Origin of the sequence: Aeromonas sp. QDB31 (genome assembly GCF_027707605.1) — a bacterium.
Taxonomy (GTDB): domain Bacteria; phylum Pseudomonadota; class Gammaproteobacteria; order Enterobacterales; family Aeromonadaceae; genus Aeromonas; species Aeromonas media.
Genome location: NZ_JAPCIX010000006.1, coordinates 171,383 through 229,053, shown reverse-complemented (window position 1 = coordinate 229,053; position 57,671 = coordinate 171,383). Strand labels below are relative to the sequence as shown.

At 53.8% G+C, this 57,671-nt stretch carries 42 protein-coding genes (1 of these 42 cut by a window edge); 37 read left to right on the top strand and 5 right to left on the bottom strand.

Annotation, left to right across the window (positions count from 1 at the left end):
• The first annotated feature begins 367 nt into the window (after positions 1-367).
• The 4 genes from PG898_RS09090 (at position 368) to PG898_RS09075 (ending at position 7,669) form a co-directional block, all read left to right on the top strand.
• A complete protein-coding gene (locus PG898_RS09090; protein ID WP_025327582.1) occupies positions 368-1,021 on the top strand; it encodes a TetR/AcrR family transcriptional regulator in 654 nt (217 codons plus the stop codon).
• 47 nt (positions 1,022-1,068) lie between these two features.
• Positions 1,069-3,393: an acyl-CoA dehydrogenase gene (locus PG898_RS09085; RefSeq protein ID WP_270823719.1), complete on the top strand. Its 2,325-nt coding sequence runs from the start codon at positions 1,069-1,071 to the stop codon at positions 3,391-3,393.
• 163 nt (positions 3,394-3,556) lie between these two features.
• The gene (locus tag PG898_RS09080; RefSeq protein WP_270823720.1) at positions 3,557-6,619 is read left to right on the top strand and encodes an efflux RND transporter permease subunit; all 3,063 of its coding nucleotides are present in this window, start codon (positions 3,557-3,559) and stop codon (positions 6,617-6,619) included.
• Between the two features lie 15 nt (positions 6,620-6,634).
• On the top strand, positions 6,635-7,669 hold the full coding sequence (locus PG898_RS09075) for an efflux RND transporter periplasmic adaptor subunit (RefSeq protein WP_270823722.1): 1,035 nt from the start codon (positions 6,635-6,637) through the stop codon (positions 7,667-7,669).
• A gap of 66 nt (positions 7,670-7,735) precedes the next feature.
• Here PG898_RS09075 and pyk read toward each other — a convergent pair whose 3' ends face one another.
• The gene (pyk, locus tag PG898_RS09070; RefSeq protein WP_042649695.1) at positions 7,736-9,175 is read right to left on the bottom strand and encodes a pyruvate kinase; all 1,440 of its coding nucleotides are present in this window, start codon (positions 9,173-9,175) and stop codon (positions 7,736-7,738) included.
• A gap of 161 nt (positions 9,176-9,336) precedes the next feature.
• On the bottom strand, positions 9,337-10,191 hold the full coding sequence (locus tag PG898_RS09065; RefSeq protein WP_171276452.1) for a MurR/RpiR family transcriptional regulator: 855 nt from the start codon (positions 10,189-10,191) through the stop codon (positions 9,337-9,339).
• A gap of 348 nt (positions 10,192-10,539) precedes the next feature.
• Here PG898_RS09065 and glk point away from each other — a divergent pair, with 348 nt between their 5' ends.
• On the top strand, positions 10,540-11,508 hold the full coding sequence (glk, locus tag PG898_RS09060; protein ID WP_270823724.1) for a glucokinase: 969 nt from the start codon (positions 10,540-10,542) through the stop codon (positions 11,506-11,508).
• 387 nt (positions 11,509-11,895) lie between these two features.
• Here glk and PG898_RS09055 read toward each other — a convergent pair whose 3' ends face one another.
• On the bottom strand, positions 11,896-13,278 hold the full coding sequence (locus PG898_RS09055) for an ATP-binding protein (RefSeq protein ID WP_270823726.1): 1,383 nt from the start codon (positions 13,276-13,278) through the stop codon (positions 11,896-11,898).
• Positions 13,278-13,952, bottom strand: coding sequence for a response regulator (locus PG898_RS09050; RefSeq protein ID WP_042649691.1), 675 nt, complete (start codon positions 13,950-13,952; stop codon positions 13,278-13,280). The genes PG898_RS09055 and PG898_RS09050 overlap by 1 nt, the downstream gene beginning before the upstream one ends.
• A gap of 959 nt (positions 13,953-14,911) precedes the next feature.
• On the opposite strand from PG898_RS09050, the gene rfbB reads away from it, so the two are divergent.
• The 29 genes from rfbB (at position 14,912) to PG898_RS08905 (ending at position 53,296) form a co-directional block, all read left to right on the top strand.
• Positions 14,912-15,997: a dTDP-glucose 4,6-dehydratase gene (rfbB, locus tag PG898_RS09045; RefSeq protein WP_270823728.1), complete on the top strand. Its 1,086-nt coding sequence runs from the start codon at positions 14,912-14,914 to the stop codon at positions 15,995-15,997.
• Positions 15,997-16,884, top strand: a complete 888-nt coding sequence (gene rfbD / locus PG898_RS09040; RefSeq protein WP_270823729.1) for a dTDP-4-dehydrorhamnose reductase — start codon at positions 15,997-15,999, stop codon at positions 16,882-16,884. Before rfbB ends, rfbD begins: the two co-directional genes overlap by 1 nt.
• Positions 16,885-16,997: 113 nt before the next feature.
• The gene (gene rfbA / locus PG898_RS09035; protein WP_059168600.1) at positions 16,998-17,876 is read left to right on the top strand and encodes a glucose-1-phosphate thymidylyltransferase RfbA; all 879 of its coding nucleotides are present in this window, start codon (positions 16,998-17,000) and stop codon (positions 17,874-17,876) included.
• A gap of 61 nt (positions 17,877-17,937) precedes the next feature.
• Positions 17,938-18,483 carry a dTDP-4-dehydrorhamnose 3,5-epimerase gene (rfbC, locus tag PG898_RS09030; protein WP_234676856.1) on the top strand — a complete coding sequence of 182 codons (546 nt, stop codon included), beginning with the start codon at positions 17,938-17,940 and terminating at the stop codon, positions 18,481-18,483.
• 108 nt (positions 18,484-18,591) lie between these two features.
• Positions 18,592-19,410, top strand: a complete 819-nt coding sequence (locus PG898_RS09025; protein WP_234676855.1) for an ABC transporter permease — start codon at positions 18,592-18,594, stop codon at positions 19,408-19,410.
• Positions 19,400-20,716: an ABC transporter ATP-binding protein gene (locus tag PG898_RS09020; RefSeq protein ID WP_270823731.1), complete on the top strand. Its 1,317-nt coding sequence runs from the start codon at positions 19,400-19,402 to the stop codon at positions 20,714-20,716. The genes PG898_RS09025 and PG898_RS09020 overlap by 11 nt, the downstream gene beginning before the upstream one ends.
• 17 nt (positions 20,717-20,733) lie before the next feature.
• Complete coding sequence (locus PG898_RS09015) at positions 20,734-24,159, top strand: GT99 family glycosyltransferase N-terminal domain-containing protein (RefSeq protein ID WP_270823732.1); 3,426 nt, start codon at positions 20,734-20,736, stop codon at positions 24,157-24,159.
• Positions 24,160-24,161: 2 nt separating this feature from the next.
• Positions 24,162-25,238: an acyltransferase family protein gene (locus PG898_RS09010; RefSeq protein ID WP_270823733.1), complete on the top strand. Its 1,077-nt coding sequence runs from the start codon at positions 24,162-24,164 to the stop codon at positions 25,236-25,238.
• 1 nt (position 25,239) lies between these two features.
• Positions 25,240-26,046 (top strand): glycosyltransferase family 2 protein, encoded by an 807-nt coding sequence (locus PG898_RS09005; RefSeq protein ID WP_270823734.1) that lies wholly within the window; start codon positions 25,240-25,242, stop codon positions 26,044-26,046.
• A complete protein-coding gene (locus PG898_RS09000; RefSeq protein ID WP_270823735.1) occupies positions 26,046-27,002 on the top strand; it encodes a UDP-glucose 4-epimerase family protein in 957 nt (318 codons plus the stop codon). Before PG898_RS09005 ends, PG898_RS09000 begins: the two co-directional genes overlap by 1 nt.
• Positions 27,002-28,027 carry an MraY family glycosyltransferase gene (locus PG898_RS08995; RefSeq protein WP_270823736.1) on the top strand — a complete coding sequence of 342 codons (1,026 nt, stop codon included), beginning with the start codon at positions 27,002-27,004 and terminating at the stop codon, positions 28,025-28,027. Before PG898_RS09000 ends, PG898_RS08995 begins: the two co-directional genes overlap by 1 nt.
• Positions 28,024-30,009 carry a polysaccharide biosynthesis protein gene (locus PG898_RS08990; RefSeq protein ID WP_270823737.1) on the top strand — a complete coding sequence of 662 codons (1,986 nt, stop codon included), beginning with the start codon at positions 28,024-28,026 and terminating at the stop codon, positions 30,007-30,009. The genes PG898_RS08995 and PG898_RS08990 overlap by 4 nt, the downstream gene beginning before the upstream one ends.
• Before the next feature lie 762 nt (positions 30,010-30,771).
• A complete protein-coding gene (locus PG898_RS08985; protein WP_270823738.1) occupies positions 30,772-31,788 on the top strand; it encodes a sugar transferase in 1,017 nt (338 codons plus the stop codon).
• 35 nt (positions 31,789-31,823) lie between these two features.
• Entirely contained in the window at positions 31,824-33,077 is a 1,254-nt protein-coding gene (locus tag PG898_RS08980; protein WP_270823739.1) for an oligosaccharide flippase family protein, read from the top strand.
• Complete coding sequence (locus PG898_RS08975; RefSeq protein ID WP_270823740.1) at positions 33,078-33,917, top strand: glycosyltransferase; 840 nt, start codon at positions 33,078-33,080, stop codon at positions 33,915-33,917.
• Positions 33,905-35,107, top strand: a complete 1,203-nt coding sequence (locus PG898_RS08970; protein ID WP_270823742.1) for a hypothetical protein — start codon at positions 33,905-33,907, stop codon at positions 35,105-35,107. Before PG898_RS08975 ends, PG898_RS08970 begins: the two co-directional genes overlap by 13 nt.
• The gene (locus PG898_RS08965) at positions 35,107-35,889 is read left to right on the top strand and encodes a glycosyltransferase family 2 protein (RefSeq protein WP_270823743.1); all 783 of its coding nucleotides are present in this window, start codon (positions 35,107-35,109) and stop codon (positions 35,887-35,889) included. The genes PG898_RS08970 and PG898_RS08965 overlap by 1 nt, the downstream gene beginning before the upstream one ends.
• Positions 35,889-36,638, top strand: a complete 750-nt coding sequence (locus PG898_RS08960; protein WP_270823744.1) for a glycosyltransferase family 2 protein — start codon at positions 35,889-35,891, stop codon at positions 36,636-36,638. Before PG898_RS08965 ends, PG898_RS08960 begins: the two co-directional genes overlap by 1 nt.
• 5 nt (positions 36,639-36,643) lie before the next feature.
• Positions 36,644-37,810: a nucleotide sugar dehydrogenase gene (locus PG898_RS08955; protein ID WP_270823745.1), complete on the top strand. Its 1,167-nt coding sequence runs from the start codon at positions 36,644-36,646 to the stop codon at positions 37,808-37,810.
• Positions 37,811-38,132: 322 nt separating this feature from the next.
• Positions 38,133-39,248, top strand: coding sequence for a polysaccharide export protein (locus PG898_RS08950; RefSeq protein WP_270823746.1), 1,116 nt, complete (start codon positions 38,133-38,135; stop codon positions 39,246-39,248).
• Positions 39,249-39,313: 65 nt separating this feature from the next.
• The gene (locus tag PG898_RS08945) at positions 39,314-39,742 is read left to right on the top strand and encodes an arsenate reductase/protein-tyrosine-phosphatase family protein (RefSeq protein ID WP_270823747.1); all 429 of its coding nucleotides are present in this window, start codon (positions 39,314-39,316) and stop codon (positions 39,740-39,742) included.
• 62 nt (positions 39,743-39,804) lie between these two features.
• Complete coding sequence (locus PG898_RS08940) at positions 39,805-41,982, top strand: polysaccharide biosynthesis tyrosine autokinase (protein WP_270823748.1); 2,178 nt, start codon at positions 39,805-39,807, stop codon at positions 41,980-41,982.
• Between the two features lie 479 nt (positions 41,983-42,461).
• Positions 42,462-43,133, top strand: a complete 672-nt coding sequence (locus PG898_RS08935) for a YjbF family lipoprotein (RefSeq protein ID WP_270823749.1) — start codon at positions 42,462-42,464, stop codon at positions 43,131-43,133.
• 47 nt (positions 43,134-43,180) lie between these two features.
• Positions 43,181-43,885 (top strand): capsule biosynthesis GfcC D2 domain-containing protein, encoded by a 705-nt coding sequence (locus PG898_RS08930; RefSeq protein ID WP_270823750.1) that lies wholly within the window; start codon positions 43,181-43,183, stop codon positions 43,883-43,885.
• Positions 43,882-45,966: a YjbH domain-containing protein gene (locus PG898_RS08925; RefSeq protein ID WP_163135181.1), complete on the top strand. Its 2,085-nt coding sequence runs from the start codon at positions 43,882-43,884 to the stop codon at positions 45,964-45,966. Before PG898_RS08930 ends, PG898_RS08925 begins: the two co-directional genes overlap by 4 nt.
• 86 nt (positions 45,967-46,052) lie before the next feature.
• Positions 46,053-47,780: a PglL family O-oligosaccharyltransferase gene (locus PG898_RS08920; protein ID WP_270823753.1), complete on the top strand. Its 1,728-nt coding sequence runs from the start codon at positions 46,053-46,055 to the stop codon at positions 47,778-47,780.
• 177 nt (positions 47,781-47,957) lie between these two features.
• Positions 47,958-48,410: a glycine zipper 2TM domain-containing protein gene (locus PG898_RS08915; protein ID WP_005331417.1), complete on the top strand. Its 453-nt coding sequence runs from the start codon at positions 47,958-47,960 to the stop codon at positions 48,408-48,410.
• Positions 48,411-48,582: 172 nt separating this feature from the next.
• Entirely contained in the window at positions 48,583-49,236 is a 654-nt protein-coding gene (locus PG898_RS08910) for a YceH family protein (protein ID WP_042649459.1), read from the top strand.
• Between the two features lie 217 nt (positions 49,237-49,453).
• The gene (locus PG898_RS08905; protein WP_270823755.1) at positions 49,454-53,296 is read left to right on the top strand and encodes a DEAD/DEAH box helicase; all 3,843 of its coding nucleotides are present in this window, start codon (positions 49,454-49,456) and stop codon (positions 53,294-53,296) included.
• Positions 53,297-53,415: 119 nt separating this feature from the next.
• Here PG898_RS08905 and PG898_RS08900 read toward each other — a convergent pair whose 3' ends face one another.
• Complete coding sequence (locus PG898_RS08900) at positions 53,416-54,309, bottom strand: DNA replication terminus site-binding protein (protein ID WP_270823756.1); 894 nt, start codon at positions 54,307-54,309, stop codon at positions 53,416-53,418.
• A 523-nt stretch (positions 54,310-54,832) separates the two neighbouring features.
• On the opposite strand from PG898_RS08900, the gene PG898_RS08895 reads away from it, so the two are divergent.
• The 3 genes from PG898_RS08895 to pdhA all read left to right on the top strand — a co-directional run.
• On the top strand, positions 54,833-55,042 hold the full coding sequence (locus PG898_RS08895; RefSeq protein WP_005331430.1) for a DUF1127 domain-containing protein: 210 nt from the start codon (positions 54,833-54,835) through the stop codon (positions 55,040-55,042).
• Positions 55,043-55,314: 272 nt separating this feature from the next.
• The gene (astE, locus tag PG898_RS08890; protein WP_168234720.1) at positions 55,315-56,331 is read left to right on the top strand and encodes a succinylglutamate desuccinylase; all 1,017 of its coding nucleotides are present in this window, start codon (positions 55,315-55,317) and stop codon (positions 56,329-56,331) included.
• A gap of 261 nt (positions 56,332-56,592) precedes the next feature.
• Positions 56,593-57,671, top strand: the 5' portion of a protein-coding gene (gene pdhA, locus PG898_RS08885; protein ID WP_270823758.1) for a pyruvate dehydrogenase (acetyl-transferring) E1 component subunit alpha. 19 nt of this gene lie beyond the right edge of the window; the window shows 1,079 of its 1,098 coding nt (coding positions 1-1,079); the start codon lies at positions 56,593-56,595; the stop codon falls past the right edge of the window.

Sequence of the window (57,671 nt, the reverse complement as noted above, 5' to 3'; positions counted from 1 at the left end):
ACTGACAAAGTCTGACCACCTTTGTCTGCGAGCATAGCCCCATCGATGCAAGCCTGAACTCTCATCGATGAGTCGAAACTGGATGATTCGACTCACTTTTCCCCACCGTCGCCCCTGCGACGGTTTTTTTTGCCCGCAATCTTCGCCGCCACCCGGATAAAAAAATGCCCAACTAGCATGGCGCAAGTTGGGCGAGACTTAATGTTTAATTGCAGTGGCATAGATATAGAGTCCGACCTGGCCGCTAAGTTCCCATCTTGTTCCCGCTTTTTTGGTTGAAAACATTTCGCCAACACCTGTTCACATTCTCTTGACATGACTGGGCGTGAAACGTACTTTTTAAACATTCGTTTAAGTGAGGTGTCCAGTGAGTAAAATCGATACCAAAAACCGTATTCTCGATGCCGCCGAGGTGCTGTTTGCCGAGCGGGGATTCGCCGATACCTCGTTGCGTCTGATCACCAGCGAGGCCGATGTGAACCTGGCCTCGGTCAACTACCACTTCGGCTCCAAGAAGGAGCTGATCCAGGCGGTGCTCGATCGCTACCTGAGTATCTTCATGCCGGCGCTGGATGCGCGCCTGCAGACCCTGATGGTGCAGGAGCAGCTGACCCTGCTGCAGGTGTTCGAGAGCTTTGTCGATCCCCTGATGAAGCTGGTGGCGGTGCGGGCCAACGGCCCGGCGCTCTTCATGCAGTTGCTGGGGCGCGGTTACATCGACAGTCAGGGCCACCTGCGCCGTTTCATCACCACCCACTACGGGGCGACCCTGCACGGGATCACCCAGGCGATCTCCAAGGCCAACCCGGCCCTGTCGCCGGCGGATCTGTTCTGGCGCCTGCACTTCACCCTGGGCACCGTCGTGTTCACCATGGCTTCCGCCGATGCCCTGCGTGACATCGCCCAGGCCGATTTTGGCCAGCAGCTCGATGTGGAAGGGCTGGTGCGCAACGTTATTCCTTATCTGGCGTCCGGTGTCGGGGCGCCCGTGGAGTCGACCAGGCTCTCCCTGGCCGTGTAACACCTAACAATAATCAACGGAAACAGTGAAATAGAAGGAACTTCGGTATGATCACATTGCTTGTCCTGCTGGTGCTGGCGATAGCCGTAGTGCTCGGCGTGCCCGCCATCCGTAAAAAGGTGGTAACCCGTCCCGTGTTCGGCATCTTCAAGAAGATACTGCCGCCCTTGTCGGCCACCGAGCGGGAGGCCATGGAAGCCGGCTCCGTCTGGTGGGATGGCGAGCTGTTTCGCGGCAACCCGGACTGGAAGAAACTGTATGGTTACGGCAAGGCCGAACTGAGCGCCGAGGAGCAGGCCTTCATCGACAATCAGGTCGAGACCCTGCTCGCCATGGTGGACGACTTCAAGATCGTCAACGAGACCAAAGACCTGCCGGAGCCGGTGTGGGACTATCTGAAGAAAGAAGGCTTCTTCGCCCTGATCATCCCGAAATCCTACGGCGGCCGCGAGTTCTCGGCCATTGCCAACTCCACCATCGTCACTCGCATCGCCACCAAGAGCCTGAGCGTGGCGGTCACCGTCATGGTGCCGAACTCCCTCGGCCCGGGTGAACTGCTGATGCACTACGGCACCCAGGCCCAGAAGGACTTCTGGTTGCCGGGGCTGGCCAACGGCAAGGAAGTTCCCTGCTTTGCCCTGACCGGTCCGGAAGCGGGCTCCGATGCGGGCGCCATCCCGGACAAGGGGATCGTCTGCAAGGGCATGTACAAGGGGGAGGAGGTCCTCGGGCTTCGCCTGAACTGGAACAAACGCTACATCACCCTGGCGCCTCGCGCCACCGTGCTGGGTCTGGCATTCAAGATGTACGATCCGGACAAGTTGCTGGGTGACAAGGAAGAGATCGGCATCACCTGTGCCCTGATCCCGACCAACCACCCGGGTGTGCGAGTCGGCGATCGCCACTACCCCATGGGGCTGGCGTTCCTGAATGGTCCGACCTTCGGCAAGGATGTGTTCATCCCGCTCGACTGGATCATCGGTGGCCCTGAATACGCGGGTCGCGGCTGGCGCATGCTGGTCGAATGCCTCTCCGCCGGTCGCGGCATCTCGCTGCCTGCCCTGGGTACCGCCTGTGGCCACATGGCGAGCCGCACCGTGGGCGCCTACTCCTATGTGCGCAAGCAATTTGGCATGTCCATCGGCAAGTTTGAAGGGGTGCAGGAAGCACTGGCCCGCATCGGTGGTCTCACCTACCAACTGGAAGGGGCACGCCGCATGACGGCAGGTTCCCTGGATCTCGGTCAGGCACCCGCCATCGTCACCGCGATTTCCAAGTACCACATGACCGAAATGGCGCGCCAGGTGATGGACGACTCCATGGACATCCACGCCGGCCGTGCCATCCAGCTCGGCCCGAAAAACTACACCGGTTACGCCTACATGGGCATTCCGGTTGCCATCACGGTGGAGGGGGCCAACATCCTGACCCGCAACTTGATGATCTTCGGGCAGGGTGCCACTCGCTGTCACCCCTACGTGTTTGCCGAGCTGGAAGCGGCGGCCGACACCGACGTGGAACGTGGCCTTGAGAAGTTTGACGCCCTGCTGATGAAGCACATCGCGTTCGGCACCGGCAACTTCTTCGGTGCCCTGTTCCAGGGGCTGACCCTGGGGCAGTTCAACAATGCTCCCGTGGGAGGCGAAACCGCCCGCTACTACAAGCAGCTCTCTCGCATGAGTAAAGGGCTGGCCTTGTGTGCCGACGTGTCCATGCTGATGCTGGGTGGCGATCTCAAGCGCAAGGAGATGATCTCCGCCCGTCTGGGTGACGTGTTGAGCCACCTCTATCTGGCCTCCGCGACCCTCAAGCACTACGAGGATCAGGGTCGCATGGTCTCGGATCTGCCGTTCGTGCAGTACGCGGTGGAGCGCAATCTTTACCTCATCGGCAAGGCGTTCGAGGGCTTCTTCCAGAACTTCCCGAACAAGGTGGTCGGTGCCGTGCTCAAGCGTGTGGTGTTCCCGTTCGGTGTGGGCTACAAGATGCCGGCGGACGATCGCTGCCACGCCATCTGTCTGGCCATGATGACCCCGGGCGAGTTCCGCGATCGTCTGACCGCACTCTGCTACGTGGGCAAGGATGACGCTGACCCTGTTGGTCTGATGGAGCGTGCCTTCCAGGCCATGGTGGCGGTGCAGCCCATCGAGAAGAAGCTGGTGCAGGCCCAGAAAGAGGGCAAACTGCCCCGCAAGATGGCCCTGCCGGAGCTGGTGGCCGCGGCCCTGTCCCAGTCCATCCTCGGCAAGGAGGAGGCGGACAAGCTGCTGGCCGCCGATGCCCTGCGCTACGAGGCGATCCAGGTGGACAACTTCGCCCCGGGCGAGCTGGAAGGGCTGTCTCAACCGGCCCCGGCGGTGCACGCCGCCTGAGTCTGATGCTCGATTGCAGAACCGGCCCATGTGGCCGGTTTTTTTGTTGTTTAACCAGGCATTTACAAGGCCGATTAATTCCAGTTTAATGCAATGGCCCCCACCCTTGGGGCAGGAAGCAAGGCCAGCGGAATGGCCGATAACAACAACTCAGGAAGAGTGAATGAACCTCGCCAAAACGGCGATCGAACGCCCCATCTGGGTGGCGGTCTCGGTCGTGCTTATTTTCGTGCTGGGCCTGCTCAGCATCCGGGGGCTGCCGATCCAGCTGTTCCCCGACATAGACCGTCCCCACCTCAACATCTCGGTGAGCTGGCGCTCCGCCTCGCCCCAGGAGATGGAGTCGGAGGTAACCGACCCCATCGAGCAGGAGATGCAGGGTGTGCAGGGGCTGAAAAGCATCGGCAGCAACAGCTACCCCGGCTTCACCGAGATCAACATGGCGTTTGCTCTCGGCACTGACATGCAGCGGGCCCAGCTCGACGTCATCTCGCGGCTTAACCGGGTCTCCGGCCTGCCGGACAGGATCGACGGCCCCTACGTCAACAACTACAGCAGCAACGACACCCTCACCTTCTTCTTCATCCAGCAACTGCCCGGCGCCAAGGGGGTGATCGACGATCATCAGGCGCTGATCGAGGCAAGGGTCAAGCCGGAGCTGGAGCGGATACCCGGGGTTTCCACCGTGGAGGTAGAGGGGATCAACGAGCGCCAGATCCAGGTACGCTTCGATCCTTACCGTGCCGCCGAGCTGGGGGTGGAGATCCCGGTGCTCGCCAGTCGGGCCAGCACCGACTGGGATGTCTCCGCCGGCACTCTCGACATCGGCCGCTGGGAGTACAAGCTGCGCTTCGCCGGGCGCTACGACGTGGAGACGCTGGGGGACAAGGTGGTGGACTGGCGCGACGGCCTGCCCATCTACCTGCGGGACGTGGCCGAGGTGCGATTGGCCCGAGAGGATAACCCGGTACTGCGCATCCAGAACGGCAACACCGCCATCGCGGCCCAGATCTTCAAGGAGAGTGGCGCCAACGCCCTGGCGGCGCTGGAGGGGATCAAGGCCAAGGTCGGGGAGCTCAACCGTGAGGTGTTGGAGCCGGTCGGCCTGCACATGGAGCAGTCGTTTGACGCCTCCCTCTACATTAACCGGGCGGTGGGCATGGTCACCGCCAACCTGGGGCTGGGGGTGCTGCTCTCCTGCGCCATCCTCTGGGTCTTCCTGCGCCAGATCAAGGCGACCCTGATGATAGCGATTGCCATTCCCATCAGTATCATGCTCACATTCTGTCTGCTCAAGGTGATGGGGCGCACCCTCAACGTCATCTCCCTCGCCGGCATCGCCTTCGCGGTCGGCATGGTGCTGGATGCCGCCATCGTGGTGCTGGAGAGCATCTATCGCCGCACCGAGCCGGGGGATGTCAGCAAGGCGGAGGCGGCACTGGAAGGCACCAGCCGGGTGTGGACGGCGCTGGTGGCCTCGACCCTGACCACGGTGGCCATCTTCTTGCCGGTGCTCTTGCTCAACGACGTGGAAGGGCAGTTGTTTGCCGATCTTGCGCTGACCATCGCCTGCGCCGTGACCGTCTCCATGATGGTGGCGGTGACCGTACTGCCCGCCGTGGCGGCGCGCTGGATGGGGCGCGAGCGACTGGTCGACCCCTATGACGGGCTCTGGCGGCGCACCACCCGCCACGTGATCCGCTGGACAGCGACTCCCCATCGGCGCAGGCTCGTCATCCTCCTGATGATGAGCCTGCCCGTGCTCGCCAGCTGGCTGCTGCTGCCCAAGATGAACTACCTGCCGGACGTGAAACGTGACGCCATCGACGTCTGGATGAGCTTCACCCCGGGGGTCAATCCCAAAGCACAGAGGGAGGAGGTGATCGATACCCTAATCGCCCGCCTCGACCCTTACATGAAGGGGGAGAAGGAGCCGGCCCTCAAGAACTACTACATCTTGCGCTACCCGGGTGGCGCCCAGATCGGGGTGCGCCCCAGAGACGAGACCCGGATCAAGGTGCTCGAGCGCCTGCTGATGGACAAGCTGCTCACCAATATCCCGGACACCCGGGTCTTCGGCGGCCAAGGCTCCCTGTTTGGCGGCTTTGACAGCGAGAACAGCATCTCATTGCTTATTCAGGGGGGCACCCTGCCCGAGCTCTATCAAGCGGCCCGCGAGAGCATGGCCATAGTACAAAAGGACCTGCCGGGGGCCCAGGTCAGGCCAGAGCCAGGTCTCGACTTCACCGCCCCCGAGCTGAGGCTGGTGCCGCAAGACAGGCGTCTGGCCGAGGTAGGCTGGGATCGCACCCCCATGCCCACCATCATCCAGACCTTCGGCGACGGCCTGCGGGTCGGCGAGTATTTCGATGGGGAAGACAGGCTGGACATCCTGCTGATAGGGCAGAGCTCGGCCAATCCGGATGAACTCAAGGCGGTGCCGCTTGCGACCCCATCCGGGCGCATCGTCCCCCTCGGCGAACTGCTGCGGGTGGAGCCTGCTCTCGGGCCGGAAAGCATCTTCCGGGCCGATGGCCGGCGCAGCATCCAGCTCATGATCACCCCACCGGAAGGCATGAGCATGGAGCAGGTGCTGGAGACCCTGCAGAGCAAGAGTTTTGCCACCATCAGACCCATACTGCCGGCTGGCGGGGAGCTGCAGATCGCCGGCAATGCCGACAGCCTGCAGCAGGCGCTGGACAACCTGGGCAGCATCTTCCTGTTTGCGGTGCTGAGCCTGCTCATCCTGCTGTGGGGAGTGTTCGCCTCCCTCAAGGATGCCGTGCTGGTGCTGCTGACCTTGCCGCTTGCCGCCGTCGGCGGTGTGCTGGCGCTGCGTCTGAGCGGATTGCTGGTGCCGCTGCCGATGGATCTGCTCACCATCATCGGCTTCGTCATCCTGCTGGGGTTGGTGGTCAACAACGCCATCCTGCTGGTACACCAGACTCGCACGGCGGAGCGAGAGGGGATGAGTCGCCAGCTGGCGGTGGCCGATGCCCTGCAAAGCCGGATGCGCCCCATCGCCATGACCAGCCTCACCAGCATCTTCGGCATGTTGCCGCTGATGCTGAGCCCGAGCGAGGGGAGTGAAATCTACCGGGGGCTGGCTACCGTCATCGTCGGCGGCATGAGTTGCAGCACCCTGTTTACTCTGATCCTGTTGCCTGCCTTCCTGAGGCTGGGTGAGCGGGTCGACGCGCCGCATGCCATCCGGCAGCGGGCCTGAGCAAGGAGCTCATCAATGAAACCTGTATTCACAAGGATGATGGTGGCGGTGGCCCTGCTGGCCATAGCGCCGGTTGAAGCAAAGATGGTGACTCTGGCGGACGTGACCCAGGGGGAGACGGGAGCCAGCATCTGGGTCAGCGGCACGGTCGCTAGCCGCCAGCAGGCGGCGCTTAGCACCGAGGTGAGCGGCCGGGTGGAGTGGATAGCCGAGTTTGGCAGCCGGGTCAGCAAGGGGGATGAGCTGCTGCGCCTGGACGCGGCCACCCTGCGCCTCTCTCTTGAACAGTCACGGGCAGAACAGGCGAGAGAGGCAAGCAACCTGCGCTACGCACGTGCCGAGTTCCAGCGGCTCGATCGACTGCACCAGCAGAAGAGCGCCTCCCAGAGTCAGTACGACAAGGCGCGTTACGACGTGGAGCAGGCCGAACTGGCCGAGCAACTGGCACGGGTACAGGTGCGCCAGATCGAGGCGCAACTGCAGAGGACCCACATCTTCGCCCCCTTCGATGGTGTGGTGAACGAGCACTTCATCCAGCCAGGGGAGCACGTGGATGCGGGGGAGCAGGCGCTGGAGCTGGTCAACCCGGATCAGCCGGATATCCGGCTGCGGGCCCCCATTGTCTGGGCCAGTCAGTTGGAAGATCAGGCCAGGTTGCGGGTCGAGGGGGAGCAGATCAGCAGCCACGCCACCTATTACCAGCGGGCGGCCAGTGCCGATCCCAAGTCGCGGCTCATCGAGCTGCGCCTCAGGCCCGAGCCGGGCAGTTTCATCATCGGCTCGCCAGTGCGGGTGGCGCTGCCGCTGGGGGAGCAGCAGACCATGCTGCTGCCACGGGATGCCCTGGTGCTCGGCACCGAGGGGAGCGTGGTCTATCAGGTGGAGCAGCGCGGCGAGGCGCTGACCGTGAACCGGGTGCCGGTGACCGTGCTGTTTGGCGACAACCGGCAGGTGGCGGTGAGCGGGGCGCTCAAGCTGGGGGACAGGGTAGTGGTGCGCGGGGCAGGCAGCCTGCAGGATGGGGACAAGGTGGAGCTGTTTCGTGGTTGAACCGGGTATGACGCCATAAAAAACGGCTCCCGCAGGAGCCGTTTTTGTCGATGTCCAGGCGAGCGATTACTCGACCATCATCACCTTGCAGGTGTTGGTACTGCCCACGGTTTCCATCTTGTCGCCATGGGTCAGCAGCACCATGTCGCCGCTCTGGACCAGGCCCTTGGCCTTGAGCACGTCGAGCGCCTCGCGGCACACCTCGTACACCGGCTTGCTCTCGTCGCCGTCGAACAGTACCGGGGTCACGCCACGGTAGAGGTTGGTCCAGGCCAGGGTCTTGTTGTGGGGAGACATGGCGAAGATTGGCAGGCCGGAGCTGATGCGGGACATCAGCAGCGGGGTAGTGCCGGATTCGGTCAGCGCCACGATCGCCTTGACCCCTTCCAGGTGGTTGGCCGCGTACATGGTGGACATGGCGACCGCCTCTTCCACCGAGGTGAAGGTATAGCTCATGCGGTGGTTGGAGACATTCAGGCTTGGGTGCTTCTCGGCGCCCACGCAGACGCTGGCCATGGAGGTCACGGTCTCGATGGGGAACTGGCCGGCGGCGGTTTCGGCGGAGAGCATCACCGCATCGGTGCCGTCCAGCACGGCGTTGGCCACGTCCATCACTTCGGCACGGGTCGGCAGCGGGGCGTTGATCATGGACTCCATCATCTGGGTCGCGGTGATCACCACCCGGTTCAGGCGACGGGAGTGGCGGATCAGCTTCTTCTGCACGCCAACCAGCTCGGGATCGCCGATCTCGACGCCGAGATCGCCACGGGCCACCATGACGGCGTCGGAGCCAAGGATGATGTCTTCCATCGCCTCGTCGCTGGCAACGGTCTCGGCACGCTCGACCTTGGCCACGATCTTGGCGTTTGAGCCGGCTTCTCGGGCCAGTTCGCGGGCGTAGCGCAGATCATCGCCGCTGCGGGGGAAGGAGACAGCCAGGTAGTCCACGTTCATGCGGGCGGCGGTCTTGATGTCTTCCTTGTCCTTCTCGGTCAGGGCCGGCGCGGAGAGACCACCGCCCTTCTTGTTGATCCCCTTGTTGTTGGAGAGCGGCCCGGCCACGGTGACCGTGGTGTGGATGCGGGTGCCTTCAACCTGCTCGACCTTCAGCTGCACACGGCCGTCGTCCAGCAACAGGATGTCGCCGGCCACCACGTCGTTTGGCAGACTCTTGTAGTCGATGCCGACCTGCTCCTGGCAGCCTTCGCCCTTGCCGAGGGCGGCATCGAGAATGAACTTGTCACCGATGGCGAGGTAGACCTTGCCATCCTTGAAGGTGGAAACGCGGATCTTGGGGCCTTGCAGGTCACCCATGATGGCCACATGACGGCCCAGCTTGGCGGCGATTTCACGCACCTGGTTGGCGCGCTGGATATGATCTTCAGGAGTGCCGTGAGAGAAGTTCATCCGCACCATGTCGGCACCGGCGCGGATGATCCCCTCGAGGATGCCGTCGCGATCGGTCGCCGGACCGAGTGTGGTTACAATCTTTGTTCGTCTTGGCATGAAAGACTCCGATGTGAAGTTGATATGACTTGAAATACTGCCCCGTCAAGCGTGTGGCATGGCGCCTGCTTGCAGGCCATCTGGGTGGCCTTGTGTCATTGAATTACGATACTACACCAAGCCCGGTGGCTTAGACAGTCGGGGGCGGACCCCCGAATGATTCAGGAATTATGCGGGGTATCAAAGCGGGATTCGCGCAAACCTTCTTTGACTTTCTTCAGGTTTTCGCGAAATTTCATGCCACGGCGCAGGGTGAAGCCGGTGGCCAGCACGTCCACCAGGGCGAGCTGGGCGATGCGGGACGCCATGGGCATGTAGACGTCGGTGTCTTCCGGCACGTCCATGGAGAGCACCAGGTTGCACTCGCGGGCCAGGGGGGAGTCCTTGGCTGTCATGCCGATGACGGTGGCATCGTTTTCACGGGCCAGGGCTGCGATCTCTACCAGTGCCTTGGTGCGGCCGGTGTGGGAGATCAGCACCACCACATCCCCTTCACTGCTGTTGATGCAGCTCATGCGCATCATGACGATGTCCTCGAAGCTCACCACGGGGATGTTGAAGCGGAAGAATTTGTTCTGGGCATCGCGGGCCACGGCGGAAGAGGCGCCCAGGCCGAAGAAGCTGATCTTCTTGGACTGGGTCAGGATGTCGACGCAGCGGTTGATGGCGGAAATGTCCAGGCTGTTCTTGGCCGCATCGAGGCAGGCCATGGTGGATTCGAAGATCTTGGCGGTATAGGTGTCTGGCCCGTCTTCCGCCTCTACGTGGCGGTTCACATAAGGGGTACCGTTGGCCAGGCTCTGGGCCAGGTGCAGCTTGAAATCGGGAAAGCCTTTGGTATCGAGACGGCGGCAGAAGCGATTGACGGTCGGTTCGCTGACATCGGCCAGCTTGGCGAGGGTGGCAATGCTGGAGTGAATGGCGGTCTGGGGCGACGCCAGGATCACTTCAGCCACCTTACGCTCTGATTTACTGAAACTTTCCAAATTGTTCGTAATTTTATCGAGGGTATTCATCATTACCACCAGGCATTTTTGTAATTTAACTTCAGTGTCTGTGCACTAAATTCACAGCTCAAGCAGGTTTCCAATCTACTTGATGACTATACAAGACAAGCGCTTATCGGAACTAATCTCGTCCCCATAAAGTATGACTCATGTCTAATTATTTCGTGTTTTTGGTTACAAACTTCCATCCACCCCTTGAAAACGCTTACAAATGTTGCAAAGCAACAACACTGTGAGCGGGCGCACAGTTGCATTCATCCAACGCGCCGCAAGGGGAGGGGCTCGGGTAGTATTGCAGCCAAATAACAAGGTCGGGACGGTAAGGGCCGCCCCGAGTCGGTAACGAAGGAGTTTGTTATGCAGCATACCCATGCGCTGGTGGGCGACGTAGGCGGTACCAATGCCCGGCTGGCCCTCTGTGAGCTGGCGACTGGCGCCATTTCCCAGGCAAAGACCTATTCCGGGCTGGCCCACCCCAGCCTCGAGGCCGTGGTGCGCCTCTATCTGGAGGAGCATGGCGTCAAGGTGGGCGAAGCCTGCATTGCCATCGCCTGTCCCATCAATGGCGACTGGGTCGCCATGACCAACCACAGCTGGGAGTTCTCCATCCGCGAGATGCAGAGCAACCTCGGCCTGGATCGCCTGCAGGTGATCAACGATTTCACCGCCGTTTCCATGGCCGTCCCGGTGCTGGCTGAGGCGGATCGCATCCAGCTCGGGGGGGCCGCCCCCGTGGCCGGCAAGCCCATCGCCATCTATGGCGCAGGTACCGGCCTTGGGGTGGCGCACCTGGTGCAGGTGGGCGAGCAGTGGCTCAGTCTGCCGGGGGAGGGCGGTCACGTGGATTTCGCCGCCAACACGGAAGAGGAAGATGCCGTGCTGCAGGTGATGCGTGGCGAGTTGGGCCATGTGTCGGCCGAGCGTTTCCTGTCGGGCCCGGGATTGGTCAATCTCTATCGCGGCCTGGTCAAATCCGACGGCCGTGAACCCGAGCCCTTTGCCCCCAAAGACATCACCGAGCGGGCGCTGGCGGGTGACTGCCTCGATTGCCGCCGTACCCTGAGCCTGTTCTGCGTGCTCATGGGCCGTTTTGCCGGCAACCTGGCCCTCAACCTGGGCACCTTCGGCGGCGTCTACATCGCCGGCGGCATAGTGCCCCGCTTCCAGGAGTTCTTCATCGGCTCCGGTTTTCGGGTCGCCTTCGAGGACAAGGGGCGCTTCAAGCCTTATCTGAAGGACATCCCGGTGTTCCTCATCACCCATGAGGGCCCCGGCCTGCTGGGGGCGGGCGCCTATCTGCGCCAGTCCCTCGGGATCCGCCTCTGAGGCGGATAAAGAATGCACAAATGGTTCAGTCCCGATTCAGTGACCCTGGCGTAGAGTGAGATCACGTACTCAAGAGGGCAGGGTTTCACAGGGAATTGGAAGCTGTCTTCATCCGCTGGGTGCGAATTGTCACCTGACAAGCCTGAACTGTTTCACCGGCCCTTGCGGCCGGTTTTTTTATGTCTGTCCACCTGATGTCGTGGCATTCCCCCTATGAGGGAACCATAGGCGACGCCGTATCCAGGAGGATGTGGCAGGGCCGGTGAACCCTCATAAAGTGGTCTGGGAATGATGGAAGGATCTAGAAGGTGCTGGATCCAGGCAGGGTAGAGCCTGCATGGAGATAGAGGTAAGGAAGGGCCCATGGCATGGGCCCTTATCGCAGTATCAGGGGAGGGTGATATGGAACCTGGCGCCACCGAGTGGTGATTCGTCAACCCGGATCTTGCCGCCATAGCTGTGCACGATTTCGGTCACCACCGCTAGCCCTATCCCCTGGCCGGGGGAGCTGTCTGCCCGCACCCCGCGCTGGAAGATCTGCCGCGATTTGCCGGGGTCTATGCCGGGGCCGTCGTCTTCCACCACGATGAGCAGGCCGCTGCCCTGGCGGTTGACCCGCACCTGGATCTCGCTGATGGCAAACTTGCAGGCGTTGTCGAGCAGGTTGCCCATCAGCTCCATCAGATCGCCCTGTTCACCGTGAAAGAAGACATCGTCATCAAACTGGAAGCCGGTCTGCAGCTTCTTGTGGCGGTAGACCTTGGTGAGGCTGGCCAGCAGCTTCTCGATGAGGGGCACAGGCTCGGTACCCTTGCTGGCAAGGCGTTTTCGTCCGGTGACAGCCCGGCGCAGCTGGTACTGGATGATCTGATCCATGGTGGTGATCTGTTCACTGATGTTGTCATGGATATCGTGACCGAGCTTGAGCTCCTGAGCGGTGATCTGGATGAGCGCCAGCCGGGTTTTCAGGCTGTGAGCCAGATCGTTCAGGGCGTGCTGGTACCGCTGGGTCTGCTGGCGTTCGTTCTCCAGCAGCTGGTTGACCGACTCGGTCAGTGGCGTCAGCTCCCGCTCGTAGTCGTTGGAGAGCGACTCCCGGGAGCCTGCGCGGATCTCGTCAATCTGCCGCGCCATGGTGCGCAGGGAGGAGAGACTCCAGAAGCTGGTCAGCAGCAGCAGGGCCCCGAGCAGGCAATAAGAGAGCAGCGCCTGACGAATGCAGCGGTAGAGATACTCCCGGGTCTGGGCCTGGTAACGCTTGGCGGAATCGACCATGACCACGTAGTAGGTGGTGGGGCCGTCGCCGTGGTTGCGCAGGAAGCGCAGGCTGTAGATGAAGTAGCTCTCGCCGTTCTTGATGGTGTGCAGCTTGAAGAAATAGTCCTGATCCAGGCCGCCAAGGTATTTCATCAGATCCCGGCAGATGGTCCCCTTCATGGTGATCACCTCAGGCATGTGCAGGCTGGACCAGCTCAGCTCACCGTCGGAGCGGCAGATCAGGGTGTCGAGATTGGGGTCGATGGCATCCGGGGTAATGTTGCCGAGATCCGTGATGGCATGGGGATCGGGCTGCTTGGAGGAGAAGAGCTTGGAGAGATTCTCCTGCATGCGGATGCTGGCCTTCTGCGCCTGCTCCTCGGCGTGACCAAGATAGAGGATATAGACGGAGAAGGTCATGATAAGCGCGATGACCAGCATGGCGCTCAGCATCAGCTTGAGGTGCAGCGAGCGGCGGATCAGTTGCATGGGGTGCAGCATGAAACGGGGCATCAGCTGCAGGAGAGGTTGAAGATGTAACCCTGACGGCGGATGGTGGAGATGGGTGATATGACCCCTTCCGGATCCAGCTTCTTGCGCAGTCGGCTCACCATCACCTCTATGGTGTTCGGATCCCCTTCGCCATCGCCATAGAGTTGATCCAGCAGCTGTTGCTTGGAAACCACCTGGCGGGCGTTGCGCATCAGGTATTCCAGGATCAGATACTCGAAACTGGTGAGCACTGTGACTTCGCCGGCGACGGTGAGCTCCTTGCGGGAGAGATCCAGCTCGTAGTCACCCGCCTTCACCCTGGGGGAGATGAAACCGGCGCTGCGGCGTACCAGGGCATTGAGGCGGGCGAGCAGCTCGTCTTTCTGGAAGGGCTTGACCAGATAGTCGTCGGCGCCGGCCTCCAGACCCTCCACCTTGTCTTGCCAGTTGCCCCGGGCCGTCAGGACTATGATGGGGAAGGGGATCTGCTGTTCGCGCAGTCGGCTGATGAGCTGCAGGCCGTCCATGTCCGGGAGGCCCAGATCGATGATGCCCACGTCGATGGGGTAGTCGGCCGCATAGTGCAGCGCCACCTGGGCACTGTCGGTGCTGTGAACTTGATTCTGGGCCTCGGTCAACAGCGTGGTGAGGTGATGATTGAGCAGCTTGTCGTCTTCGACCAGTAGGATTTTCATAAGATGCATGATGATAAGGGTCCAGGCTGTCAATTAGAGGGTGTCTAAGGGGGAGAGTCAACGAGGATCCTACATAACCCCCCTGTATCGGGACTGAATCGTGTCTGCCTTTATTATCATCGCTCCGCCTCACTCCGTGACCAGGCGGATTCATGACCCCTCAACCAAAGCTAACGGCAACCTTGGGCTCACCCAGCACTTCAGTACCAAGGGTTGCGACCGTTCCTATCGCACGGGCCGGGACCGGGAAATCCTTATGCTTTAGGCGGTTTACAGCGTGAAGACTATGCCTGGCAACACAATCTTGGCTCTGATGTCGCGTCCACTCACATCGTTTGTAAGAACTTGAAAAAAAGTGACTTTTCTCTTCTACAAGAGCAATGGCCAGGTAAGGCAATGTCTCTCATTGTTGGGATTGGGGTTCTTTGGTAGAGAGTTAACAATAACTACAAAGATATTAATGAATCCATAACGGGCATATAGCCTGTGATGTTTTGACTGTTCATCCACAGGCCAAACGAGATAGAATCTGGCCCAAAATCGGGTTAACTGCCCAAAATGTGGGCAATGCAGGCGCCAGGAATACCTGGTGAGCAATGTGATGTGACGCCATTGTCAGGCATCAAGTAAAACAAGAAGCTGGAGGATATGATGACCAACAGCGCGCACAATCAGGTTAAAAGTAGCATGTTGGGAGCTGTAACTCAGGGGCGGTAGCGTGATCATTTATCCATTTCAATCTTGCGTTGGTTCATCGCCGTTAATCCTCTCGTCTTGAAGACCTTTCTGGCAACAGACAGATAGTTCGCATGCCCACACGAGTGACCCAGAGTGTGTTCAAGCATTCGTAATTTCAGTGTAATCACTTTACTTTATGAAGAAAAAACAGAGTGATACACAGCAGCAGACTTTTACCAAACATCTTTCCTTTTCATTAGATTGCAATCGGGAACCTTTCAATGAAGATCCTTGTAACCGGCGGTGCCGGCTTTATCGGCTCGGCGGTCGTTCGTCATATTATTCAAAATACCAACGACTCAGTTCTCAACCTCGATAAACTCACCTATGCGGGCAATCTGGAATCCTTGGCCAGTGTCGCCAGCAGTGAACGTTATGCCTTTGAACAGGTGGATATCTGCAACCGCGCCGAGTTGGATAGGGTCTTTGCCGCCCACCAACCCGATGCCGTGATGCATCTGGCGGCAGAGAGCCACGTCGATCGTTCCATCACCGGACCTGCCGATTTCATCGAAACCAATATCGTCGGCACCTACATGCTGCTGGAAGCCGCCCGTGCATATTGGAACGGCCTGGACGAGATGGGCAAGGCGGCCTTCCGCTTCCACCATATCTCCACTGACGAGGTCTATGGCGACCTGCCCCATCCCGATGAAGCTGCTCCTGGCGAGGAGCTGCCGCTCTTTACCGAAACCACCCCCTACGCACCCAGCAGCCCTTACTCTGCCTCCAAGGCTTCCAGCGACCATCTGGTGCGTGCCTGGCGCCGAACCTACGGCCTGCCGACTATCGTCACCAACTGCTCCAACAACTACGGCCCGTACCATTTCCCCGAGAAGCTGATCCCGCTGGTGATCCTCAACGCGCTGGATGGCAAACCGCTGCCGGTGTACGGCAAGGGAGACCAGATCCGTGACTGGCTCTATGTGGAAGACCACGCCCGCGCGCTTTATACCGTGGTCACCACAGGTGTCATCGGTGAGACCTACAACATCGGCGGCCATAACGAGAAACAAAATCTGGAAGTCGTGCATACCATCTGTGACCTGCTCGATGAGATGGTACCAAAAGCCGGGTCCTATCGTGATCAAATCACCTATGTGGCGGATCGCCCCGGTCACGATCGCCGTTATGCCATCGATGCCAGCAAGATGAGCGCCGAGCTCGATTGGCAGCCAGAGGAGACTTTCGAGTCGGGTATTCGCAAAACTGTGCAGTGGTATCTGGATAATCAGCACTGGGTCAACAACGTGAAGAGCGGGTCTTATCAATCCTGGATTGAACAAAACTACGGGGAGCGTGCCTGATGCATATTCTGCTGTTTGGCAAGAATGGTCAGGTTGGCTGGGAGCTGCAACGTGCACTGGCGCCGCTGGGCCGTATCACTGCCGTCGATTTTGACTCAACCGATTACTGCGGCGACTTCAGCAAGCCGGCCGGCGTGGCCGAAACGGTACGTCTGCTCAAGCCGGACGTGATTGTCAACGCCGCGGCCCATACCGCAGTCGACAAAGCGGAGAGCGAGCGGGAGTTTGCCGAGCTGCTCAACGCCACGAGTGTGGCGGCGATTGCCAAAGAAGCGGAGGCATTGGGAGCCTGGTTGGTTCACTACTCGACCGACTATGTGTTCGATGGCAGTGGTGAGCGCCCTTGGCTTGAAACCGATGCGACCGCTCCGCTCAACGTTTACGGCGAGACCAAGCTGGCGGGTGAGCAGGCTGCGGCCCTGTGCTCGCGTCACCTGATCTTCCGCACCAGCTGGGTCTATGCTGCCCGTGGCGCCAACTTTGCCAAGACCATGTTGCGTTTTGGCAAAGAGCGTAGCGAGATGTCAGTCATCAATGACCAGTTCGGCGCCCCGACGGGCGCCGAGTTGCTGGCCGATTGCACCGCCCATGCGATCCGCGTAGCGCAGAGCAAACCCGAGGTTACCGGGCTGTACCATCTGATTGCCTCCGGCACCACCACCTGGTTTGACTACGCCCAGCTGGTGTTTGCTAAAGCCAGAGAGGCCGGGGTTGAACTGGCGGTCACACAACTCAATGCGGTGCCGACCAGCGCTTTCCCGACCCCGGCCAAACGCCCCCATAACTCTCGCCTTGATACCAGCAAATTCCAGCGCACCTTCGATCTGGTGCTGCCGGACTGGACCGTTGGTGTGGAGCGGATGTTGACCGAGATCCTGGGCAAGTAAATCACTGATCAGGGATGTAGTGAATGCATCCCTGGCAGGTAGGGATAAAACTTAAAAGGTGTGGCCGCAAGCCACCCTTTTCTTTTGCAATTTAAAAATAAGAAATAAGCATCATGACCAAACGTAAAGGCATTATTCTGGCCGGTGGCTCAGGCACCCGTCTCTATCCGGTCACCATGGCGGTGAGCAAGCAGCTGCTGCCAATCTATGACAAGCCGATGATCTACTATCCGCTCAGCACCCTGATGCTGGCCGGTATTCGCGATATTTTGATCATCAGTACGCCGCAAGATACCCCCCGTTTTGAGCAATTGCTGGGTGATGGCAGCCAGTGGGGCCTGAACTTGCAATACAAGGTACAGCCAAGTCCGGACGGGTTGGCACAAGCCTTTATTCTGGGTGAAGAGTTCATCGGTTCAGACCCGTGTGCGTTGGTACTGGGGGACAACATCTTCTACGGCCACGACCTGCAGAAACAGCTGGAGGCGGCAGCGGCCAAAGAGAGCGGCGCCACCGTCTTTGCTTACCACGTGCACGACCCTGAGCGTTATGGGGTTGTTGAGTTTGATAAAGAGGGAACCGCTATCTCTCTGGAAGAGAAGCCGTTGGAGCCCAAGAGCAACTATGCGGTCACCGGCCTCTATTTCTATGACAATAGTGTGGTAGATATTGCCAAGAGCCTGAAGCCATCACCGCGTGGTGAGCTGGAAATCACCGATGTGAACCGTATCTACCTGGAGCAAGGCAATCTGTCGGTGGCGATGATGGGCCGTGGTTATGCTTGGCTTGATACCGGCACCCATGAAAGCATGATTGAAGCGAGCAACTTTATTCAGACCATCGAGACACGTCAGGGATTGAAAGTGGCATGCCCTGAAGAGATCGCCTATCGCCAGAAGTTTATCAGTGCCGACCAGATACGTGAGCTTGCTGCGCCGTTGGCAAAGAATGCTTATGGCCAATACTTGTTAAGAATGGTTGCCAAAGCCTGATGTGATATGGGGGAGGGAATATACATCTCCCATAAAAATTTAATTAAATGTGGACACACAGATGAATGTAATCAAGACAGCTATTCCTGATGTGCTTATTTTTGAGCCCAAGGTATTTGGTGATGAACGTGGTTTTTTCTTTGAAAGTTTCAATCACAAGCTGTTTGAAGAAGCGGTGGGATATCCGGTAACTTTTGTGCAGGATAATCACTCGAAGTCTTCAAAAGGGGTATTACGTGGCTTGCACTATCAGTTGCCGCCCCATGCCCAGGGCAAGCTGGTACGTTGTGTGGCTGGTGAAGTGTTTGATGTGGCGGTAGATATCCGCAAAAGCTCGCCGACCTTTGGGAAATGGATCGGTGTTCATCTATCTGGTGGGAATAAGCGGCAGCTGTGGATCCCGGAAGGATTTGCACACGGTTTTTTTACTATAAGTGAGACTGCTGAGTTTTTATATAAAACAACTAATTATTATCATCCACAAAGTGACCGGAGCATATTGTGGAATGACGAAAACTTAAGTATTAATTGGCCATCAAATAATACGCTTTTATCAAAAAAGGATGAGATGGCTGCTATGTTTTCTGATGCGGAATATTTTCTTTGATTTTTCATCACTATTATATAAAGCTGATGAATTATAATGTTTTGATATGTGCACGTAAGGCATTTCAACGGGGTATTGTGTGGCGTTATTATTTTCCCAAGGGTGTTTATGAATCGAGATAGTAGTATATCCCCAATTCGTATGTTGTCTTTTTATACCAATCGTCATTTAATTATTACTCTAGTTCGTCGAGAAGTCGCTGCTAGATACCGTGGTTCACTGTTTGGAAATTTGTGGGCTCTGTTTACTCCACTTTTTATGTTGGCTGTTTATACCTTTATTTTTAGTGTGGTATTTAAGGCTCGCTGGAGTGGCGGTAGTGATTCACGCAGCGAATTTGCTTTGGTATTATTTGCCGGTTTAATGGTATTCAATCTATTTTCCGAGTGTTTTAATCGAGCACCGCGTTTGATTCTGGAAAATATTAACTACGTTAAAAAGGTTGTATTTCCACTTGATATCCTGCCTTGGGTTGCGTTGGGTAGTGCCATGATAAATTTAGTGATCAGTTTTATGGTGTGGATCGCTTTTTATGTTATTGCCTTTGGCATTCCGCCTGTTACCGCATTGCTCTTCCCAGTTGTAATTTTACCGCTCGCCTTGTTAGTCATGGGCGTTTCGTGGGCTCTTGCTGCGATGGGGGTCTACTTGCGTGATCTTTCACAACTGGTTGGTGTTATCAGTACAATATTAATGTTCCTCTCACCGATATTTTATCCTGTCGAAGCGTTGCCAGAAGAGTACCGTCATTGGCTTAACGTCAATCCTCTTACTCCTGTGATTGCGCAGGTGCGTGATGTTCTTTATTGGGGAAAACTGCCTTCTTGGGAGTTATACAGCACAACATTGATTATCGGAATGTCTGTCATGTATGCAGGATTCGCCTTGTTCCAGAAAACGCGTAAGGGATTTGCCGATGTGCTCTGATAAAATAGCAATTGAAGTGCGTGGTTTGAGCAAGTGTTATCAGGTTTATGAGCAGCCGGTCGATCGACTCAAGCAGTTTGTGATTCCCCGCTTATTTCGGTTGTTTAGCCGTGCTGCCAGACAATATTTTCGCGAGTTTTGGGCACTTCGGAAAATTGATTTCACGATTAAAAAGGGTGAGACAGTAGGGATCATTGGCCATAACGGGGCTGGAAAATCCACATTGCTCCAGCTGATCTGTGGCACCCTCAACCCTTCTCATGGTGAAGTCATTGTTAATGGACGTATTGCGGCGCTGCTTGAGTTGGGCGCTGGTTTTAATCCTGAGTTTAGTGGTCGTGACAATGTCTATCTCAATGCCACTGTATTAGGGTTGAGCAAAGAGGATATTGATGCAAAGTTTGATGAAATTGCCCGTTTTGCCGACATTGGCGATTTTATGGAGCAACCGGTCAAGACCTATTCCAGTGGCATGTACGTGCGTCTTGCGTTTGCAGTGCAGGCGTGTATTGACCCTGAAATTTTGATAGTCGATGAGGCGTTGGCAGTTGGCGATATCGGTTTCCAGTACAAGTGTTTCAAGCGTATGGAAGCCCTGAAAGCTAAGGGTGTTACCATTTTGATGGTGACCCACTCAACTGGCAGTATCTTGGAGTATGCCGATCGCTGTCTGGTTATGGAAGGGGGTCGCCTTATTGGTGATACCACTGATGTGCTTGCTGCTGTGATGGCGTATGAAAAGGGCATGATCCTATCGCAGGAACAAGCAGAAACCTTGGCATTGCCAGATCTTGAGAGTGATGGCGATTGTCCATCACAGCTAGTTTTACTTGAAAAGCAAAAAAATGAAGCCAATTTAGCGTTGGGCGAGAAACGATTTGGCTCTGCTCGCGCGATTATTGCCGCTCTGACCATTGTTAAGGCGGATGGTACACCTTTTCATGAAGAACCCCTTGTGAAATCAGGTGAAACTCTGACGCTCCGCTTTGAACTCTGGTCGAGCCAGATTATTGAAGATGTGGCATTAGGGCTTTCATTGAGTCGTGCCCAAGGTGGTGATATATGGGGTGATAGTAATATTGCCGCCGGTCACCCCATAAGCTTGAAACCTGGTCGCCAATTGGTGACTTATCAAGTGACCTTACCAATTAATAGTGGTGATTATTTGTTGCACTGTGGTTTAGCCTCTCTCAAGGGAGGGGAGCGTGAAGAACTTGATCAGCGTCGGCCAATGCAGGCAATCAAGTTCTGGTCTTCCAGAGAGCTGGGTGGCGTTGTACACGCTCCTATTACCGTTATGGCCTGAATTTCTCGGAGTTATCAATGCTGGCTGCTTTTCTACCTCCTTATCCTTTCCGTGCTCAGGCAGCACCCTATCTTTGGTGCTATTACCGCTTGCTGTGTGAATGGACTAATGAACCAGCTTTTTTTATCACTGGGCGCGATTATGTTCGAGCATCCGATGAATGGGAAGGTCGCTGGGAATGTGATCCGGCGGTACAGTCTAGGTTGGGTTATTCCTTTCCAGTTAACGTTATGCCTGAACAGCATCATTACGCATGGTTGGATGAAAATAGATTTGATGATTGGCTGAATAAGCTGAATGGTAATCCGATAGAGGCGTTTCGGCGCTTCTTGTGTGAGCGTGATGCTGAATATGAGCGTGAACTTGAGGCGTTACTGGATGCTGCTCCGGCTGATCTTGAAGCCATCGTAACTATTTGTAATGTTGCTTCATTAGAGGCGGTATGTGCTGCACGTGGCATCCCTGTCATTCATATTGAGTTGGGTCCACTACGTGGGCCACTGTATCGTGAGACCGGTTATGTCGACTTTCTGGGCGTCAATGGCAACACTGAATGCGCACAACGTTATGCACGTTGTAATGGCGGGCTATTATCACTTACTACTCGGGAGCTATTGCAGTTTTTCTTGACTCATCCCGAAACCTACCAAAAATTGCCAGCGCAAAGCACTTATGAATGTGGGGCTGTATTGCAGGTAGAAGATGATTCTAATCTGGTTGCTTATGGCAACGGAATGAGCAATCTCGCACTGCTTGCTGCCGCACGGCAGAAAGTGGCTGCGGATGATCTGCTTGTTCGTGCTCATCCGGGGAGTCCGTTTGCGCTTAAAACCGCACAGGTTTGTCTCGATGATTCACCTAATAGCCTATGCTTTGTTGCCTTGTGTCGACAGATATTAACTATCAACTCTAGTGTAGGACTGGAGGCGCTTTTACTGGACAAATCATTAACAGTCTGGGGCGATAGTTCTTACAATTTTATTCTGGAGACTCATGATGATGCTGAGCGGAAAAGACGACTCAGTTTCTATCTGTTTGGGTACTTGGTGCCTTTCTCATTACAGCTAAAACCTTCATATTTACGCTTCCGGTTAGGTCAACCAGAACAGCATGATATAATCCTTTGCCATGTGAGCGAATACATGCAACAAGATCACCTTGATCCTAAAATATTTGATGGGCTCCCTGTTTCGGTACAAGCTGCGGTTTCTATACAGTTTGCCAATCTTGCTCGCGAGCATCAGGCTGAAGTTCGAGCGTTGCAAGAGCGTAACGCGGAATTGGAATCCTCTCTAGCTGAACTGGCAACGTCACATGCCCAGCAAATATCTGATTATGAGATGGCGGTTGCGAGTCAACTTCAGGAATCTCTCGCTATCATTGAAATGCAGCGGAAAAGTATTGATGAAGCTCAACAATTGGCTGCAGAGCTGAAACAGGTGGCTTCTGAGCGGATAACAACTTCTGAGATGGCTGATAACCTCTCTCAACGGCTAGCAATCCTCTCTGAACAAGCTGAACTTGCATCTCACCAAGTGAATACACTTGAAAAACAACTTCAGCACCAGAAAGAGATCTTTCAATCTTGGCTGCAACAAGTAACAACCAGTTTATCTTGGCGCATAACGATGCCTTTGCGAGTGATCGGGCGCTTGTTGCGTGGTGATATAGCAGCGTTGAAACAAGGCTGGCGGCAAGTATGCAATGAAGGTGGCCGTCGTGGTAAATTGGCGAGAACGATTCACCCATTATGTCGCCCTATCGTTACTCTTGCAAGAAATCCATCATTATTCACGAAAGGTTTGCGCAGTTTACGACAGCAAGGCATCAGCGCGACTTTGCATCGTGTTAGCCATGTATTGGATGGCAGGTCTCATCATGTTATGCCTGAGGTTATTTCATTAGGAGGCAAAGATACTGCCGAGTTAGTTATTTTGACTACTGCGCATTGTGGTTATCTCGCTGAATTGATGTGTGCTAGTTTGAAAAAAGTGAATATTCAGGCTGTAGTTCAATATCAAATGCCCGAAGAAGGTTACTTGGACGTTTTGCATATTGTTATTTGTCCACAGATGTTCCCTGTTTTACCAGGACAGTATATCGCGTATCAACTTGAACAATCTGTCAGTTCTCGTTGGTTTACGGAGGATTACCTTGCTCGCTTGGAAAATTCCCTAGCCATTTTTGATTATTCTTTGAAAAACATTGCCTTTTTGCAAGATAAAGGATTGAGTTATCGTCAGATCTATCATCTGCCAGTGGGCTTGCTTCCGCGAGAGCTTGCCAACCACCCGGTCCCAGAGACGGTTGATGTGTTATTTTATGGTGACATCAATAATGATAGGCGCAGAGCCTATGTTGCCGAGCTAAAAAAACATTTCTCTGTGAAAATCATTAATGATCTTTTTGGTGACGCGCTGTATGCTGAAATGTCCAAGGCAAAAGTGATTGTTAATATTCATTATTATGAAGGCGCTCTACTGGAAACAACCAGAATATACGAGTGTTTGTCACAAAATAAAGTCATTGTATCTGAAGAAAGTTCAGATATGGATGAGTATTCTGCTCTGTTGCCTTTGGTTGACTTTGTTCCTGTGAATGATATTCAAGCTATGGTGGAAAAAGTTGATTATTGGGTCTCCAATGATGTTGCCAGAAAAGAGCGAAATAATGAAATAAGAAAAGGCTGTACTGACATGCCTGATATGTTTTCCTATTATTTCCTGAGATTGTTTTTAGCACACGACCTGATCACTTATGATGATTTTTATCAGGCTGTGGGAGATGTAATTCAGTTTGATACAGATATGATTTGCTTAGGATTACCTGAGACGACTGCCCGCAAAGCGGACTTTGAAAAAGATAACCACTATGGTATTCAGTATATTCCTGGCCTAAGACATCGACTTGGATGGGTAGGATGTGGATTAAGTTATAAATTCCTAATTAATAGGGCGAAAGATCTCAATTTTCCGCAAATTACTATCTGTGAAGACGATGTTTTTCTTCCGGATGATTTTTCGAGCAGACTTAATAATATTAAAAAGTATTTATCTGAAAAAGAAAACTGGGATGTATTTGCTGGTTTGATTGCTGACTTGCATGATGATGTTAAAATATTACACGTCGAATATGTTGACAATGAGCGTTATGTTCATATAGATAAAATGGTAAGTATGGTCACAAATATTTACTCGGATAAATTCTATGATAAGCTCTTGGCTTGGGATAGCTGTAATCACGATGCGCAAACTAATACCATTGATCGTTTCATTGAGCAGCATGATGATGTTCACACAATCGTGACATCCAGATATTTAGTTGGTCATAAAGAAGACTTGAACTCTACTTTGTGGGGCATCTCAAATATGACGTATAAAAAATTAATACAAAATAGCGAGAATAAATTGCAAGATAAAATTGCTGCTTATACAGCCAACTAATTATGTTAAGTCATATTGAAAAAGATAATCACTGGCTCGACATTTGTCGAGCTAGTGCAATCCTTCTAGTGTTGCTTTCGCATGGTCGTCGTCTATTGTTTCCAATTTTTCCAGATGCTCAACTTTTCAAATTTGGCGGCTTTCTCGGCGTTGAGATTTTTTTCGTATTGTCTGGTTTTTTAATCGGTTCAATTATTATAGAGAAAAGTTCTAGCAGTGAGAGTAGATGGCGCTGGATCCCCCACTTTTGGGTGCGTCGTTTTTTACGAACATACCCTAACTATTTATTATTCTTGTCCTTGAATTGGTTGATTATTGGTACATGGCGCCCTGAGTCAATGCCAGAATTATGGCGCTATATGACATTTACTCAAAGCTTGTTGTCGGCTCATCCAGGTTTTTTTGGCGAGGCTTGGAGTTTAGTAATTGAAGAGATTTTCTATTTTCTTATACCATTAATAATGCTAATTACTTGGCGAGGTTCAGCTATTCAGGCATTATTGGTTACTCTTTTTATATTGCTAGTTTCTTCTTTAGTGATGCGTGGAGTACTTGTGTACTCAGATCCTGAGTTGACATTTAATCAAGTCAGATCGACAGCGTTACTACGCCTTGATTCAATTATGATTGGGGTGTTAACCTGCTATTTTTATTACCACGGTAAATTATGGCGAGAGAGGTTAATTAGGGCTGCACCTTTCTTATCTTTATTGATAATTCCAGTTGTTATTATCTCAATGCAGCCAGATAAAATTATGGATGAGAGTCTTTTTTTGAAGGTTTTCTTGTTTCCAATAGCGAATACGGCTGCTGCCGGGCTACTTGTTTCTGGTATGAATCTGAGAGTTAATAATTTATTTTATAGATTGGTTAGACCTGTGGCTAGATGGTCATACTCTGCATATCTCGTAAATTTGTTAGTGTTAAGTGCTATGGGTTTCTATTTGCCAAAAGTGACCGTGGATACCGCTATTTTATATTGGCTTGGTTTTATATTTACTACGCTAATGTTATCTGCTGTTACTTATAACTATTTTGAACGCAATATTTTGCTATGGCGTGATCACTGGATTAAATAGTATGTATCAATTTTGTCTATCCATTGGCGTGGTTACTTATTGTACTGAAAAGGTAATGATAGCAAGCACTTTCAATAAACTACAGAAAGCAGTAACTGAAGCTGGGGTTGTTAGTTTCTTGATAGTCGTTGACCACTCGCCATCAAATGATTTAGCTATTCAAAATGAAGATATAAGAAAGAATTTTTCAGGTGAGCATGACTTAATTCTTGCGCAGTCAAATCCTGGATTCGGTGCCGGTCATAACCGCGCACTGCTGACTGATGCCAAATATCACCTTATCCTCAACCCTGATCTTGAAGTTGCCCCAGATGCACTGAAAAATGCGCTCGAATTTATGGAGCAACATCCGGATTGCGGATTATTGACGCCTTTTGCTACATGGGAAGATGGTGAGGTACAACGGCTTTGCAAACGCTATCCAACCGTATTTGATTTATTGCTGCGTGGTTTTGCTCCTGCATTCGTGAAGAAATTATTCCAGACTCGCTTGGCGAAATATGAGATGGCTGAACACCTCAACAATGATGATGTGTTGTGGGACCCACCTATTGTCAGTGGTTGTTTTATGTTGTTTCGCACAGATGTTCTGCAACAGCTCGGAGGGTTTGACCCTCGCTTTTTCCTCTATTTTGAAGATTTTGACATCAGTTTGCGGGCAGGAAAGATCAGCCGGATTGCCTATGTCCCTCAGGTGAAGGTTGTCCATCACGGTGGTCATGCATCGCGCAAAGGCTGGCGCCATATCTGGATGTTTGGGCGTTCCATGGTGACTTTCTTCAATATTCACGGCTGGCGTTGGTGGTAATGGCAGATATCAAAAGTACAGTCTTGGTTACAGGTGCCAACGGATTTGTAGGCAAGGCGGTCTGCGAACACCTGCTTAGTCTGGGGGCTAATGTGAAAGGTGCGGTGCGAAGTCACCCGCTTGCTTCGTACCAGGTTCAGGCTCCCTCTTTGACTGGGGATGCCAACTGGACAGCCCAATTGCAACAAGTGGATGTGGTTGTTCACTGTGCAGCTAGGGTGCATGTGATGTCAGATACCGCGACAGATCCCCTGGCGGCTTTTCGAGCGGTGAATACAGAGGGCACCCTCACGCTTGCTCGGCAGGCTGCTGAGGCAGGGGTGAAGCGCTTCATCTTTACTAGCTCGATCAAAGTGAATGGCGAGCAGACCGAGCCAGGCAAGCCATTTGATGAGAATGTGCAGAGTCCGCCAGAAGATCCCTATGGACGCTCGAAGTATGAGGCTGAGCAGGGGCTGATGGCACTCGCGAAAGAGTGTGGTATGGCGGTAACCATCATTCGTCCTCCTCTTATTTACGGGGAAGGGGTGAAGGCTAACTTTGCCAGCATGATGACGTGGGTGCGCAAAGGGATCCCACTCCCTTTTGCCCGTTTGAACAATGCGCGCAGTTTGTTGGCGTTGCCTAATCTGTGTGACTTCATTGCCCATGCAATGGCGCACCCTGCCGCAGTGAACCAGGTCTTTTTAGTCGCAGATCCCGTCGCAGTGTCGACGTCGCAGTTATTGGCGGCGATTGCAGAAACAGAAGGGGTTGCCTGTCGGTTGTTTTATCTCCCACCAGGAGTGATAAGAGGGCTTGGTCGTTGTTTGGGGATTGATGCCAAGCTACAACGGATTTATGGATCTCTGGAAATGGATACCGGTAAGGCTCAGAGGCGATTACAATGGTCGGCACCCTATTCGCTCTCTCAGACCCTATCTCTGATGGCATCTTCCCATAGTGAGTCGTCTTGATGCTGGCATTTGTTTTGTTGTTGATGTTTTGTCTTTTTCTTTCAATCACCATGACCGGCCTGCTCAGGCGCTACGCCCAGACCCGCTTGCTTGACCAACCCAATCATCGCAGTTCGCATCAGGTGCCTACCCCGAGAGGCGGTGGAATGGCTATCGTGGCGACCTTTCTGCTGGCAGCCCCGTTGTTTGTCACCCTGATCCCACTGTCCTCCGGCATATCCCAGAGCAGCTTCGCATTGATATGGGCTGCGGCGCTGGGCATTGCACTGGTTGGTTTTATCGATGACCACATCTCTCTCAAGCCCCGAACCCGCCTGATTGTGCAGAGCATAGCGGCAGCCTTGGTGGTATCTGCGGTTGATGGTTTGCCAGCGCTGACTTTCTTTGGCTGGCAGTTAGATCTCGCCTGGTTCGGTTATCTACTGGCCTGGCTGGGGGTGATCTGGTTTATCAACCTGTACAACTTTATGGATGGCATCGATGGCTTGGCGGCCGGCGAGGCCGTTGTCGTTTGCCTGTTCATGGCGTTATTTCATTATCTGGTTGGGGGGGCGTGGTCGTCTGCCAGTTTGACCCTGCTACTGGGGATTTCGGCGGCGGGCTTCTTGTGCTGGAATTTTCCGCCTGCCAGGATCTTTATGGGGGATGGTGGCAGTGGTTTTCTTGGCTTGATGTTGGCTTCCCTGATGCTGCTGGATGCCGCTTCTGCACCTCAATTCCTGTGGGCATGGCTCGTCATGCTCGGGGTATTTGTGGTTGATGCGACCTGGACTTTGCTGAATCGCTATCGTCTGAAGTGTCGTCTGAGCGAGGCTCATCGTACTCATGGCTATCAATATCTGGCGAGGCGTTGGCAGAGCCATCGAAACGTGACATTGGCTGTGCTTCTTATAAATTGCCTCTGGCTTGCACCGATCGCTGTCATGATTGTATTGGGCCAGCTCGATGGTGTGATCGGTCTGGTCATTGCCTACTTGCCGTTAGCGTTTCTTGCGTATCACCTGAATGCAGGAGTACCAGAATGAGAAATGAGCTTTTACCCGGTGGAAGCTGGCTACTGACTTGCTTGGGCTCCCTCTCACGTGCCAGCAAGCGTGCCGTATCTGTCACCGTTGATATGATCCTGATCACCATGACCTATTGGGGTGCGTACTGGATCCGGCTTGAACATAACTGGCCAATCGATAGCCCCCATCACTGGGCACTGCTCGGCGCAATTATTATCGTTAGTATCAGTGTGTTTGTGCGGCTGGGGCTGTATCGCGCTGTGTTGCGATATGTCAGCTTTCGGGTGTTATGGACAATCTCACTAGGGGCATTTCTTTCAACCTGCTTCTTCGTTATCTCTGCGTTTTATTTCGATATCTTCCTGCCCAGAACGGTATCGGTTATCTATCTCTCCTTTCTGGTGCTGCTGGTCGGTGGTGTTCGGCTATTTTTCCGAGCGCTCCTTAATACCACCCGTTTGGCTCGTACTCAGGTGTTGATCTACGGCGCGGGCTCTTCTGGCCGACAGCTGCAAATGGCCTTGTTGCAAGGCAATGAGTTTTATCCCGTCGCCTTTATTGATGACGATCCCGCCAAACAGGGGTGCGTGATCCAGGGCTGTACCGTTTATCACAGTGCTCAGCTACCAACCCTGATTGACCACCATGGAGTTCAAAAGATCTTGCTGGCCATGCCGAGCAGCACCAGGGCACGACGTCAGGAAGTGATCAATGCACTTGAGCCCCTCTCTTGCGAAGTGCTTTCTATCCCAGGTATGGCCGATTTGGTCAATGGCTCTGCACGTATCGATCAACTCAAGGAGGTCTCCATAGACGATCTTTTGGGCAGAGATCCAGTAGAACCCGTAACCAGATTGATGGAGGCGAATATAACGGCCAAGGCGGTCATGGTGACTGGTGCTGGGGGTTCTATTGGATCTGAGTTGTGCCGCCAGATCCTGCGGTGTAGGCCATCTACATTGGTATTGTTCGAGCTATCTGAATACGCCCTCTATATCTTACATAAAGACTTGCGCGAGCAGTGTCAGCGTGAAGATATTGAAACTGAACTAGTTCCTTTATTGGGGTCAGTACAGCGCCAGCATCGTCTCAAGACTGTGATGCAGAGCTTTCATATCCAGACTGTCTACCACGCCGCAGCATACAAACATGTGCCGCTGGTCGAGTTCAACATCATCGAAGGTGTCCGCAACAATGTCTTTGGAACTCTTTACGCAGCTCAGGCTGCCATTGAGGCAGGGGTAGAGACCTTCGTACTAATCTCCACCGATAAGGCGGTACGACCGACTAATACCATGGGGGCCAGCAAGCGCCTAGCCGAGCTGGTATTGCAAGCTTTGACCCGTGAGAAGCATAACACCCGTTTTTGTATGGTTCGCTTTGGCAATGTACTCGGATCTTCCGGTTCAGTGGTCCCGTTGTTTAGACAGCAGATTGATAAAGGTGGGCCGATAACCCTGACGCATCCCGACATCATTCGTTACTTCATGACGATTCCAGAGGCTGCCCAGCTGGTAATCCAGGCGGGAGCCATGGGGAAGGGGGGCGACGTGTTTGTGCTCGATATGGGACAACCGGTACGGATCATGGAGTTGGCTAAACGGATGATCCGGCTCAGCGGGCTGACTCTGCGTGATGAGCAGCGACCAGATGGCGATATTGCCATCGAAGTGACCGGTCTGCGGCCGGGTGAAAAGCTCTATGAAGAGTTACTGATTGGTGATGATGCCAGAGGAACCGAACATCCCAGGGTCATGGTGGCACAAGAGAGTTGGCTGCCATGGGATCGTTTGCGTTCCTTGTTGACCTCGCTGGATGAGGCTTGTCACCATTTTGATCAGCAGCAAGTACGAGAGATCTTAATGCATGCGCCTGCCGCATTTGAGCCAACGGACGGCATCTGTGACCTGGTCTGGCTGGCCAAACAGCGCGGTCTTTCAAGTGACAATGTTGTACCACTCCCCACACACAGCATAGATTTTTCTCTTGCGAATCACTGACCCACTTTTTAGGCGCCCATCATTGGGCGTTTTTCGTATATGAGTCGATTGGTTGCTTTTTGACCGACCGAGTCCTAAGTAGGCCAGATTGGCTACCATTTTGAGCAAACCGCAGGTAGAATCACGCCCGCCAATTCAAAATTAATCCTGTATCTTCTTGTGCTGAATAGGGCCTGAATGATCATGGTTATAACGATGGATAAGCATAACGAGAGCCTTGCCGTCTCGCTTGTCAAGGTGTACAGGAACAAAAACTGTCATAAATCTTTGGCAAAATTAACAATATTCAAAACTGCAAGCACACTGAGGGCTGTAACTCAGGGGCGGTAGCTATTGTTTTTTATGGGAAGTCTGTTTTTTGTCTTGTAATTGACATTTTTGTTGTCCAGTTGGTACTAGAGAGCGAGTTTGTGTCAATAGTAGAAAGGATTGTGGGCAATTACTTGGCGTATTTTATGGGAGAGAGATATCAATAAGGTGTGTGCCTAAACGCGAATGTAGCGCAGATGGATTGGCAACATTCTGCAACTGAAATGCGGTGTGGTGATATCCATAGTGGCAGATGTTCCAACCGTCGTGTACCGATTTAGCCTCTTGCTTCCCAATGAAGTAGACCTTTTTTTGCAAGCTCTCACGAGCGTATGTAGCACACTCGCAGAGAAAAAAGAACGATCTATATCACGCGGTTGCTTGACGTCTATTTTTTATAAAAAAACATAGGGCTTTTCTATCAGTAGCTAGACATAAAGAGAGCTAAGGGAAATGGATAATAAAATCAACAGTAGTGCTGCCTTATGGAATGCAGCGAATGAACAATTAACCGAAAAGATCCACTCACAGGATATTGGTAATCTAGTACATGAGCTTAAGCGAGTTCATATGAAAAGTGATGAGCTTTATGTCTACTGCAGTGATAATGATAGAAATCATATTGAGCGGGTGCTTGCTGATTATCCGTTCAAATTGAACTTCAATGTGACAGAACTCTCGGCCCTGAAAGGCAAAACCCTTGTGCATTACAAGAGCGGTGACCTTCCCGATGAACTGGCCGCAATGCTGGTGCTGGCCACCAAATATGGCGCCTACGTTGAACCGCTGGTCAGTTATCTGGACCGTCGTTTTGGCCGCACTGAAGTGGAGTTGCTGCACAGCGGCTACTTCCTGCACATGAAATCTTTCTCCATCCTCTCCCGCCCATCCAACCGCATTGTCAAGCGTGCGCTGGATCTGGTCTCTGCCATTGCGCTCAGTCTGGTTGCCATTCCCATTGGCCTGCTTGCTGCGCTGGCCATCAAACTGGAATCACCTGGTCCCGTTTTTTATCGTCAAGCCCGGGTTGGCCTGTTCAACCAGGAATTCGACGTAATCAAATTCCGCTCTATGCGAAACGATGCCGAAAAGAATGGTGCTCAATGGGCAAGCAAGAACGACGCCCGAGTCACTCGTGTTGGCCGTTTCATTCGCAAGACCCGTATTGATGAACTACCGCAACTGATCAACGTCTTTAAAGGGGAAATGTCTCTGGTTGGCCCAAGACCCGAGCGGGAAGTATTTATCAAAGAGCTGGAAGCCGTTATCCCGTACTATCGCTTCCGTCATGCGGTCAAGCCCGGCATTACCGGCCTGGCCCAGGTCAAATACCCCTACGGGGCATCTATTGAAGATGCCGTGTGGAAGCATAAATACGATATCTTCTATATCAAGCATCAAAGTCTGATGTTGGATATCAAGATCCTGCTGCTGACAGTCAAGACTGTGCTGTTTGGGATGGGGCGATAGCCATTGCTATCATCGTGAGTAACAAGATTTAATTCATGCATAATTTTATAATCAGAAACAGATCCGCATTATATTCTATCTGTTCATTATTTCTTAAATTAATGAGCGGACCATTAGCGGTTCTTTTGGTTGCAACTAAACTAACCCCCGAAGTTCAGGGGGTTTATTATACCTTCATTTCAATATCGACTATTCAATGGATATTTGAAATTGGCTTTTCAACTGCTATTGTACAGCACTTATCTGCGACAAAAGTAAAAAGTCATTTTAATAGTTATGTGAGAGTTGCGGTATGTTTTTTTACTGTAATGTCACTATTAGTATTGTTAAGTTCACAGTTGTATGCCCAATGGGTCTTTGCGGATACGAGTAAATCAATATGGCTAACGCCATGGCTATTGTACTCCCTCCTGTTTTGTTTAAACATACTAAATAACATTGTTCCACTTGTTGAAGAAGGTAGAATTAACGCTGAAAAAGTCTACTTATCAAAACTAATTAGTGGTGTAGCATACTCAGTCAGCTTGATAATATCATTATGGCTAGGTGCTGGTTTATACTCATTGTTTATTTCGCAGTTGTCTATGCTTTTGGCAAATGTGGTCTTGTTCAAGGGTGACTATTCCACCATATATTATGAGTATAAAGGCAGCTCAGTAAAAAGATCCCTTGCTGTAGCCAAGAGCATGCTGTCATTTCAGTATAAGTTATCCTTGGTTTGGATTGTTGGATACTTCTATTGGAATATATATTCTGTTTATTTTTATAAATACGTCGATGCTGTTTTTGCTGGTCAGTATGGCGCAACAAATTCAATCATTAATGCTCTTGCTATCGCGATGACTGCATGGATTCAGACAAAGAGATCTCATTTAGGTAACCTAGTTGCGGGCAATAAAGTTTCAGATACAGTACCAATATTAAAGCAAGCACTGTATTTTGGTCTATTTGGGTATATCATTATTGCATCCATATTTATTTTGTTTCTCAAACTAGATGTTTTAAATTTACAGCACAGATTTCTTGTGACTGGATTGGTATTGCAGATTGCAATAATGAGGCTTGCTATTTTGGCGCATGAAATAGTTTTTATGTATTTTAGAACATTCAAAGATGAACCATTTTATCGTTTATCAATTTTAAACTATATAATCACTCCTTTGGTCGTTATCTTTGCTCATCGATATGGCGCTATTGAATATTGTTTTTTAGCTGCGATAGCAATACAGTATCTATTGATTGTACCTATTTATATCAAGTCGAAAAAAATAATTATGGAGCGAATTTAAATGATCAGCGTTATCATGCCAATTTATAACGGTGAACTATATCTACGAGATGCGATTGAAAGTATTTTAAAACAAACATATACCAACTTTGAGTTAATTTGCATAGATGATGGCTCTACAGACAATACGTTGAGCATTTTAAAAGATTATGCGGCGAAGGACCATCGAATGGTCATTGTTAGCAGAGAAAACAGAGGTTTGATTTCAACGTTAAATGAAGGTCTTTCTCTGGCTAAGTATAACTATATAGCAAGAATGGATGCTGATGACATTTCTATGCCTAGTAGGCTGGAGAAACAAATAAATTATCTACATTCACATAAGAATGTTGGAGTGATTGGTTGTTCATATACATCTGTTGATCAAGATAGAAATATTATTGGTCTGAGACGGTTGTGGGATAATAACTATATTCTCAAAGCAACATGTATTTTTGGGTCACCATTTGCACATCCTAGTGTTATGTTTAATAAATGTGTTTTGGGGGCAGAGTTATATTACTCGCCTGAGTATAAATATGCTGAAGATTATGAGTTATGGACAAGGCTTCAAAAGATAACAAGATTTGCAGCTTTAAGTGAGCCGTTGTTAGAATATAGGGTGTTAAAAACAAGTGTTTCACGTAAAAATTATATAGAGCAAAAGAAAACAATGCTTCGTGCTGCATGTAATAACCTTCTAGCTCATCAACCAAGAGATAAAGAATCTATATTAAGGTTCTATATAGACGGGGAATTAAATATAGCGTTTATTCGATTTATGTTTATGCAAAGTCGCTTTGAAAATATAGCAGTTCAGCTTTGTTATTTGTTTATGAGATTTATTAAATGGAAAGCATAATTCTATTCTCGATGCTTCTTTCGACGAAATACATGCTTCCTTCAGTTCTTGGGATTAGTAAGTATCTCTTGTTCATTGCAATGATTTTGAACGTCATAGGCGTTTTATGGAATAGTTTTTCTCATCAATGGATGACAAAAAGTAAGCTTGTTGTAATTGCATTATCATTCGTCACAATGCTTCTCATCAATGTTGCAAAATTAAATTCTGATTTGTTTTCTCTTGATGACTTATATCCGACTGATATTTTTATATTTAGCGCTATATTAGTGATTATATCTACACAATATAAATTGCTAAGAAATGCAGTTATAAAGTATTTAAACTTGAATGCTCTGGTAATATCATTTGGTGTTGTTCTCTTTCTTTTAGACACATTCAAGTTGATTAACCCTATTGGATTAGTTAGTGCGCCAGACCATGCAAATTTGGATGGTTATCAAAACTTATATTATCTAGCATATTACCCTTCTTGGATATCATTCGACATATCTGGCATCGTTATACATCGCTTTGCTTCTGTTTTTTGGGAGCCTGGGACTCTGGGATTGTATTTGATAGCATTTATTCTAATCGAGGCGTTGTTTTTTGTTTATAAATATGAACTTTTTAATCGGAGGCGTGGGGCTGTATTTTTAATTTCAGGTATACTATCGCTATCATTGCTATTTTACTTGTTGATATTCCCTGTTATCTTATTTATCCTCTTTTATAATAAGAAATGGGTAGCTCTTTCAATAATTATAACGATCATCGCACTAGCACTCATTTATTTTTATGATCAGTTGTATAATTTGATTTTTTATCGACTAGAGTTTGATTCTGAGCGAGGTTTTGTAGGAAATAATAGGTCTAGTGCATTCGATATTATGCTTAGTTCTATGACAAATACGGACTGGATTACTGTTTTAGTTGGCTATGGGCCGAAAGCTGTTTTTCTTGGTGATTCGACATCCTTTCCGATAAAAATATATCAGCGTGGATTATTAGGGGCTGGCGGGTTAGTATTGTTAATTATTTATTCAACACTTGTTTTCCCTAGGTATAAAATAGCTAAATTATTCGCTTTTATGTTGATGTTTGGCTTGTTTTTTTTAACTCAAATTGAGGGGGCAATAATAAGTTTGTATTTTATAATTTTGATGCTGACCTCCAATACTGAATTTTATAAGCCCATGAATAAGGTTTGATGATGATATCCATTGTTATATCTACTATATCCGCTCGTATAGAAAAGTTAATTATTCCGCAAGCATCAAATATTGAGTATGTCGTGGTTCATCAAAATCCTCATGAGGCAAAACAATCAATAGTTCATGAGTTGTTGTCCCGAAAGGATGTTGTCTATACTCCCTTATATGAGCATGGATTAACTAAAAGTAGAAATGTCGGTATTGCAAACGCATCGGGTGATTATGTTTTGATCATGGATGATGATGTAACATTCTCGATAGAAAAAATCTATCAGTTAATAAAGACCATGATTGATGAAGAAATTTATGTGGCGACTTATTACCATCAGTATCTTGATGGCAGAACGACAAAAATAAATAATAAATCGTATTATTTAAATAAATTAACGGTCGCGCAACCATCATCAATAGATATTTGTTTTAATAAAAGAGTGTTAGCTGAAAAAAATATCAAGTTTGATGAGCTTTTTGGATTGGGATCAAAATATCCATCAGGTGAAGAAATGATATTTTTGTCCGATTGCCTCTCCTCAGGTCTTCCAGTTAAGCGGTATCCATTAGAGATATGCGTGCATCCCCCTATTACTTCAGGACTGGATTTTTATAGCTCACCACAAAAGATCGCCGCGAAAGCCGCTATGTTTTCAAGAGTGTATAAAAAATGGTGGCGAGTTATGTTTATATTATTTGTGATAAAAAAAATCCCTAGAGTGTTTAAAGCCGGATATACCTCTTTTTTTATTTCAAATGTACTTGATTGCTTAAGAGGTAAATATTAATGGCTTGTCATCCTCTAGTCTCTATTATAATGCCTTCGTATAATTCCAGCTTGACTATATCTGATTCTATTGACAGTGTTCTAAAACAAACATATCAAAATTGGGAGCTGATTATCACCGACGATTGCTCGAGTGATAACACGTTGGAGATTCTTAGAGAATATGCCTGTGCGGATTCCAGGATTAAATTTACCCGTAATGAAACTAATTCTGGTGCTGGTTTTTCAAGAAATAGATCCATCGATGTTGCCAAGGGAAAATATATAGCATTTTTGGATGCTGATGATCTCTGGCTTGAGAATAAACTCTCCAATCAGATCTCTTTTATGGAGAAAAATGGATATTTGTTCTCATTTTCATCCTATCAAAAGTTTTCGAAAGATGGTGACGGTGGCGTCGTTGTGGCACCAAACTCAGTTACATATCAGCAACTTCTTTATGGTAACGTCATCGGCTGCCTTACTGCTGTGTATAATGCTGAGGTTTTGGGAAAAAAGAAAATGCCACTTATTAGAAAGCGGCAAGATATGGGGCTCTGGCTTACCTTGTTGAAAGAGTGTGATGCTGCATATAGTCTACCGGATGTATTAGCTAAATATCGCACGGATACTGGTATGACACAGAATAAGATAAATACAGCAAAGTATCAGTGGGAATTTTACAGAACGGTTGTTCAGTTGAATTTATTTAAATCCAGTTGGTATTTCTGCTGGTATGCATTAAATGGCTTGTTAAAACATAGAGTATAAATAATATGAAAATTGCTATCGCTGGCACGGGATATGTCGGTTTATCAAATGCTGTTTTACTTGCACAACACCATGAAGTGGTGGCAGTCGACGTGATTGCCAGCAAGGTCGAGATGATCAATCAAGGTCGCTCCCCCATCGTCGATAAAGAGATTGAAAGCTATCTGGCCAGCCATGATCTGAATCTGCGAGCCACCCTTGATAAAGAAGAGGCTTATCAAGAGGCTGACTTCGTTATCATTGCGACGCCTACCGATTATGATCCCGAAACCAACTACTTCAATACCAGCACGGTGGAGTCTGTGGTGAAGGATGTGATGGCGATTAATCCCGATGCGGTGATGGTGATCAAATCCACCATTCCGGTCGGCTTTACCGCTCGGCTGCGTGAAGAGTTGGGGGGGGACAATCTTATTTTCTCGCCGGAGTTTTTGCGTGAAGGTCGCGCCCTTTACGACAACCTGCACCCGTCTCGTATTGTGGTGGGTGAGCGTTCCGAGCGAGCACAGGTTTTTGCCAACCTGTTGCTAGAAGGGGCAATCAAGCAGGATGTGCCCGTGCTGTTTACCGATAGCACAGAGGCCGAGGCGATCAAGCTGTTTGCCAATACCTATCTGGCCATGCGGGTTGCCTTTTTTAATGAGCTCGATACCTATGCCCAGCTGCATGGTCTCGATAGTCGCCAGGTTATTGATGGTATAGGTCTCGATCCCCGTATTGGTAGCCACTACAATAATCCGTCATTTGGCTATGGTGGTTACTGCTTGCCGAAAGATACCAAACAGCTGTTGGCCAACTACAACAAGGTACCGAATAACCTGATCCGGGCGATTGTTGATTCCAATACCACGCGTAAGGATTTTGTTGCCGATTCGGTGATCCGCAAGAATCCAAAACGAGTGGGTGTATATCGACTGGTGATGAAGGCGGGGTCCGATAACTTCCGTGCTTCTGCCATTCAAGGGGTTATGAAGCGGATCAAGGCGAAAGGGATTGAAGTTGTCATTTATGAGCCCACCTTGAGCGAGCCCGAGTTTTTCCGCTCCAAAGTCATTACCGAACTGGCGCAATTCAAAGAGAGTTGTGATGTGATATTGGCCAACCGTATGGTTGAAGAGTTGAGCGATGTGACAGACAAGGTATATACCCGCGATCTGTTTGGTAATGACTAACATGTCGACAGCGGTTCCCTCAAGCAGGGGGGGGCCGCATTACATGGTAAATAAGTCGTTAAATATAACGCTCGTACTATTCAATCACATATCTGGTTAGACCTCTTGGCAAGTACAGGCTGGTTTTAATATCAGCATCAAAGATCGTGCGCTTGAAGGTGGGCATATATCCTTTGAATCGTGAGTGAGCTGCTCATCTTCATCATTTCAATTGTTGCTGTGATTTTATCCGTAAATTTATCTCAGAATTCTCCGTGTTTTCCGCTATCATACGGCGATTTTTCCGTTCAGTTCTTGATGGCAAGCTTAATAAGGTGTGGTAGTGAAAAGGATTCAGCTCATTCCTCTGTTGTCGGCCGTGGCCCTGCTCAGTGCATGCACTGTGGTGCCCGGTACCAATCTTTCCACCAGTGGCAAAACCGAGGTGGTCACAGGTTCCGTTGATGTTGATCAGCTGGCCGATGTCTATCCGGTCACCCCCGCACTGGTCAGCCAGTTGCGCAAGGCACCTGTGGTGGGCAAGGCCAACCCCGAGCTCAATAGCCAGATCAGCAGCTATGAGTACCGGATTGGTGTGGGTGACATCCTCAATGTCACCGTGTGGGATCACCCCGAGTTGACCATCCCGGCCGGTTCTTACCGCAGTGCCAGCGAAGCGGGCAACTGGGTACACGCCGATGGCACTATCTTTTACCCCTATATCGGCAAGGTGACCGTCGTGGGTAAAACCGTCGCGGAGATCCGCACCGATATTGCCAAGCGCCTGGCCCAGTATATCGAGAGCCCGCAGGTGGATGTGAGCATTGCGGCTTTCCGTTCCCAGAAGGTTTATATCTCAGGCGAGGTGACCAAGCCGGGGGCTCAACCTATCACCAATGTGCCGATGACCCTGCTCGATGCCTTCAATCTGGCTGGCGGGCTGACCCCGACCGCCGATTGGCACCATGTGGTGTTGACCCGCCAGGGCAAGGAGTTCCCACTCTCCATGCAGGATCTGCTGCAGTATGGGGATCTCTCTCACAATCAGCTGATGCGTGACGGCGACATGCTCTATGTACCGCGTAACGATGCCCAGAAGGTTTTTGTGATGGGGGAGGTCAACAAGGCATCCACCCTGACCATTGGCCGTGAGGGGATGAGCCTGACCGAAGCACTGAGCAGTGCCGAGGGCCTCAACCAGAATGCCGCCAATGCAACCGGCATCTTCGTATTGCGCCCAGCTGCGAAAGCCCAAGAGAAAGCCGCCATTTATCAGCTTGACCTGAGTGATGCCACCGCGCTGGTGATGGGCACCGAGTTTGCCTTGCAACCTTACGACGTGGTTTATGTCACCACTGCGCCGGTGACGCGCTGGAACCGTGTGCTCAGCCAACTGGTGCCTTCTATTACTGGCTTTAACGAGTTGACCGAAGGCATGTTGCGGGTACGCAACTGGTAAAACTCTGTGTGGTGTTGACTCGGTGTACTCTGGTGCCGGGTGGAAGATGAAAGAGCGACAGCAATATGTTTGAGAAGATTCTAGTCGTGTGTGTGGGCAATATATGCCGCTCCCCGACAGGTGAGCGCCTGCTGCGCGAGCGTTTACCCGACCGAGATATCAGTTCTGCCGGGGTAAGTGCCTTGGTTGATAAACCAGCCGACAAGGTCGCGAGCGAGGTGGCACAGCTGCATGGTCTCTCCCTTGATGGACACTCGGCGCGCCAACTGACCCGCGTACTCTGTCAGGATGCCGATCTGATCCTGGTGATGGAGAAAGGGCATATTTCTGCCGTCACGGCCATTGACCCGGGGGCCCGTGGCAAAACCATGCTGTTTGGCCACTGGCTGGGGGAGAGCGAAGTGCCCGATCCCTATCGTCTGAGCCGGGAAGCTTACGAACATGTTTACCAGCTGTTGGTGCGTAGTGCCGATGGGTGGGCGAAAAAACTGTAACAACAGCTGCAGTCTGGGTCTGTGTTCAGGTTCTATCTGACAATAAAAATGGATTGTGTTTAATGACGACTTCTTCTGTTTCGTCCCGGCAGAGCAGTGCCGCGGTGGAGAATGACGAGATCGATCTGGGGCGCCTGCTGGGCTACCTGATCGATGGCCGTTGGTGGATTGTGACTATCACCGCTCTGTTTATGGTACTTGGCGTTGCGTATGCCCTGTTGGCGACCCCAGTCTTCAAGGCGAACGCCTTACTGCAGGTGGAGAAAAAAGCCAGTGGTGCTGCGCTGCTCGGGGATATGGCTGATGTATTGGGCGGTGAACAGCCTGATGCTGCCGCCGAGATTGAGCTACTGACTTCTCGTATGGTGCTTGGCCGTACGGTACAAGAGCTTCATCTCGATACTGTAGTGACACCCGACTTCTTCCCGCTGGTTGGCCGTGGCCTGTCGCGGCTGATGGGGCATCCCTATCCCAAGATGGCGGTAAGCCGTTTTGAGGTGGCGCCGGAGTTGGTGGGGACGCCGCTAACGCTGACGGTTGACGCAGACAAACACTTTACCCTCGAAATTGAAGGGCGGGTGCTGGAAGGGCAAGTAGGCAAGCTGCTTGAGAAAGAGGATGTGACCCTGTTGCTGTCTGATGTGGCTGCCGATGAGGGGCAAGTATTCACGCTAGTCAAGCAGCCGGTACTGGATGTGATCGCAGAGCTGCAGCGTGATCTTCAGGTCAGTGAAAAGGGCAAAAATACCGGGATCATCTCGCTGGCGCTGGAAGGGGAAGACAAGGGCCGCATTCGTGCGGTGCTCGACAACATCAGCCAGAACTACCTGCAGCAGAACGTGGTGCGCAAGACCGAAGAGGCCCAGAAGAGCCTGGATTTCTTGCAGACTCATCTGCCTCAGGTCAAAGGTGAGCTGAATCGTTCTGAAGAGCTGTTGAATGTATATCGCCAGCAGAATGAGTCGGTCGATCTGTCGCTGGAAGCTAAAGCCGCACTGGATACCATGGTGGGCCTCGAGAAGCAGCTCAATGAGTTGACCTTCCGTGAAGCCGAGTTGCAGCAACTCTATACCCGCCAGCACCCCGCTTACATCGCTCTGATGGAAAAGCGCCAGACCTTGATGAATACCAAAAATGTGATCAACAAGTCGATCAAGCGTCTGCCAAAAACCCAACAGGAGATTTTGCGTCTGACCCGTGATGTGCAGGTCGGTCAGGAGATCTTCGTCCAGCTGCTCAACAAGCAGCAGGAACTCAATATCATGAAGGCGGGCACCATCGGCAATGTGCGGATCATCGACGATGCTGCCGTTGAAACCCGAGCCGTTAAGCCGAAGAAGCCGCTGATCGTGGTACTGGCCACTCTGCTTGGGGGCATGCTGTCTGTGGGCCTCATCCTGGTGCGTGCAGCATTCCACCGCGGTGTCGAGAGCCCCGAGCAGTTGGAAGAGATGGGGCTGTCCGTCTATGCCACGATCCCCTATTCAGAGGATCAGGCCAAGATAGAGCAGCAACAGAAGAAGAAACGGCGCCAGGCGATGCCACTCAATGAAGCCTTGCTGGCTGCCCGTAATCCGGCCGACCTGGCGATGGAGTCGCTGCGCAGCCTGCGTACCAGTCTCCATTTCGCCATGATGGAGGCCAAAAACAACATAGTGATGATCTCTGGTCCAGGTCCCGGCCTAGGCAAAACCTTTGTGTCTACCAACTTTGCCGCCACCCTGGCCATGGGGGGCAAAAAGGTGCTGGTCATCGATGCTGACTTGCGCAAGGGATATATGCAAAAAGTCATGGGACAGGAGATGGGGGCGGGTTTGAGCGCCTATCTGGCTGGCCAGACCGAGATGATGCAGGTGATCAGCAAGACCGGCTTTGATGGGCTCGATTTTGTCTGTCGTGGCGCCGTGCCGCCCAATCCATCTGAACTGCTGATGCACCCTCGTTTCAAGGCCTTGCTGGATTGGGCCAGCGAGCATTATGACTTTGTTATCGTCGACTCCCCGCCGATCCTGGCGGTCACCGATGCGGCCATCGTCGGCCAGCATGTGGGGGCCTCCTTGCTGGTGGCGCGTTTTGCCAAGACAGCGGTGAAAGAGGTGGAAGTGGCGATTCGTCGCTTCGAGCAAAATGGCGTGGTGATCAAGGGCATTCTGCTCAATGCGGTAGAAAAGAAAGCCAGCAGTTATTACGGTAATTACGGATATTATCAATATAGCTATGGTGATAAAACCAAAGCCTGATCCGGCCATAGATAATAGATAAGGGATTGGTAATATTCAGGGGGGAGAAATTGAAGCTTCAATTGATGCCCCCTTTGAGTAATACTAGATAAGACTGGGAGTGCTCATTGTCTCAGTATTATGTTTTAGCTGTGTCAACAAAAAGGAAGATAACATGAAGAAGACTGCGTTTGTTTTGGCCGCCCTGCTGGCTGTCTCTGCTAATGCCATGGCTGCAGAAGAAGCTGCTGGTGCTGCCGGTACTGGCGCGGGTGGCGGTGCTGCCGGTGCTGGCGCTGCTGCCGCTGCTGCTGGGGTAACGACCACTGCCATAGCTGTTGGCGCTGCTGCCGCATTTGTGGCCGCTGTTGCTGTGTCTGAATCCAACAGCCGCAACAACAACACCAGCACAACCACGTCAACCCGATAATATCCAGCAAGGCTGCTTGGTTTGAGCAGCCTTGTTTTTCTTCTTATCCCTCATGGATGGTGTATTGCACGTGGCACAGTATTTATCTTATTTCCCCTCCCGATTATTGGCATTGTCAGCAGCTCTTTTATTGGTTGGATGTAGTACCTCGACCCATCAGACAATCGAAACCTTGGGTTATGTGTTTAACAAGCCGGATGATATTGTACTGACCTCATCCGAACTGAGAGCGTTGCCCTATGCGAGTGCCTATATCAAGGTGGGGGATTTACCCCAGGCCTTGGTTGTGTTGGCTTATGTCAATGGCCCGCGCATGTCATGGATGAGTGCCGATGGTGTTATGTTCGTGACCCAACATGGGCGCTTGATTAAAACAGTGGGTTTGCCAAATGACTTGCGCTATCTGGGGAGTTTGGATAAGGATCCATTGAAGACCTCTCGTGTAGACAAGACGCCATCAATGGTGTGGTATAGCGTAGCTGAGTGGTCGAAGCAATACACCAGTGGCTATCCCTTGAGCATGCATTACACTCAGGCGGGTCATGAGGTTCTGAATATTATGGACCGCCCCTATAAGACAACGATTGTAGAAGAACATGTCGTTACTGCCCCGAATGAAGAGCGATGGCTGAATCATTTCTGGATTGATGAGCAGACAGGTCAAGTTCGTAAATTCCAGCAGCAATTAGGCCCTTCCTTGCCAATGATAGAAATGACATTCCTTAAGCCCTATTCATCATGAAAATAATATATAGCATATTGCTCGCTACCTTGGGGTCTTCCCCCGTTATGGCTGATGTGTCCGTGTCTATTTGGTGGCAAGGTCAGCCGAGAGAAGCACTAACTCATTCCCAGTCCATGCTGTTGAGTGAGGCATTGTTAGACCCCGTGGTCTCACAGTACGATAACTATTGGCCTGTCACGCATATATCTACGCCTGCGCGTCAAAAGGATATTGAGTATCAACAGCAAGCCTTGCTGAAAGATCTCACCTTGTTGGCAACGTACTGGCAGCAGCATAATGAAGCTGAACTCGCCCATTCCGCTTTACAGTTGCATCAACAGTTACAGCAATTGCATTTGACGGGTCGTTTCGAATTTCCTGTGGATCCGGATATCAGCCTGGTACCTTCAGGTGTCAACCCCATATTGCAAGGGGATTATCAGCTCTATCTGGCCCCTCGTCGCCCGCAAATTTATCTGGCCGGTTTGATCGGTCACCCCGGCGAAGGCCCCGTTTTGCCTGCTGCAGGGTTACGAGAGTATTGGAAGAAGCTGGATCTCTTGTCGGGGAGTGATGACACCGGTGCTTATCTGATTGCACCCAGTGGAAAACCTGAGTGGATCCCCGTTGCTATTTGGAATGAGCGCCATGTCGAAGCCATGCCGGGAGCGACCCTGTTTGTCGGTTTTGCGCCAAGTGTGCTGCCTGAGCAGTATCAAGACTTGAATAAACGCATGTTGACGTTGTTAGCGAATCGGATGCCCAAATGACCTACCCAAGACTCTCACTGATTGCCCTGCTGGTATCCTTTGCAACCCACGCCGATGCTGACATTTTTGAGCCGTTGGGACCATCACAAAGTGACTTCGGCGGAGTTGGCCTGTTGCAAATGCCAACCGCCAGAATGGCTAAGACGGGTGAATTCAGTGTCAATTATTTTGATGATGATCAGTACCGTCGCTGGTCCATGTCAGTGCAGCCGTTCGACTGGCTTGAGGCCACTCTGCGTTATACCGATGTGAGAACCCGCCTCTATAGTGCAAACCCCGATTTCAGTGGCGACCAGACTTACAAAGACAAAGGAATGGATGTCAAAGTCAGGTTGCTGGAAGAGTCTACCTGGATTCCGAATATTTCTCTGGGATTCCGTGACCTGATGGGAACGGGATTGTTTGACAGCGAGTATGTTGTTGGCAGCAAACGTGTTGGCCCGTTTGACTTCACCCTTGGCATGGGCTGGGGGAATATGGGAGAGAGCGGAAATATCACTAATCCTTTTTGCGAGTGGAAGGATGATTGGTGCTCCCGCGATGGTAGTTATTCCAGTGGTGGTGGTAAGTTTGAAACTGGGAATATGTTTCATGGCAATGCTGCATTGTTTGGTGGTGTGGAATACCAAACGCCTTGGCAGCCACTTAGGTTAAAATTGGAATATGATGGTAATGATTATAGTAATGAATTTGCCGGGAAAATAGACCATTCATCACCCATCAATATAGGTGCTGTTTATCGCCTGTTTGATTATATGGACACTCATCTTAGTTATCAGAGAGGAAACACTCTGATGTGGGGTGTCACTCTTCGTACCAATTTTAATGATCTACGCCAGAATCATTTGGATGAACCACGCCCTGTATATTCAGAGAATAAGGTCCCAGCTGATACCTCTAAGGTCGATTGGTCAGGAATGGCGGGGCAGTTTGAAAGCAATGCTGGTTGGAATTCGGCATCACTTTATAGTGGACAGAATACTGTAACCTTGCTGGGACAACAGCATAAATACAGAGACCAGCAAGAAGCTCTCGACCGTACGGCTTTGGTTGCGGTTAACCATCTGCCTGAGACTATCGACGAATTGAGAGTCATCGAACGTCAGCGTGACTTCCAGCTGCAAGAGACAGTGATTGATCTTGATTCTGTACGAAAGGCTAACCAGCCCCAGATCCTTGGGCAGGAGACGGTGGCAGTAGATCATCAAAAAGTGCCAGACCCTGTTCAGGGGGATGTTCGCTACCAATCTGAACCAGAGTGGTTCTCTTATTCATTTGATCCTACCCTGACCCAATCTTTCGGTGGTCCTGAATCATTTTATATGTATCAGATCGGTATCAATGCCAATAGCGAGCTGCGCCTTACTGATAAAGACTGGCTACAGGGTACGTTGTTCTTCAATATCGCTAATAACTACGACAAATTTAATTACAAGACACCACCAGCAGACACTGATGCACTGCCGAGAGTGCGAACCTGGGTGAGAGAGTATGTCGACTCGTCCAATGTCCTGCTGAATAATCTCCAGTTAACCCATATGGAGCAATTTGGTCAGGAGTGGTATGGCCAGGCATACGGTGGATATCTGGAAATGATGTACGCCGGGGTCGGGGGCGAGGTGCTTTATCGTCCTTTCGGTCAGTCATGGGCTCTGGGGCTGGATACCAACTGGGTCAAGCAGCGTGATTGGAACAATACCCTGAAGATGGCTGACTACGATGTCGCAACAGGTCACCTGACTGGCTATTGGCAGTTGCCTTTCATGGACAATGTCACCGCCAAGGTGGCAGTAGGGCGTTATCTGGCTGGTGACCTGGGGGCCACTTTTGATTTTTCCAAGCGCTTTGACTCCGGGATTGTAATGGGTGCATACGCAACCTTGACGGATGTTTCGGCCGAGGAGTATGGGGAAGGCAGTTTCACCAAAGGCATTTACATCACGATTCCCTTTGATCTCATGTTGATTCGCCCCACCACATCCAAAGGAACTATTGGGTGGGTTCCTCTCACAAGAGATGGGGGGCAAATGCTCAGCCGTAGTCATACCTTGTATGACATGACAGAACGCCTGCCGTTGTAAATCCCTTCTCGGTATTGATTCGCTAGTCTGATGAGCCGTGATAGTGTTTTCACTGTCACGGCTTTTTTATGCATGATGAGGCATAAATGGGAAGAGAGTGTAGTTTGGTTCATAAGGTTTTTTGGGGAACATCGGTCTTGTACTGGCTGCTGGGCATGCACTTTTTCATGCACAACCCGGGCGGGGCCGGTCTCTATCTGCCCTTCAACGCCTGGGGCTGGATCTTCGCCAGTCTGGTCATGGCCCTGGGACTGTGGCAGGTCACCCTCAGCCAGCGGCTGGTGGTTTCGCCGCTGCTGACGGTCCTGTGGCTGGGGGCCTTGCTGCTGCTGTTGCCCATGGCCTATCCGGGCTTCGAGCTCAAGGATTACGCCATCCCCCGCCTGTTGGGGCTGTTTGCCGGTCTGCTGTTTCTCGCTTGCCTTTATCAATGGCGACTGGACCGTCAGATGCGGGATCGGCTGCTCTACCTGCTGCTGGGGGCGGTGGCCATAGAGGTGTTGCTCGGCCTGGTGCAGTACTACCTGCTGGTGCCGGGCAACTGGATAGGCTATGACACCCGGACCAATCGCCCCTATGGCATCTTCCAGCAACCCAACGTGATGGCGAGCTTTATGGCAACCGGGTTTGCCTTGGCGATATGGCTTCAGATGCGAGGGCACGCCAACCCCTGGCTCAAGGGGCTGCGTCATGGCGTGATCCTGGCGACCGCCTTGCTGCTGGTGGTGTTGCAGTCCCGGGTGGGCCAATTGGGCGGGGCCTTGGCTCTGATCCTGCTGCTGCCGCAGTTGCATCGCGAGCGACAACTGGGTCGGGTGTTGGGGCTGGTTGGGCTGGGCATAGCGCTCGGGCTGGCATCCCAATACTGGATGGCGGGGGCCAGGCGGGGGCTGGAGATATATCAGTCCGGCGGCATGAGATCCATCTACTGGCCCTATGCCGCCAAGCTGATTGCCGAGGCGCCCTGGACCGGCTGGGGCTATGGCAGTTTCGAGTCGGTGTTCCTCCAGCATTACATGGCGGACAAAGCGCTCAATCCCGCCATGGTGCAGATCGAGTACAACCTGGATCACCCCCACAACGAGTTTCTCTACTGGGCGGTGGAAGGGGGGCTGGCCCCCATGCTCGGCATGGCTCTGATGGGCGGGGCTCTGCTGTGGCGACTGGGTAGGGCTGGCTGGGTGAAGGGGGCGGCCTTGCTGGCGCTGGTGATCCCTATACTGCTGCACACCCAGACCGAGTATCCCTTCTACCACGCCATCGCCCTGTGGTGGGCGCTGCTGCTGCTCATCCATGTGCTGGATGCGGAAGTGGAGGAGGGGGGGACGGCTGGCCACGCCAACTGGCGGGAGTATCTCTACCGCCCCTGGCTCTTGCTGCGTTTCCTGGCCATTGGCATTCCCCTGATCGTCGTCCCCTTCATGCTGACGGCTCTGCATACCGCCTGGGTGGTGACCAAGTATGAGCGTGGTGGTTACAAGCAGCCTGCGTTGCTGCTGGACATCGTCAACCCCATGGCCTGGCTGACCCGGGTGGAGTTCGACGTCAACGCGGTGCGCCTGATGGTGGGCTTGCAGGCCAACAACAAGGCCGAGCTGGAAGCCTATCTCGACTGGGGGCAGGCATTTGTGCGTCATACCCCCAGGGCCAACATCTACGCCAACATGGTGATTGCCCTCAATGCGCTGGGGCGGACCGAGGAGGCCGACCGCCTGCGTACCCAGGCGCTGATGCTCTATCCGGGTGAGCCCTTGCTCACCGCCTCGGCGGCCAAGTCGGTTGCCGCAACCCTGGAGCCCAAGCCCTCCTCATGAGCGGGCCGGGCACCGCTTTCTCTTCTCCCATCACGGCCGCCTTGCGGCCGTGATCATTTCCACCTCAGGCAAGCTCACAGTCAGGATCGGCGGTGTAGTCTCCCGAATGGGGATGGCGGGGCCGCGCAGGTGCGGTGCCGGCGCCATCGGGTCTCAGTCGTCATCGGAGTCGACATAGTGAAGAAGATTGCATTCATGGCTACCAGCCTGCTCATTCTGATGGGCACACCGGCCCTCGCAGGCACCAGCGCCCAGGTGGAATACGGCACGGTGCAAGAGAGCCGCATTTTGACCCAGGAGGCGGCGCCCCAGCAGGGCGGAACCCGGCCACTTCGCACCATAGGGGCCGCGGCCCTGGGGGCGGCCGTCGGCAGCCAATTTGGTGGTGGCTCGGGCCAGACAGTCGCTACCACTGTGGGGGCAGTGGCGGGGGCCGAGGCTTCCCGTCGCCGTCAGGGCAACCAGCAGAGCGTGCAGGGCAAGCAGACGGTCGAGCTGCTGATCAAGACCGAGGCGGGAAAACTGCTCAACGTCGTGCAGGATCAGGAGCCCGCGCTCACGTTCAACAAGGGGGACAAGGTGCGCATCCTGACCACGGGAACGGATACCCGGGTCGACAAGTCCGTCTAGGGGGCTGCCTGGCGGTATGATGCCAGGGGGCTAGCCCCCTGGTTGCGGCCGGATTGTACGATGTTTCATCAAGGGTTTCATCGGCTCGCAAAAATGCGGTGTTGTGCTGGACGGCGAGAGCGCCTTGGCTAAGATAACCGTCTTAACGTCTTGTTTGGCAAGGGAGTATGAAATGGAGATAGTACTAGGCCCATTAGAGGCTCGCGTGATCGGCTGCCTGATAGAGAAAGAGATCTGCACGCCGGATCAGTACCCTCTCTCTCTCAATGCACTGGTCAATGCCTGCAACCAGAAGAGCAATCGCGAACCCGTGCTCGAGCTCGCCGAGCTGGATATCCGCGCCGTCATCGACGAACTGATCCGCCGCCGTCTGGTGGTCAACACCGCCGGCTTCAATGCCCGGGTGCCCCGCTATCAGCACCGTTTCTGCAACACCGAGTTCGGTGAGCTGAAGTTCAGCGCCCAGGAGCTCGGTATTATCTGCGAGCTCTTGCTACGGGGCCCCCAGACCCCGGGTGAGCTGCGCTCGCGCACCAACCGGCTGTGCAGCTTCGACGATGTGACCGAGGTGGATGCGGTGCTGGCCGCGCTGGTCGAGCGGGGACCCTATGTGGTCAAGCTGCCCCGGGAGCCGGGCAAGCGGGAATCCCGCTATGCCCACCTGTTTGGCGGCGAGATCGATCTGGAAGCTCTGGCAGAGGCCGCCCCCGCCAGCAGCTATGCCTCTCCTGCCGCCGATCGCCTGAGCCAGCTGGAAGAGGAAGTTGAGCGCCTCAAGTCGCAGTTGCAGGCCCTGGAGGCCCGTCTGGCGCACCTGGAAGGCTGAACCCGGCGAGTTTGCTTACTCCATCAAGAGGCGCTGCGGCGCCTTTTTTCATGCCCCGTTGGCCGCCCGCAGAGCGCCTCGCAGAGGATGGCCCGACGGCCCCCTGTCCCCACTTTTATGAGCCTGGCCGCTTTTTTTGTACTAATTCACGGTTAAGGGTCGAGCCGCCGCCGCTTTCCCGTTAAAATTCCGCCTTTGCACCTGCCCGCGAGTTCTGATGTCAGCCTTCACCCTCTCTTCGGATTGCCATGCCCTGCTCAGCGAGCTGCAACTGCAGCGCGCCGCCAGTACCCGTTATTTGCAAGATACGCTGTACGCGCAGCGCTCGCCCGGGCAGGCGCTGACGGACGCGCTGAACCAGTTGCAGCAACAGGGACTGATACGGCTGCGCAACGAGCAGCAGTGGAGCCTGACGGCGGAGGGTACCCTGACCCTGATCCTGGCGGTGCGGGCAGGGGCCTGCCCCATGCCGGACTGGACCCGGGTCCCCTCGGTCACGGGTCAGGAGATGGCACAAGGGGTGGTGCGCGAACTCTGTCTGGGGGAGGCGGGGCAGATCCCCGCCTACTACCAGAGCGCGGATCTCTTGAGCCTGCTGGATCTGCCCGATGCTCACCGCCTGCTAGCGGGCTCAAGCCCTGCCTGGCAACAGCTGCTGCTGGAACATTTCGCCCTGCAGACCCTGCTCGATGCCGAGCCCGAAGCGCACTGGCCGCTGGCGTCCGTGACCGCGGCCTGCGCCCCTGCGCTGGCAAGCCGGCTTGAGGCGCTGGCCAGCGAGTGGGACTGGCTCTGCGGCCCGCTGGCCGGCGAGGTGACCACTCACTGGCCGGCCCTGCAACAACTGGCCGAGCAGGGGGATGAGCAGCCCCTGGCGGAGCGGTTGCTCGGCGCGCTTGGGCAGTGGCAGGCAGTGGCGGCGCACGAGCCCTGGCCCAGGATGTTCAGCGCCCTGCTCTGGCTGGGTTGGCTGCAGCAGGCCGATCCCGTGCTCGCCAGCGAGCAGCGCAAGAAGTGGCAACGCAGTCTAGGCAACCATTTCCCCCTGCTTTCGGATCTGCTGGGACAGTGGGCCGGTGATCGCCACGGTCAGGCGATAGGCCTGTTCGATACCCTGCAACTGCCGCTGGAGGAGCTCCACTGGGGCTACCTCTGGCTGGATCTCTGCGCCCTCGCGCGCCACGGCGAGCAGAGCCCCCAGGTGGCCATACTGCACAAGTGGGATCTCTCCCATGTGCTGGAGGCCGAGCCCCGTCATCGCCTGATGGCCTTCTGCCAGGATCTGTTGCGCCTCTTGCTGGGAGAGGGGGCCGAGCGGCCCCCGTTGCAGCAACTGCGTGCCACGCCGGCCCCCGAGGCGGCCAGCGACGCAGAGGATGAGGACAAGACCCCCGCCTCGGCCAGCTGGCTCAACTGGCTGCAGGGGCTGGGGCGCTCCAGCGGCGTGCGCAAGGCGCAGGAGCGGCTGGTATGGCTGCTCCACGCGGAAGGTCCCGAGCTCGAGTGCAAGATCCAGAAGCAGAGCACCAAGGGGGAGTGGACCGCCGGGCGCCGGGTCGATCCTGCCCTGCTTTCCACCCAGTATGCCGCCCTGCTCGACGAGGCGGACTGGGCTCTGGTGCGCACCCTGCCAAGGGGCATGAGCAAGCTGCCGCGGGACGCCTGGGCTCCCCTGGCCAGCCATCCGCGTCTGTTCAACGCCAAGGGGCAGAAGCTGCAACTGGCTACTAGCGCCCCCTTGCTGCAGGTGGTCGCCACCGAGCAGGGCATGAGCGCCGTTTTGAGCCCGGCCGCTGCGGCGCGAGGGGCACACATAGTGCCGCTTGCCCAGGATCTGTGGCAGCTCATCCTGACCCCGCAGGCCCTGCTGGACAGACTCCCTGCGCTGGAATCCATCCCGCTGCTGCCAGCGGACGGGCTCGCCGAGCTGCAACGCACCCTGGACGCCATTTCCGAGCTGCCCTGGCACAGCCAGGTCGAGGGGCTCAGTGGCAATGCCGAGTTGACCCCCTGGCCCGGAGTGCCCTCGGTCCAGCTGGACTGGCAGGATGGTCAGCTGCTGGTCCAGCTGGTGACCCGGGAGGGGGAACTGCCGCCGCTGCCCCTTGGCAAGGGGGAGGCCATAGTGCGCCAGGGCGTCAGGGACTATCACTACTGGCAACGGGATCTGGCTGCCGAGAAGGCCGAGGCCCAGTTGCTGCGCAACCAGCTGCCCATCGGTCTGCCGGGCAACGAATGGAAACTGGACGGTGAGCAGGCACTGACCCTGGTCAATGCGCTGTCCGAGCTGGTGGACGCCGGAGTGGTCGTTCACTGGCATCAGGACAGCGCCCGTATCAAGAGCCTCGACGAGGCGGCCCTGAGCCTGCGCATCGAGCGTCGCCAGGATTGGTTCCAGGTGGAGGGGGCGCTGGCGTTGGATGAGCACCAGATCCTCGACTTGCGCCTCATCCTGCGCCAGCTGACCCCGGGTCAGCGCACCGTTCAGCTCGACGAGAAGACCAGCCTGATGCTGAGCGACAAGCTGGTGGAGCGCCTCACCATGCTGGGGGCCATGCTGGACACCGAGCAGCGCATCAACAACAAGCTGGCCTATCCGCTGGCCCGCCTGCTGTCGGCGGTGACCACGGCCGGGGATGATGCCTGGCACTCCCTGCAGCAGGAGTGGCAGCAGGAGGTGGAGTGTGCCCCCGAGCTCTTGACGGCTCTGCGGGACTATCAGAAGGACGGGGTGCGCTGGATGGCGACCCTGGCCCACCATGGCTTTGGCGCCTGTCTCGCCGATGACATGGGCCTTGGCAAGACGCTGCAGGCGCTCATGGTGCTGCGCATGCGCCAGCACCTCGGCCCAGCCCTGGTAGTGGTGCCCAAGTCCGTGGTCACCAACTGGCAGGAGGAGGTGACCCGGTTCGCCCCCGAGCTGGAGGTGGTGGTGTTCGAGAATCCCGCCGAGCGGGAGACCCTGATCCAGGAGGCCAGGGCGGGACAGATCATCCTGGTCAACTACGGCATGCTCGGCAGCCTGGCCCAGTCCCTCAAGTCCCGCCGCTGGGCGAGCATGGTGCTGGACGAGGCGCAGCAGATCAAGAATGCCGGCACCCAGCGTGCCAAGCTGCTGTTCCAGCTCGAGGGGGATTTTCGCCTGGCCCTCTCCGGCACCCCCATCGAGAACCACCTGGGGGAGCTGTGGAGCCTGTTCACCTTCATCAACCCGGGCCTGCTCGGCAGCCTCGGCGAGTTCAAGCGCCGCTTCGGCAAGGCGGTGAAGGATCCCCAGCACATGGCGCTGCTGCGGGCGGTGATCAGCCCCTTCATCCTGCGCCGCCTCAAGCAGCAGGTGCTGACCGAGTTGCCGGACAAGACCGAGATCATCCACCACATCAGTCTCTCCCCCGAGGAGCGTCAGCTCTACGAGGCGACCAGGCGCGAGGTGGTGCAGCAGGTGCAAAGCGCCGATGGCCGGGCCCTGATGCACGTGCTGAGCGGCCTGACCCGCTTGCGGCGGCTCTGCTGCTCCCCCGAGCTGGTGATGCCGGAGTGGTCCCAGACCAGCAGCAAGCTGGACGAGGCCATGGCGCTCCTGGAGGAAGCCATCGATGGCGGCCACCGGGTGCTGGTGTTCAGCCAGTTCGTCGATCTGCTGAGCCTGTTGCGAGCCCGCATCGAGCTCAAAAAATGGGACTACTGCTATCTGGACGGGGGCTGCTCCGCCAAGTCCCGCCAGGAGTCCATACTGCGTTTTCGTCATGAACCGGTTCCCCTGTTCCTCATCAGCCTCAAGGCGGGGGGCACAGGACTCAACCTGACCCAGGCCGATACAGTGTTGCACCTGGATCCCTGGTGGAACCCGGCGGTGGAGGATCAGGCGAGCGATCGGGCGCACCGCATGGGCCAGACCCAGCCGGTGACAGTCTATCGACTGGTGTGCGAGCAGACGGTGGAGGAGAAGATAGTGGCGCTGCACGACGAGAAGCGGGCCCTGGCCGATGGCCTGCTGAGCGGACAGTCCGAGGTGCGTGGCCTGGACGTGGAGAGCCTGCGCGCCCTGCTGATGAGCTAGGAGCGGTGCTGCCTGCCTGGGTGCGAGAGGGGGATGGTCCTGGTGACCATCCCCCTTCTCTGTTTCAGGGGCTCATTGCCCGCGTCTGGGGCCCCTATCATGGGTCTGATTAAGAGGCGCTAGCCCTGATAGCGATAGAGGTGCAGCCGCTCTATGATGGCCTCGCCGCCAATCTTGCGATCCCGCCGCGCCTGGCGCAGCTTGGGCGGATAGTGGCCGAGGTGGGTGACGCTGGGCGGGTTGTCCGAGCAGAGCAGCAGGGGCAGGCTCGCCTTGAGCTGCTGCTTGCGCGGCTCCCTGTCCAGCCAGAGCAGGTTGATCATGGGGTGGGTCTTGACCGGTCGGCGGATCCGCAGCTGCGCATCCGCCGGCAGGCGGCGAATGTCATACACCTCCTGATCCACCATCTTGCTCCACTCCTCGTTGCTGGAGAGCGCCGGTACATAGCGGCGGCTGCGCTCCAGCATCTCCAGCACCTGCTCGCGGCTGAGGCGGCTGATGCTCTGCTTGTCGGCCCAGGTGAAACCGAGGGAATGCAGCTCTCCGGTGAGCAGGGTCAGCTTGCGATAGACCTGCAGGGTGATGACCCCGGGCAGTGCGCTGTGTACCAGTTCGAACTTCTCGTCTCGCCCGCCGGCGGCCTGCACCAGGGCCTTGAAGGCGAGCTTGTGGCCGTTGATCTCGTCGAGCAGCGGGTGCAGCAAGGAGGCGCTGGCGGTGGGGAAGCGCAACCAGCCAGGCAGGCGGTGAGTCGCCTTGGTGGAGCAGCCGGGGCGGGCGCTGTGATCCTGAAAGGCCGTCACGGCCGCGGCCAGTGCCGCCTCGCCCGAGAGATAACCCACCTCGATGGCCTCGATGGGATCATGCTCTTCCCCTTGCGGTACGGCGGGCAGGGGATAGACATGGGCCTCCAGCAACTCGAGCTGGCCGAGCTGCCTGGCGAGACGGGCAAGGGCCTCTTCCAACGCGTCCATCTGTTGACGCAGGGCGGCGGTGGGGGTAAAGGTGTCCATCGGCATATCCTGTGTGTTCCCTCAATCCGTCGCCCTAAAGGCGGCGATCAGGGGGCATGATTAAACCACTGTATAAATAACCATACCAGCATGACGGGAAGGCGCCAAGTGCCGCCTTTCAAGCGCGGTGCAAGGGCGGCAGCCGTGGCCGCCTTTCGGGGGTTGCCTGTCTGTATTATCTTGTTAAATAACGATCTTTAAGTGATCCAATGGTTAACAATTGGCGGTGCGGCAGGGGTGGCAGCGTCCTGTCTCGAACTCGGGCTCTGCATAGCTAACGTGGGAAACTGCATAGTTAGAAGCCGATGCGGCAGGAGAAAATGCTGCACGGCTGGGGGAGGGAATATCTGGTCAGGATTTTACATATAAATCAATCAGTTGTATTTTACCCCATGGCGAGATCAGCCATTACTTTTACTAATCTCATGTATCAAAATTCGTCAATTGAGGCACCTCCTCGCCCTGACTAAGCTTTGCGCATCAAATCCGAGCCTTGCGCAGAACTAGAGAGAGGAGCCATATCATGGCCAACATGACTTATACCGAAGCCGGTTACCAGGATTCCAGCGAATCGAATCTGGTTGCTCGCGTCAAGATGACCGTCCTGACCTGGCTGGAACGCAGCCGCAGCCGTCGCCAGCTCTCCGAGCTGCCCGCCTACCTGCTCAAGGACATTGGTCTGAACGAAGCTGACCGCTATCAAGAGACCACCAAGCCGTTCTGGCGTGGTTGATATACCGGGCATGGATGCCTCGTTTTCTTGCTGATCTGAACTGCTCTGCCTGTGTTTTTCGCCCTCAAACGGGCCTGACTTTTCCCCTGTTGCCGCTTCCCCTCATTTCTCCTTGTCTGTTTTTCCTTCTGTTTGCCCCGTGCGGCATGAGTTGTCATCATCCCTCGCCAACTTTGTATCCTTACTGTTTGAATTTGTTTAAAAATTGATTTTAAGCCCGCCTGCCTTGCGTATAATCCGGCCATAGCATTCCAGACAAGAGGGTGAGATGGATGATTCCCCAGCATGACTTTTTGGCCCTGACCCGCCGCCATGAGTGGCAGCTCGAGCCCTTTGCCTTCGACCTGGCCAACGGCACCCGGGTGAGCGTGTGGGACACCGGCGTGCTCTGCCTGGAGCCCATGGGTCAGTTGCCTAGCGGGCGCAAGGACATAGTGCTCTCCTGCGGCATTCACGGTAACGAGACAGCCCCCATCGAGATCTGCAACCAGTTGCTGACCCGGTTGCTCGGCGGGGAGCTTCAGGCCCGCCACCGGGTGCTCTTCCTCTTTGGCAACCCGGCCGCCATGAATCAGGGGGCGCGCGAGGTGGAGGAGAACATGAACCGGCTCTTCAGTGGTGCCCACAGCAAGGGGGAGGGGCTGTGCAACAGGGAGCGCATTCGCGCCATGCGCCTGGAGCAGTATGTGAGCCGCTTCTTTGCCGATCCCGCCCGGCCCCGTTATCACTACGATCTGCACACCGCCATTCGCGGCTCCCGCCACGAGAAGTTTGCGGTCTACCCCTTCCCCCACGAGCGGCCGCACTGCAAGGAGCAGGTGCAGTTCCTCGGGGCCTGCGGGGTGCGCACCATACTGCTCTCGAGCGGCCCGACCACCACCTTCAGCTATTACAGCTCGCATCAGCATGGCGCCCATGCCTTCACGGTGGAGCTCGGCAAGGTGCGTCCCTTTGGCGAGAACGACATGACCCGCTTCATCGAGGCGCGTCAGGCGTTGCAGGAGCTGGTGACCCAGGATGAGGTAGTGCTCGAGCCCTGGCGGGCAGATGACTTCACGATTTTTGCCATCGATCGGGTGATCAACAAGCAAACGGCCGCGTTTCGTTTCCTGTTTGCCAGCGATGTGGACAATTTCACCGAATTTCCCCAGGGGTTTGTGCTGGCGGAAGACGGGGATCGGCAGTACAGGGTAGAGAAAGCGCGGGAGGCTGTGGTCTTCCCCAATGCCAACGTGGCCATCGGCCAGCGGACCATGCTGCTGGTGGTGCCGACCCGTCTGTGGGAGTGATCTGAGCCCATCTTTTCACGTCAACCCTGCGCCCCAGGCGGCGTGGCCAGGATGGACGTGATCCCGAACTCGCCCTGACAGGGAGCCCGAAAGGGCTCCCTTCTTCGTTTCTGCTCGCCGAAAATCTCATCTTCTTTCTGAAATTAAAGAAGTTTCTACTGGTCTTACCTGACTGAATCACCTTGTCCTTTGCTTAACATCTTATTTACATTCTAAGGGTCACCTCATGGTGGTGACGCTGACAACGGCAAGGAGCCAGTTATGACCCATGTCGACATCCCCTTCCTTCGTTACCTCGATGAGGAGGGGCGCCCGGTCGCGACACTGCCGACCTGGCTGGACAAGGCGATGCTGCACACCTTCTACCGCAACATGGTGATGGTGCGCAGTTACGACAAGAAAGCGATAGCACTGCAGCGAACCGGCAAGCTCGGCACCTTTCCCTCCCATCTGGGGGCTGAGGCGGTGGGGATTGGGGTCGGTCTCGCCATGCGGCCAGAGGATGTCTATGTACCCTATTACCGGGACATGCCCACCCTCTATGTGCGGGGCGTGCCCATGGAGCAGAACCTGCAATATTGGGGCGGGGATGAACGGGGCAGTGTCTTCTACAAGGCCGATGGCGAGTTGTCGGAAGACTTGCCCATCTGCGTCCCCATCGCCACCCAGATCACCCATGCCGCCGGCATAGCGGCCGCCTTCAAGCTGCGTAACCAGCCCAGGGTCGCCGTGGTGACCATAGGCGATGGCGGCACCTCCAAGGGAGATTTTCTCGAGGGGCTCAACTGCGCCGGTGTCTGGCACCTCCCCATGGTGATGATCATCAACAACAACCAGTGGGCCATCTCGGTGCCGCGCAAGCTGCAGTCGAGCGCGCCTACTCTGGCTCAGAAGGGGATAGGGGCCGGGGTGCGCAGCCTGCAGGTCGACGGCAACGACGTGGTGGCCGTCTATGAGGCGACCCGCGCCGCCGTCGAGCGGGCCCGCAGCGGCAAGGGGCCGACGCTTATCGAAGCCGTCAGCTACCGGCTCGGGGATCACACCACTGCCGATGACGCGACCCGCTATCGCGAGGCCGCCGAGGTGGAAGCCGCCTGGGCCAAGGAGCCGGTCAAGCGACTGCGCCAGTTCATGGCTGAGCAGGACTGGTGGGACGAGCAGCAGGAGCAGGCGTTGCTGGCGGAGGCGAGGCGGGAGGTCGAGCGTGCCGTGGCCGCCTATGAAGGTATGGCACCGCAGGCGCCGGAAACCCTGCTCGATTACCAGTTTGCCGAGCTGCCGAGGGAGTACCGTGCCCAGCGTCAGCGCATCATCGCCAAGGGCATGCAGCAGCGCGGCGG

Excerpts from the sequence above, each read along its gene's own strand:
- PG898_RS09085 (WP_270823719.1), top strand. The coding sequence starts at position 1,069 with ATGATCACATTGCTTGTCCTGCTGGTGCTGGCGATAGCCGTAGTGCTC.
- PG898_RS09080 (WP_270823720.1), top strand. The coding sequence starts at position 3,557 with ATGAACCTCGCCAAAACGGCGATCGAACGCCCCATCTGGGTGGCGGTC.
- PG898_RS09075 (WP_270823722.1), top strand. The coding sequence starts at position 6,635 with ATGAAACCTGTATTCACAAGGATGATGGTGGCGGTGGCCCTGCTGGCC.
- pyk (WP_042649695.1), bottom strand. The coding sequence starts at position 9,175 with ATGCCAAGACGAACAAAGATTGTAACCACACTCGGTCCGGCGACCGAT.
- PG898_RS09065 (WP_171276452.1), bottom strand. The coding sequence starts at position 10,191 with ATGAATACCCTCGATAAAATTACGAACAATTTGGAAAGTTTCAGTAAA.
- glk (WP_270823724.1), top strand. The coding sequence starts at position 10,540 with ATGCAGCATACCCATGCGCTGGTGGGCGACGTAGGCGGTACCAATGCC.
- PG898_RS09055 (WP_270823726.1), bottom strand. The coding sequence starts at position 13,278 with ATGCCCCGTTTCATGCTGCACCCCATGCAACTGATCCGCCGCTCGCTG.
- PG898_RS09050 (WP_042649691.1), bottom strand. The coding sequence starts at position 13,952 with ATGAAAATCCTACTGGTCGAAGACGACAAGCTGCTCAATCATCACCTC.
- rfbB (WP_270823728.1), top strand. The coding sequence starts at position 14,912 with ATGAAGATCCTTGTAACCGGCGGTGCCGGCTTTATCGGCTCGGCGGTC.
- rfbD (WP_270823729.1), top strand. The coding sequence starts at position 15,997 with ATGCATATTCTGCTGTTTGGCAAGAATGGTCAGGTTGGCTGGGAGCTG.
- rfbA (WP_059168600.1), top strand. The coding sequence starts at position 16,998 with ATGACCAAACGTAAAGGCATTATTCTGGCCGGTGGCTCAGGCACCCGT.
- rfbC (WP_234676856.1), top strand. The coding sequence starts at position 17,938 with ATGAATGTAATCAAGACAGCTATTCCTGATGTGCTTATTTTTGAGCCC.
- PG898_RS09025 (WP_234676855.1), top strand. The coding sequence starts at position 18,592 with ATGAATCGAGATAGTAGTATATCCCCAATTCGTATGTTGTCTTTTTAT.
- PG898_RS09020 (WP_270823731.1), top strand. The coding sequence starts at position 19,400 with ATGTGCTCTGATAAAATAGCAATTGAAGTGCGTGGTTTGAGCAAGTGT.
- PG898_RS09015 (WP_270823732.1), top strand. The coding sequence starts at position 20,734 with ATGCTGGCTGCTTTTCTACCTCCTTATCCTTTCCGTGCTCAGGCAGCA.
- PG898_RS09010 (WP_270823733.1), top strand. The coding sequence starts at position 24,162 with ATGTTAAGTCATATTGAAAAAGATAATCACTGGCTCGACATTTGTCGA.
- PG898_RS09005 (WP_270823734.1), top strand. The coding sequence starts at position 25,240 with ATGTATCAATTTTGTCTATCCATTGGCGTGGTTACTTATTGTACTGAA.
- PG898_RS09000 (WP_270823735.1), top strand. The coding sequence starts at position 26,046 with ATGGCAGATATCAAAAGTACAGTCTTGGTTACAGGTGCCAACGGATTT.
- PG898_RS08995 (WP_270823736.1), top strand. The coding sequence starts at position 27,002 with ATGCTGGCATTTGTTTTGTTGTTGATGTTTTGTCTTTTTCTTTCAATC.
- PG898_RS08990 (WP_270823737.1), top strand. The coding sequence starts at position 28,024 with ATGAGAAATGAGCTTTTACCCGGTGGAAGCTGGCTACTGACTTGCTTG.
- PG898_RS08985 (WP_270823738.1), top strand. The coding sequence starts at position 30,772 with ATGGATAATAAAATCAACAGTAGTGCTGCCTTATGGAATGCAGCGAAT.
- PG898_RS08980 (WP_270823739.1), top strand. The coding sequence starts at position 31,824 with ATGCATAATTTTATAATCAGAAACAGATCCGCATTATATTCTATCTGT.
- PG898_RS08975 (WP_270823740.1), top strand. The coding sequence starts at position 33,078 with ATGATCAGCGTTATCATGCCAATTTATAACGGTGAACTATATCTACGA.
- PG898_RS08970 (WP_270823742.1), top strand. The coding sequence starts at position 33,905 with ATGGAAAGCATAATTCTATTCTCGATGCTTCTTTCGACGAAATACATG.
- PG898_RS08965 (WP_270823743.1), top strand. The coding sequence starts at position 35,107 with ATGATGATATCCATTGTTATATCTACTATATCCGCTCGTATAGAAAAG.
- PG898_RS08960 (WP_270823744.1), top strand. The coding sequence starts at position 35,889 with ATGGCTTGTCATCCTCTAGTCTCTATTATAATGCCTTCGTATAATTCC.
- PG898_RS08955 (WP_270823745.1), top strand. The coding sequence starts at position 36,644 with ATGAAAATTGCTATCGCTGGCACGGGATATGTCGGTTTATCAAATGCT.
- PG898_RS08945 (WP_270823747.1), top strand. The coding sequence starts at position 39,314 with ATGTTTGAGAAGATTCTAGTCGTGTGTGTGGGCAATATATGCCGCTCC.
- PG898_RS08940 (WP_270823748.1), top strand. The coding sequence starts at position 39,805 with ATGACGACTTCTTCTGTTTCGTCCCGGCAGAGCAGTGCCGCGGTGGAG.
- PG898_RS08930 (WP_270823750.1), top strand. The coding sequence starts at position 43,181 with ATGGCTGATGTGTCCGTGTCTATTTGGTGGCAAGGTCAGCCGAGAGAA.
- PG898_RS08925 (WP_163135181.1), top strand. The coding sequence starts at position 43,882 with ATGACCTACCCAAGACTCTCACTGATTGCCCTGCTGGTATCCTTTGCA.
- PG898_RS08920 (WP_270823753.1), top strand. The coding sequence starts at position 46,053 with ATGGGAAGAGAGTGTAGTTTGGTTCATAAGGTTTTTTGGGGAACATCG.
- PG898_RS08910 (WP_042649459.1), top strand. The coding sequence starts at position 48,583 with ATGGAGATAGTACTAGGCCCATTAGAGGCTCGCGTGATCGGCTGCCTG.
- PG898_RS08905 (WP_270823755.1), top strand. The coding sequence starts at position 49,454 with ATGTCAGCCTTCACCCTCTCTTCGGATTGCCATGCCCTGCTCAGCGAG.
- PG898_RS08900 (WP_270823756.1), bottom strand. The coding sequence starts at position 54,309 with ATGGACACCTTTACCCCCACCGCCGCCCTGCGTCAACAGATGGACGCG.
- PG898_RS08895 (WP_005331430.1), top strand. The coding sequence starts at position 54,833 with ATGGCCAACATGACTTATACCGAAGCCGGTTACCAGGATTCCAGCGAA.
- astE (WP_168234720.1), top strand. The coding sequence starts at position 55,315 with ATGATTCCCCAGCATGACTTTTTGGCCCTGACCCGCCGCCATGAGTGG.